This window comes from Spirillospora sp. NPDC052242 (genome assembly GCF_040679555.1).
Classification (GTDB): Bacteria; Actinomycetota; Actinomycetes; order Streptosporangiales; family Streptosporangiaceae; genus Spirillospora.
This window is the reverse complement of record NZ_JBFAUZ010000032.1, coordinates 53,636-107,338: the sequence shown is the minus strand read 5'-3', so window position 1 is coordinate 107,338 and position 53,703 is coordinate 53,636. Positions and strand designations below refer to the sequence as shown.

Below are 53,703 nucleotides of genomic sequence, written 5' to 3'. Positions count from 1 at the left end.
CCGGTCCGATCACCTGGTTGCGGATCGTCGGCTCGAACACCCGCGGCCCCCACAGCGCGTGCGCCCGCACCACGATGTGGACGACCGCCAGCAGCGCACCACGCGGTGACCACGCGAACCCGAACGCCGGCCCGTCGCCGGACTCCCGCGGACCGTCGGCGGCGTAGGGCAACAGCACGCCGTGGTAGTCGCGCCACGCGACTCCGGTGAACGAGACGGGCGGCGCGCTCACCAGGACGGCCTGCGGCTCCGGGAGGGCAACACGCTGCGCGACAGGCGTAGCTGACTCGTCCGTGAACTGGACGGCGCCGAGCACCAGCGCACCGCCGACGACCGCGCCTGCCACGGCCATCAGGCCACGTTTCGACATCGGCGGCCTCATGTGAAGAACACCGTGACGATCGGCGCCGCCGCGGCGACGAGGCTGAGACCGCCGAGGACCCACGGGACACCGGTCGCGCCGTCGGCGGCGAACGACGACCGATTCTTACGCCCGATCGCCATCTGCCCACCGCAGATGAACAACCCGGCCAGCCCGCAGATCATCACGCCCCACTTGCCCCAGGCCAAGAGCTCCTGGATCTTCGCGTCCAGCCCCGGCGGCGGCGCCGGAGGCGGATCGGGCACCTCCAGCGCCGGCGGCGGATCGGTCGGCGTCGTCACCGGCGCCACCCCCGCCCACCCGCGACCAAGCCCCGCAGCTCGTTCAACGCCTGCCGTGCCTTGCCCGGCAGTACGACCGCGGCCGGGTCATCGACCAACCGCAGCGCCCGCACATGCGGGACCCGCACCACGCCGCCGACCTGCCACTCCAGCAGCGCGAACCGGGCCGTCGCGTCCCGCGGTTCCGGGCCGCCGTCGCTGACGATCGCCAGCGCCGCCACACCCTGCTCCCACCGGCACAACATGGCGACCGCCGCTGTCGCGTCCTTCGCGGCGGTCGCGGTGTTGCGGGCGGCCAGCACCACCGGGCGTCCCTTCGCCTGCACCGGACACCGGTCCTCCTCTGGCGTTGTCCGGATGGCGCCCATGTCCCACGCTGCAGGCAGCAGAGTCGCCAGCGTTGAGGTCCCGGCGCCACCGTGCGCGCCGACCACCACCACATCTAGGACCCCGACCGCCCGTAGAGGGCCCGTCCCGGCATATCGAAGCCTCAAGGTTGCACACCCCCGACTTGTTGCTTTGAGTTGATGGATGGTTACAGTACGTGGCAGAGTGATGGAGCGCAAACAACGTCAAAGAATGTCTGCACTCGACAAACGTGCTTCTGCAGCATCGACCCGCCACACTGAGAGGCGACCGTGACCCCAAGCCAGGAGCCTGCGCGATGACCGAGAAGCCCGGCCGCGATCCCGACGTACTCACCACCGCCGAACTCGCCGCAAAGCTCGGTCTGTCGCCCCAGACCGTCCGCCGGATGGCCCACGCCGGGCAGATCCCCGCGCTCAAGACCGGCAAGGACTTCCGCTACTCCTGGGAAGCGGTCCGCGAGGTGCTGCGGCAGCCCCACCACCAACCCGGGGGCACCGCCGATGACAACGACAAGGGCGCCCGGCAACGCGCCCGCTCCGGCGCAGATTCAGCCGACTGAACCGCCCGCGACCGATACTCCGGCGGCCTCATGAAGGCCGTCGCCGCCGCCGTCGCCGCGATCTCCCTGCCGCTCGCGCTCGTCCTGCTCCTCACCGAACAGCACGCCAACGGCAACTCGTCCCTGGCCGGCGCGCCCACCGCACTGGCTCGCAGCGACATCCCACCGGCCTACCTGCGGTGGTACATGGACGCCGCGCAAACCTGCCCCGGCCTGGGCTGGAACGTGCTGGCCGCCATCGGCAAAGTCGAAACCGACCACGGCCGCTCCACCCTCCCCGGCGTCCACACCGGCGAGAACCACGCCGGAGCCGGCGGCCCCATGCAATTCCTCGCCGCCACCTGGAACGCCCACGGCGCCGACGGCGACCACGACGGGCGTAAAGACCGTTACAACCCCGCCGACGCCATCCACGGCGCCGCCAACTACCTCTGCCACAACCACGCCAGCAAAGGCGGACGACACCTGCGTCGCGCGATCTGGCACTACAACCACGCCAACTGGTACGTCCGCAAAGTCCTCGACCAAGCCGACCGCTACGCCGACACCACACCCACCGGCACCGGACGCGGCTCCACCGCAGTTCGTGCTGCCCTGCGATGGCTCGGCACCCCCTACTCCTGGGGAGGCGGCGGCCCCTCCGGCCCCACCTACGGCACCGCCCACGGCTCCGACATCAAAGGCTTCGACTGCTCCGGCCTCGCCCAACACGCCTGGGCCCAAGCCGGCATCCGCCTACCCCGCGTCGCCGCCGACCAATACCACGCCGGAACCCACATCCCTCGCCACGCCCTCCAACCCGGCGACCTCGTCTTCTTCGCCACCAACCCCGGCAACCCCGCCACCATCCACCACGTCGGCATCCACATCGGAGGCGGCCGCATGATCCACGCCCCCCAGACCGGCGACGTCGTCCGCATCGCCACCTGGACCGGCAACCCCACCCGCGAACGCCAATACATCGGCGCCACCCGCCCCACTGTCAACTCTCTCTGACCGGAGGCGCACATGCACCGTCCCAGGCACAGGCCCTCGCCACTCTGCGGCTTGCTTCACGCCCTCACCTACGGCGGTGGCCGACAACCATCGCAGCTCCGTCCCCGTCACTGAAAACCAGATGCCTTACGTGCTCATCACCAGCAAGGAGCTCTCCTCATGACTCCCATGAAGCTCGATGACCTCGCATCGCTCCCAACGGTCGTCAGCGTCACCACTGCGGCGAGGGCTCTCGGCCTCTCCCGTGGGTTCGCCTACGAACTCGTTCGCCGCAACGAGTTCCCATGCCGGGTCATCCGCATCGGGGGCTGCTACCGCGTCCCGACGGCTGACCTGCTCTCCGTTCTCGGGGCAGAGCGATTCGGTCAGGGCCACTGAAGGGATGCACCGTCCCCCGCCTCCTGGCCCCGGAGTACTTGGCCGACTCCTGGCGCTCCCAGTGACTGGCCCCTGACGCTGAGGCGCCAGGGGTCAAGCCTGGGCTTGAAACGATCTTTGCGACGGTCTTAACTTTGTGTGAGTGGGTGATGACAGTGTGGAAGATGATGACCAGGCCCCAGAACACCCGCGGGAGCGTCTGGCGCGGCTGGTAAAGCTACTGGCCGATGGCCTCGACGAGCTTGAGGGTCTTGGGCCGGTCCCCCGCGCAGGCGCTACAGAGCGTCTCGCCACGCTTGCCCGTGAGGTCATCGGAGGGCTTGCGGCCGTCCGCCGAGAGGCGTTCCGCGAAGCCCGCGCCGACGGCCTCACGCTCACACAGATCGCCGACGAACTCGGTGTGAGTGTCCAAGCAGTGTCCCAGGTGTTGAGAAAGCGCCCCGAGGATTAGACCAACCGTCCACTGGCGCGGTTCTCGGCTCCTGGCGAGGCGTTTGGGCCCTTTCGAAGGAGGAGTCTTGCGAGGTACGACATTCAAGCGCTGCGGCTGCCGCAACCCGGAGACGGGCAAGAAGTTCGCGCTGGGGGCATGTCCCCAGCTTGCCAAGCGGAATCACGGATATTGGTGGGCTCGTTATGACGCTCCTCCAGGAGCGGACGGCCGCCGAAGACAGCCCTACATCGGCCCCTACACGACCCAGAAAGCCGCTCAAGCCGCTCTGGTAGAAGCGCTGGCCACGACCGAACGACTCGGCCAACCGATCGACCGGACCCTGAAGGTGGGGACTTACCTGGAGAAGATCTGGCTGCCTGGAAAGCAACGTCTGGCCAGGTCGACCTACGCGGACTACGAGGAGATCGTCCGCCTCTACCTCGTGCCCGGACTCGGGCATCTCAAGCTGGTAGAGCTGCGCGACAAGCACGCGCGCGACCTTTACGACGCCATCCTCCAGATCAACAGGCCGCTCCCCGACTCAGAGAAGCCGAGCGACCTGCTTCAGCGGTTGCTGGAAGTCCGAGCGCTCTCGCCACGGAAGACCTTCCCCGGTGAAGCGGCGGCCCGCAAGCAGAAGCAGCCGATCTCGCCCGCGAGGGTGAGGAAGATCCACGCAGTGTTGTCTTCGGCACTGAACTCTGCGGTGAAGTCGAAGCGACTCGGGCACAACCCGATCGAGCACGTGGAGCTGCCGCGGATCAAGGGCAGGCGCGTCAAGCCGTACGTCTGGACCACGGAGCGCGTCGAACGCTGGCAGGAGACCGGCAAAGCACCGGGACCGGTGATGGTCTGGACGCCCGCGCAGACAGGCGCGTTCCTCGATTTCGCGTCCGACGAGCGCCTGTACGCCCTCTACCACCTGGTGGCCTTCCGCGGTCTTCGGCGAGCCGAAGTCGCGGGCCTGGCCTGGCAGGACACCGATCTCACGGGGGCGGGGACCATCACGATCAGGGAGACACTGCCGGACGAGGACGACGAGTACGACGACACCAAATCCGAAGCGGGGGAACGGACGGTCGCGCTGGACGCGACGACCATCTCGGTACTGCTCGCGTGGCGGGAACGGCAGGAACAGGAACGGCGCACCGCCGGGGCCGACCTCTGGGTCGACTCAGGCCGAGTGTTCACCCGGGAAGACGGCAGTCCGCTCCGCCCGCAGTGGATCTCAACACGGTTCGACGACCTGGTACAGAAATACGGGCGGGTTCGCCGGAGGCATACGGAGGAGGGCTGGACGCCCGACCGGATTGCCCGGCGGCACCGTGTCAGCGAAAGCGCGGTGCGAGGGGCTATCAAGGGAGTCCCGCTGCCCCCGATCCGCTTCCACGACCTGCGACACGGCGCCGCAACGCTGGCGCTCCTTGGCAAGGTCGATATGAAGGTGATCAGCGAGACGTTGGGACACTCGCGCCATTCGTTCACCGCCGACACTTACACGTCCGTCCTGCCGGAGGTGTCGAGAGCCGCCGCTGAAGCAGTCGCGGCCGTCGTTCCTCGGAGACCAGGAGATGAGGCGGACGAGCCGGCGCCCGTCGCCGCACCGAACGTGATCTCGTTCGCGGAGCGACGCAAGAGGCGCACCGAACACGCAGGGTAGTCGTTCTCAAGATCCGCTTCGGGGCTCCGGCGTGGGCACGACGGCACCGCTGCGACATCTCGTGCTATCCACGTGCCATCCAGTGCCCCTAAAACGGACATCTGGAACGCGACAGGGGCTTCGCCGATGATCTTGCTTTCGGCGAAGCCCCTGGTCAGGTGGCGGAGGATCGGGGATTTGAACCCCGGATGGGCGTGAACCCAAACCGCATTAGCAGTGCGGCGCCATAGACCGGACTAGGCGAATCCTCCAGTGGCCCTCGGGCACAGGACAGGCTACCGGTTCGGCGTGCCGACCGGCAAAGCCTGAGCCCGGGTCACTGAAAGCATAGCCCGGAACCTCCGCGCGCGGGGACGATCCGCTCCCGGGGCCGCGGGAGCGGAGGTCGTCACCGTCAGCCGCCCAGGCGGAAGCCCGAGTAGCCGCAGGCCTCCCCGAGCTCCTGGCCGTGCTGCTGCATCTGGCTGATGTTCGGCGCGCCGCCCGAGAGGTTGCCCGAGGACAGCTCCTTGAGGCTCTTGGCGACCGTCTCCAGGTCCGTGGCGAAGGCGGAGGCGGCGGTCTGGACGTCGCCGCCCGCGTTCTCGCCCTCGCTGCGGATCGTGGACGCGGCGTCCATCCACTCGTTGGCGGTCTGCTCCGTGCCGCCGCCGGTGAAGGACGGGCTGCTGGACGCGATGCCGCGCAGCTCCGTCTCGATGTTCTTGCACGCCTCGTCCTTGGCGCCGCCGCCGGCGACATCGGCCAGGGGGCCGCAGGCGGTGGAGGCGAACAGGGCGCCACCGACGGCGAGGACGCCGACCAGCTTGGTGGCAGACATGCGCATGTTTACTCCTTCTAGGGGGGTTTGAGCTTCGGACGAGGGTAGACCTCGCAGGTCACTTCCGTCTCGATTACAGGTTCGGCGCCTCACCGCCACGAACGGTTCCGTGACCCGCGTCACGTCCGGCGTCCCGCCGAACCGATTCGCGGAGCACCCCGGGAACCCGGTACAGTAATCAGCGGCAGGCACCCGTAGCTCAATGGATAGAGCATCTGACTACGGATCAGAAGGTTTGGGGTTCGAATCCCTACGGGTGCGCAGCAGGTGAGAGGCCCCTTCCGGTGACGGGAGGGGCCTCTTTGCGTTGGGTGGGGGTTTTGCGGCTTGTTGGGCGATGGGTGGGGGGTTGGGGGGTAGTGGGGGGCTGGCGGTGCTAGGAGGAGAGATGACTGAGCAGCGGCCGGAGACGGTGGGGGACGAGCGCGACGAGGCGGCGGACCGTCCGGTGGAGGGGACGTCGATGGACGAGCCGGCTCCCGCGCCCGAGGGGCTGCGCGGCGGACGGCTCGAGGACCTCAGCCCGGACGACTTCGAGTAGCCGGACGTCCTCAGAGTGCGGGCACCGCGCGGAGGGGGCGTGCGCGGGGGTTCGTCCAGGTGAGGGGCGCGAGGTCGGTGCCGGGGGCGCCGCGCAGGGCCTGCAGGCGGTGGAGGACGATGCCTTCGCGGACGGCCCACGGGCAGATCCGGATGCGCGGGAGGTCGAGGACGGTCATCGTGGCCTCGGCGGTGATCGCGCCGGCGAGGATCTGACGGGCCCGGGGCCGCGACACTCCCGGCAGTGCGGCGCGTTCGGCGGTGCTGGCGGCGGCCAGGACGGGGATCTGGGCCCGTAGGCGTTTGCGTTTCAGTTCGCGTTTGACGTACGGGCCCGCGTTGCGGCGGGGGGCTCCGGTGAGGCGTGCCAGCTGGGTGAAGGTCCTGGACGTGCCGACGGCGAGGGCGTTCGCGGGGTGGAGGTCGGCGGTGGCTTCGAGGAGTTGCTCGCGGACGTGGCGGCGCAGGCGGCGCACGTGTTTGCGGGACGGGGGGTCGCCCGGGAGGTGCTCGCGGGTCAGGCGGCCCGCGCCGAGGGGGAGGGAGAGCGCCACCTCGGGGGTGTCGCCGTCGCCGTGGGCGATTTCGAGGGATCCGCCCCCGATGTCGGCCACCAGGAGGGGGCCGGCGGACCATCCGTACCAGGCGCGGGCCGCGGCGAACACGAGGCGGGCCTCGTCGGGGCCGGAGAGGGAGCCGAGGTGCAGGCCGGTCGCCGCGGCGACGCGTGCGACGATCTGGTCGCGGTTGGCGGCGTCCCGCACCGCCGAGGTCGCGAACGCGATGAGTTCGTCGACATCGTGGGCGGTGGCCGCGCGGACCGAGCTCGCGACGGCCCGCAGCAGCCGTCCGATCGCCTCGGGGCGTAGGACCCCGTCGCGGTCGATCGACTCGGCCAGCCGTGTCGGATGCTTGACCGTCGCGACCGTCCGCGGAGCGTCGCCCGGGTCAAGGTCCACCACTTTGAGATGCGCGGAGTTGGACCCCACGTCGAGAACACCGATCCGCATAGCCGCGCTTTACCCGGTCTTGGCGTCTCCATCCCCGTGGGTGCGGTTGTTGACCTTGTCGTGACGTCAGCGTTTCTACTGGACGTCGGATGAGGGAGGTGCTCGAGATGGTGAAGCTGCCGTTGGACCGGCCGGATCCGTTGCGGCCGCCGCCGCCGACGCGGGGTTCGAGTCCGTGACCGAGGTCTCGGCTCCCGAGGGGCGCGCGTGGCTGGTCACGTCGTACGAGGCCGTCGTGTCCGTGCTGACTGACGCGCGGTTCGGGATGACGCCGGGGGGCGAGGCCCTGTTCCAGGACGGTGCGGCGCACGCGCGGCTGCGGCGGCTCGTGGCGCGGGCGTTCACCCCGCGGCGATCGGGGGGCTGCGGGCGCACATCGAGGGGATCGCGGACGAGCGGGTCGCGGCGTTCGCGGACGCGGGGGCGCCCGGGGACCTGGTGGCGGGGCTCGCGGGACCGGTGGCGACGCGGGTGATGAGCACTCTGATCGGGGTGCGCGACGCGCGGGACGGGCGGCTGTCGGACGGTGAGCTGGTGGGCGTGGCGTCGACGATCGTGGCGGCGGGGCATCAGACGGCGCGGAACGCGATCGCGGCGGGGGCGCTGCTCCTGATGGCGGAGGGGCGGCCGGCGGGGCCGGTGCCGGACGGGGTGTGCTGCGGCGGCTGGCGGGGGTGATCGCGGAGCCGTTCCCGCGCTGGGCGCGGGAGCGGGTGGAGGTCGCTGGCGCGGATCGAGGTGACGGCGGTGCTGCGGGCGCTGGCGCGGCGGTTGCCGGGTCTGCGGGTGGAGGGGGAGGTGGTGTGGGTGCGCGGGTACGCCGACGCGGGGCCGGCGTCGGTGCCCGTCGTGTGGTGACGGGTCAGGGTTTGCGGGCGATGCCCGCCATGCCGAGTTGTTCGCCGGGGGCGAGGTCGTCGGGGTCGACGGGCGTGTCGGGGCGCCAGAGGGCGGTGTAGGTGACGCCGGGTTCGACGAGTTCGAAGTCGCCGAAGTGGTGTTCGATCTCGGCGGGGGTGCGGGCCCAGCCCTCCTCGAGGTTCTCGCGGGTGATGCGGGCGAGTTCCTGCTGCTGCGGGAGGCCGGTGTCGACGAGGGACGTGATGAACAGGTGGCTGCCGGGGGCGAGGACGTCGCGGTAGGCGGCGACGACGTCGTCGGCGACGTCGGGCGACAGGTAGTGCAGCATCCCGACGAGCATGACGACCGCGGGGCGGGAGAAGTCGAGGAGGTCGGCCACCGCGGGGTCGGCGAGGACGGCGGCGGGGTCGCGGACGTCGCCGACGGTGACGCGGGTGCCGCCGTTCTCGGCGAGGAGCGCGCGGCCGTGGACGGCCACGAGGGGGTCGATGTCGACGTAGGCGACGCGGGCGTCCGGGTTCTCGCGCTGGGCGACCTGGTGGGTGTTCTCCATGGTGGGGAGGCCGCTGCCGAGGTCGAGGAACTGGTCCATGCCGGCTTCGCCCGCGAGGTACCGGACGCCGCGGGCGAGGACCTTGCGATTCTCCACGGCCGACTCGCGGAGTCCGGGGATGTGCTGGATCGCGTGGTCGGCGAGGGCCCGGTCGGCGGCGAAGTTGTCCTTGCCGCCGAGCAGCGCGTCGTAGGCGCGGGCGATGGTGGGCTTGTCGAAGTCGAGTTCCGCCGGCGGCTGATCGGTCATTTGCCTCGCCCGTCCTGGATTCTCCGATTAGCCGATCATCTTAGGCGCGCTCGTCCGTCCGGTGCGGGCGGACGGCGCGGACGGTGCGGAGGATCGCGGTCGCGGTGCCCGCGGCCCGGCGGCGGACGGCGTGTCGCCGGTTCTCCGCCCATGTAGCCGAGACGGCCCGGGCGCTGCGGGAGGACGCGGCGCGGGCCGTCCGCAACGGGGAGGTCGATCCGGGGCTGGACCCGTGGCCCGCGGCGGTGCGCCTGACGGCGGTCACCGAGGGGCTGGCCATGCAGGTCTACCGCGCCCCGGACGTCTCCGCCGGGCTGACCGCGTCGATCGTCCGGGACGAGCTGGCCGCCGTGTTCACCGGGGAGTGCCGGCAGTACGTCAGCCGGGGGCCAGCCGGCTGAGCTCCTCCCACTCCCGGTACAGCTCGGTGCGGGCCCGGTCGAGCTCCTGGACCTGGTCGAACGACCGGCCGCCGACGATCAGCCGGCGCGGCGGGTCGGGGAGTTCGGCGAGCCGCATGATCACGGGGGCGGCGGTGCTCGGGTCGGGCCCTGCGTCGTCGCCCCACATCTCTTCGAGTTCCGCGCGCAGGGACGCGTACGCCGGATCGGGCTCGGTCATCGTCATGCCCTTCGTGAACAGCCCGGTGTCGTAGCCGCCCATCTGGACGGCCGTGACGTGGACGCCGAAGCGTTCGACCTCCATCGCGAGGGCCTCGGCGAGCGAGTCGAGGGCGGCCTTGCCGGCGCCGTAGAAGCCGACGGACGCCATGCCGCCGCTCGTCCCCATCGAGGTGACCTGGAGGATGCGGCCGGATCCCTGGGCGCGCAGGTGCGGGACGACGGCCTGCGACACCCAGACGGCGCCGAAGAAGTTGACGTCGAGGTGGGCCCGGACCTGCTCCTCCGTGGCCTCCTCCACCATCCCGTACAGGATCCCGCCGGCGTTGTTGACGACGACGTCGAGGCGCCCGAGGGCCGCCTTCGCCTCGTCGACCGCACGGAACACGGCCGCGCGGTCGGCGACGTCCAGGGCGATGGGCACCAGGCGGTCCGGGTGCCGCGCGGCGAGGTCGGCGAGGGGCGCGACGTCCCGGGCGGCGGCCGCGACGCGGTCGCCGGCGGCGAGGGCGGCCTCGGTGAACGCGCGGCCGAGGCCGCGGGTCGCGCCGGTGATGAACCATGCTCGGGCGGTCGTCATGAGAGCCTCCTGGTTAGACGAGACGGTTCGTCTCGGTGGTGCGCCCAGTATGCGCACAGGGCCCGGCGGACGTCAAGACGGACCGTCTCGTCTCGTCTCGTGCTAGCCTGCGCCCATGACCAGCGACACGAAGCCGAACCGGAGCCGCCGCAGCGAGAAGTCGCGGCGGGCGATCCTGGACGCCACCCGCGCCCTGATCTCCGAGGTCGGGTACGCGAAGACGTCGATCGAGGCGATCGCCGCGCGCGCGGGCGTCGGCAAGCAGACGATCTACCGCTGGTGGCCGTCCAAGGGCGCGGTGATCTTCGACTCGTTCCTCGCGCTCAGCGAGGAGGCCGAGGGCGGGATGGCGCTGCCGGACACCGGCGACCTGGAGGCCGACCTCAAGCTCGTCCTGCGCGCGACCGCCGCCGAGTTCGCCGACCCGGAGTTCGCGGCGCCGATCCGCGCGCTCGGCACCGAGATCATCAACGATCCCGAGCTGGCCGCGCAGTACCGCGAGAAGCTCGCCGGGCCGGTGGACGAGGCGAAGAAGGCGCGGCTGCGCAGCGGGCAGGAGGCCGGCCAGCTCGCGGCGGACGCCGACCTCGACCTGGTCCTCGAGATGCTCTACGCCCCTCTCTCGCAGCGCTGGCTGTACCGGTCCGGGCCGCTGACCCCGGAGTACGCGGACGCCCTCGTGGAAGCAACCCTGCGCGCGTTCCGTCCCTGAAAGAGGCCAGATCCCGACCTCCTTCGTCCGTACGGTGGGCGCGAGCCGAACCGAAGGGGGAACCTCGATGACCACCGACGCCAAGGAGATCGCCGTCACCACCCCGACCGGGCGGGTCGGGTCGCGCGTCGTCCGGCTGCTGCTGCAGGCGGGCGTCCGGCCGCGGGTCCTCGTCCGCGACCCGGGACGCCTGGACGGCGCGACCCGCGAGCGCGTCGACGTCCGGCGGGGCGACCTGACGGACGCCGCGTTCGTCCGGAAGGCGGCCGCCGGGGCCCGCACGGTGTTCTGGGTCGACCCGACCCCGCACACGTCGCCCGACCCGATCGAGACGTCCGCGCGTACGGCGTCCGGGCTGGTGGACGCCGTCCGCGCGGGCGACGTCGCGCGGGTGGTGCTGCTGAGCAGCGTCGGCGCGGAACTGCGGCACGGCGCGGGCCACATCGACGGCCTCGCCCGGATCGAGGAGGCGCTCGACGCCACCGGCGCCGACGTCCTGCACCTGCGCTGCGCCTACTTCTTCACCAACCTCCTGCAGGACCTGGACGGCCTCGCGCGCGGCGAGCTCACGACGGCGTTCGACCCGGACGAGCCGATGCCGTGGGTCGACCCGCGCGACATCGGCGACGTCGCCGCCGCGCGGCTGCTCAACGACGCCTGGCGGGGCCGCACGGTGCAGGCCGTCCACGGGCCCGAGGACCTCTCGTTCGCGCAGGTCGCCGAGGTGCTGTCCGGGGTGCTCGGCCGCCGCGTGCGGCTCGCGGCCGTCCGGGACGACGACGTCCGCGCGGCGCTCGGGGCGGCGGGCCTGCACCCGACGGCCGTCGAGGGGATCGTCGGGATGGCCGCGGGCACCCGCGGCCTCGCGCCCGAGCAGCCGCGCGACGTGGTCACCACGACCCCGACGACCCTCGCCGCCTGGGCGTACACGACCCTGCGCCCGCTGGTCGCGGCGGCGGCCGGCTGACGCGCGCGTCCGTCCGGACGGAGGTTCTATGTCAAGAAATGGGCGAATCTTCCCTTTTATGGGGGAGTGAAGGTCGGCGGGACGGAAACAGGGAGTCCGCGACCCTTGCGAGCGGAAAGGAGAGGGACAATGACCACTCGGTCGACGAGCGGCATCGAGCACCATCCCGACATCGTCGAGATGCGCGCCCGGTACGAGGCCGCGTCCGCCACGCCCGCCGCTCAGGGGACGGACGGACTGATCGTCCTGACCGGCCTGTTCCTGGCCGCGTCGCCGTGGATCGTCGGGTTCGCGGGCTTCACGAACCTGGCGGTCAACAACCTCATCACCGGGATCGCGCTGGCGCTGCTCGCCGCGGGCTTCGCCGCCAACTTCGCGCGGACGCACGGCATGGCCTGGGTGGTTCCGGTGCTCGGCGTCTGGACGATCGTCGCCCCGTGGGTGATCAGCGGGGACCAGGCGACGACGCGCACGATCTGGACGAACGTCGTCACCGGCGCCCTCGCGGTGTGCCTGGGCCTCGCGGCCATGGGCGTCGCGATGATGCGCAGGCGCGGCTGACGCGGGAACGCGGACCGGACCGGGCCGGGGCCTCCGGCCCGGTTCAGCCCGTCCGGGGCCGGCGCAGCAGGCGGGGACGGACGCGCCCGAGGCCCTGCAGCGGCCGGGGGCGCAGCGCCGACACGTCGAACCGGGACGCGTCGAGCGCCTCGGCCAGCCCCCCGTCGACGAGCACCGCGCCCGGGTAGGCGGTCGCGGTGAGGCGCGCGGCGAGGTTGACGGGCGTGCCGAACACGTCGCCGAGCCGCTGGACGACCTCCCCGTACGCCATCCCGACCCGGACGTCCGGGAAGCCCGGTTCGGCCGCGAACCGCTCGGCCAGCCGCAGCCCCGCCTCGGCGGCCGCGGCCGGCTCGGCGACGACGAACAGGACCTCGTCGCCGAGCGTCTTCACGACCCGGCCACCCGCCTCCGCGACGACCTCGGTCGCCGCCGACTCGAACCGTTCGACGAACGCCGCCAGCTCGTCGGCGTTCAGCCTCCGGCTCAGCCGGGTGAACGACACGACGTCGGCGAACCCGACCGCGAGGTGCGCGAGGCCCGCCGCGGGGTCGGTGCGGGCGGCGGCGGTCCCCGCGGCGGCGCGCAGCCCGGCGGCGGCGAGCTGCCGCCGCCAGCCGTGCAGCAGCAGCCGCTCGAACGCGGGACGCAGCTCCTCGGTCGACCCGAGCGCCGTGACGACGAGGTCGGTCGTGACCGGTTCGTCCGGCGGCAGGAGCGCGCTCAGCCGCAGCAGCCACACGTCCCCGAGCCAGCTCGCGAGCCGCCCCATCGTCTGCCCGACGGCCCGGACGAGCTGCAGCACCATCTCCTCGTCGACGAGGTCGCCGTCGAGGAGGTCGCGGATCTCGCGGAGCGCCGCCACGTCCCCGTCGGTGAACGCGACCTCGTCGTCCTTCGGGGTGGGGAAGCCGAGCGCCTGCCAGATCCGCACCGCGAGGTCGCCGGACAGCCCCGCGGCGTCCTCGACCTCGCGGCGGGTGAGGTGCAGCGGACCGCCGAGGAGCGTCTCCTCGATGTCGTCCGGCACCCGGTCGTCCGGCACGCGGGGTTCCGGCACGCGGGGTTCCGCCATCGGCGCCACCTTGTCATCGTTCGATGTCACAGATACTGGCGGAGTAAGATCACGCCGGTCAAGGCGGACGACACCGGCGGGTGGGGATGGCCGAGTACCGAATCGACGAGCTGGCGCGGATCGGCGGGAGCACCGTCCGCAACATCCGGGCCTACCAGGACCGGGGCCTGCTGCCGCCGCCGCGCCTGCAGGGCCGGGTCGGCCTCTACGACGACACCCATCTCGCCCGGCTCCGGCTGATCGGCAAGCTGCTCGCCCGCGGGTACACCCTCGCGATCATCAAGGAGCTGCTGGCCGCCTGGCAGACCGGCAAGGACGTCGGCGAGGTCCTCGGGCTGGAGAAGGTGCTCACCGACCCGTGGTCGGACGAGCTGCCCGGCACCGCCACCGACGCCGAACTCGTCGAGCTCTTCGGCGCCGGCCTCGACGACGACGAGGTCGCCCGGTTCCGGCAGCGGACGATCGAGCTCGGCCTCATCGAACCCGAGGGCGACGCCTACCGCGTGCCGAGCCCGCGGCTCCTGCACGTCGGCGCCGAGCTCGTCGCCGCCGGGATCCCGCTGGACGCCGTCCTCGACATCGCCGCGCAGATCCGGGACGACTGCGAGGTCATCGCGGGCCGGTTCGTCGGGCTCGTCGAGGAGCACGTGTTCGACCGGCTCGACCGGCCCGGGCCGGTCGGCGAGGACGTCGCCGAGGTCGCGGCGGTCGTGCGGCGGATGCGCCCGCTGGTGAAGATGGTCGTGGACCCGTTCATCGCGCGGGCGATGGAGGCGCGCGTCCAGGAGGCGCTCGGCGACCGGCTGGAGACCGTCCGAAACCAGCCCACCCAGAGCTGACCGCGCGGTCATCGCACCGGGGGCGGCGCGTCGGCGACCCGCACGCCGAGCTGGGCGGTGGCGGTCAGGACGCTGCCGACCGGCGCCTGCGCGCGCGACGCGTCGGTGACGACCCCGCGTTCGCCCAGGTAGTCGTAGGTGTCGGGGTCGAAGACGTACTCGGTGCGGATGCCGGTGCCCGGCACGTCCAGCGCGACCGCGACGCCCGTCCGGCCGGCGGCGTCCACGGCCCGCCCGACCGTCGTGACGCCGGGGATCGCGGCGGCGGCGCGGAACAGGGCGGCCCGCTGCGCGGCGGGCAGGTACGCCTCGGTGAGCATCCCGCCGAGGTTCTGCCACGCCTGCGCGTCGGCCTCCGGGCCCGTCCCGAGCCCGGTGTAGAGGTGCGCGTACATGCCCTCCGCCGTGGTGGGGAGCTTGCTGAGGTAGGCGTAGTCGGTGCGCAGCCACTCGGCCCGGCCGTCGAAGTCGGCGGCCTTCTCGGTGCTGGTCTCCCCGACGCCCCGGCGCGCCTCCTCCGGAATCGGCCGGCCGGGCCACTGCTTCGGCGGCAGGACCGTGGTCCGCAGGACGGCCCGGGTCGAGTCGCCCTCGTAGGGCCGCCACATGGTCCGCTCCACCTGGTACAGGTACTTGACCTGCCCGTCGGCGCCGTTCACCTCTGCGGTGTTCATCATCCGCGACTCGATCACGAGGTACTGACCGGGCTTCGGGTGCAGTTCGGGCGCCTCGCCCGCCCGGTCCGCCGCCTGCTGCAGGACCCGGACGTGCGCCACCGGCATCGTCCGGACGATCGGGCCCGGCGCGCCGGGCGCGGGGTCGTCCACCGCCACGGCCACGGTTGCGACGGCGACCGCCGCACCGGCGGCGAGCGCCCCGGCGAGGGCCATCCGTCCGCGAAACCGGAACCGGCGGCGGGCTCCCCCGGCGGCCGGGTCCGCCGCCCCGGCGACGGCCGCCCGGAGCCGCGCCTCCTCGGCGTCCAGTCCGGGCGATTCGGGAACCTCGGAACGGAACTCCCGGAGTCGATCGATCTCAGTCATGGACGGGCTCCTCGTGCACGATCGCGGGACGGGCTGATCCATCGGGTTCGCCGAGTTCGGCGCGCAGCCTGCGCCGCGCCCGGTTGATGCGGGACCGGACCGTCCCGAGCCGGACGCCCAGGGCCTCGGCGACCTGGACGTACGACAGGCCGCCCCACGCGAACAGCAGCAGGGCGTCGCGGTGCCCCTGCGGCATCGCGGCGAGCGCGGCGGCGATCCGCGGGCCGTCGGCCTGCGCGCTGACGCGCTCGTCGCTGCGGTCGGTGAACGGCTCGGCGACCGGGTCCGCGCCGGTGCGGCGCAGCACCCGCAACTGCCGCACCTCGGTGCGGACGTGGCGTCCCATCAGGTTCGTCGCGATCCCGAACAGCCAGGGGCGCGCGTCGGGCCGGCCGAGGTCGTAGCGGTGCCGCTGGCGGAACGCGGCGAGGAACGTCTCGGCGACGACGTCCTCGGCGGTGTCGGCGCCGAGCCGCCGGGTCACGTAGCGCTTCAGGCCGGGCGCGTGCCGCCGGAAGATCTCGGCGAACGCCTCGGGCTCGTCCCGGGAACGCCCGATATGGGACGCATCATCACCGTCCATGCTCATAGGGGACCTCTCGTCGCTGCGATCGGACACCCGTACTTGCCGCCCCGCTCCCCCCGGGTTCCCCTGAGCTCCGCGACCGTCCCTAGGCGGGCCAGACGGCCATGGCGTGGGCGGCGATGCGGGACAGGTCGGCTTCGGTCGCGCCGTCGCGGGCCTGCTGCGACATGCCCTGGACGACCGCCGCGAAGTAGTCCGCGAGGCCGTCGGGGTCGGCGTCCGGGGGCAGCTCGCCCGCGTCGCGGGCGGCGTGGAGGCGGTCGCGGAACGTCGCCTTGTTGGCCTCGCGCATCCCGCGGAGGAATGCGGCGATCTCCTCGTCCTCGGCGGTCACGTTGGTGGCGGCGCTGATGACCAGGCAGCCGGGCGGGTGCGCGGTGTCGCACTGGTGGACGGCGGCGTCCCGCAGCAGCCGGGCGAACGCCGCGCGGGCGGTGGGCTCCTCGCGGAGCGCCGCCGTCATGAACGTCCCGGCCGGGGACCGCCCGTAGACGTCGACGACCTCCTTGAACAGGGACTTCTTGTCGCCGAACGCCGCGTACAGGCTGGCCGGGCGGATGCCCATCGCGGCGGTGAGGTCGCTGACCGAGGTGGCCTCGTAGCCGCGTTCCCAGAACAGGGTCATCGCGCGCCGCAGCGCCTCGTCTCGGTCGAAGCCGCGCGGCCGTCCGCGGGCCGTCCGTCGCTCTGTCATGCCCCCATTGTAGAACGACCGCTCAACAAATGTGTTACGGTCCTTTCTTGAGCGATCGATCAACAAAGGAGCGGGCTCATGGGCAAGGCACTGGACGGCAAGGTCGCGCTGGTCACCGGCGGCGGGCGCGGCATCGGGCGGGCGATCGCGGAGCGGTTCGCCCGGGACGGCGCGGTCGTCGCGCTCACCTACGCCCGGGACACGGCCGCGGCGGACGAGGTGGTCGAGCGGATCCGGAAGGACGGCGGGCGCGCGTTCGCGATCCGGTCCGAACTCGGCACGCACGGCGACGCCCACCGGCTGTGGGCCGCCTTCGACGAGGAGATCGAGCGGCACGTCCCCGGCGGCGGCGTCGACGTCGTCGTCAACAACGCCGCCGAAGGGCTCTACGAGGGCCTGGAGACGATGACCGAGGAGGCGTTCGACCGGGTCTACGCGGTCAACGTGCGCGCACCGTTCTTCATCGTCCAGCAGGCGCTGCCCCGGCTGCGCGACGGCGGGCGGATCATCAACGTCGGCAGCGGCGTGACCCGCGTGGCGATGCCGTCGATCATCGGCTACGCGGCCACGAAGGGCGCCCTGGACGTCTTCACGCACCAGCTCGCCGCGCTGCTGGGCCCCCGCGGCATCACCGCGAACACCGTCGCCCCCGGGGTGATCGACACCGACATGAACGCGAACTGGCTGCGCGGCAACGCCGACGCCGAGGCGGAGTTCACCGCCCGTGCCGCCCTGCGGCGGGTCGGCCGGCCCGACGACGTCGCCGACGTCGCCGCGTTCCTGGCGTCCGACGACTCGCGCTGGGTGACCGCCCAGGTCATCGACGCCACCGGCGGCACCGACCTGTGAGCGGCGCGGCTAGAGCAGCGTCAGGCCCCACTCGACCTCGACGACGTGCGGGAAGCCCTCGGAGTCGGTGAAGGTCAGCTTGCCGTTGCCGGGCAGGCCGATCAGCGTGGTGCGCAGCGTGACGGTCAGGTGCATGGTGCCGTCCTCGGGCATGCCGCCCTGCGTCTGCGACAGCTCGAGCTGGCTGGTCGACGACATCGCCGTCCACTGCACCGGGCCGTCCTCGGCGGCGAGGCTGACGCTCGCGGTCTTCTCGCCGTTCAGCTGCACCTTGTTCGGGTTGACGACGAGGACGCCGCGCTCCTGCGGCGGATCCGGGGTCGGCGACGCCGGGGCGCTCGGCGACGCGGGCGTGCTCGGCGACGGCGACGGCGCGGACGACGAGGCGTCCGGCTGCGTCTGCGGGTTCATGGGCGGCGGCTGCACGCCGCCCGGCCCGCCCGCGCCGGGTCCGCCCGCCGACCCGGACGCCCGGTCGCCGTCGCCCGCGCCGGGGGACGGGGACGGGCTGGTGATCGACGGCTGCGGCTCGGTGCCGAACGGCGGCCACGACAGCGTCCCGCCGCCGATGCCGGGGCCCATCGCGACCACCGCGACGAGCGCGGCCGCGAGCGCCCCCGCCATCCCGCCGACGGTGAACAGCCAGCGGCGGGTGAACGGCGACGGGACGTCCGGCTGGATCGGCAGGCCGTCGGGGGTGAGGGCGCCGCCGCGCGCGGCGATGTCCGCGCGGTGCGCGGCGAGCTCCGGGTCGGTCGCGGTGTGCATGACGCGGTGCCGCAGCGCCGCGGGCAGCACCGGGGCGGGCGCGGCGGCGAGCAGCACGGTGGCGCGCACCCGGGCGCGGCGGCGGCAGTCGGGGCAGTCGGCGGCGTGCGCGTCGGCCGCCGGGTCGTGCTCGGCGCCCGCCGGCTCCCCGCGCCGCCGGAGCGCCTGCCACGGCCGCGCCGGGCGGGGCTCGGGACGCGACGGCACCGCCACCGGGACGTCCGGTTCCTCGGGGACGTCCGGTTCCGGGGCCGCCGCGGCGAGCACGGCGACGCTCGCGGGCGCCTGCTCGGGCACGGGCTCGGCGGCGACCGGACGGGACGGGCGGGACGCGCAGGCGCGCGCGGCGCGGCGCAGTTCGCCGGCGAGCGCGGCCTCGAACGCGGCCCGGCAGCACCGCGTCCGGGCGGCCGCGCGGCGGGCCGTCAACCCCAGCGCCGCGCCGAGCCGGGCGGGCGGCAGGCCGTGCCGGAACGCGAGCAGGACGATCTCCTGGTCGACCGGGTCGAGGTGGGCGAGGGACGCGCGCAGGAGATCGTGCAGTTCGTCGGACGGCGGCAGCTCGGCGGCGTCCGGCATTTCGGCACGGTCCAGAAAGGGCGCCTCCGCGAATTCGCCGTCCCGTTCCCAGTACAGGTCCTTGACGCGTCCGCGGCGGATGCAGCGGCGGCGCGCCGCGCCGTACAGCCAGGACCCGAGGTGGTGGTGGTCGCGCATCCGGGGGGCGCGGCGGGCGGCGTCGATGAAGGTGTCGTGGACGATCCGCGCCGCGGCCTTCCCGTCCCCCAGCATCGACAATGCGTAGTCGTAAATGCGCTCGCCGTACTCGTCGTAGACCGCGGCGAGGGCCGACTCGTCGCCCTCGTTCAGTCCTTTGACGAGCTTTCGGTCGGACGCGTCAGCGGACGGGGACAACCTCGGCATTCAAGCTCCCGGCACCGGCATGGGAGTCCGTCCCCAAGGGGGTCGTCCGGACAATCGGCCCACCTTGCATACACCCGTCGACCCCCGGAAGGCCACATGATCCCCGAAATCACCATTAACAATGACCTGAGGGTTACCGATCACGCCCCTGCGTGATCACGGAGGCCCTGACTCGACGTCAGAATGCCGTTCACGCACCGCCGGGCCGGTCCGGCCGCTGCGGCGGGATGCCGGGGAAGTCGTCGCCGAGGGCGTCGTCGTCGCGGAGCCGCGCCACGGCCCGCGAGACGGTGCTCTTGACCGTCCCGACGCTGACGCCGAGCACCTCCGCGATCTCCGCTTCGGACATGTCCTCGTAATAGCGGAGCATCACGGCGAGCCGTTGCCGCTCGGGCAGCCGGCGGAGCGCGCGGCCGAGCGCGTCCCGCATTTCGCTGCGGCGCGTGTGATCGTCGACGGGCCGGTCCGGAAGTTCATCGGTGGGGTAAATGTCGAGTTTGCGACGGCGCCACCACGAGATCTGCGTATTGACCATGGCGCGCCGGACATATCCGTCGATCGCCGCGCGATCCTGGATGCGGTCCCACGCGAGGTACGTCTTGGCGAGGGCGGCCTGGAGGAGGTCCTCGGCCTCGGCGCGATCACTGGTCAGCCGCATGGCGGCGCGGAGCAGGGCGGGCCCGCGTTCCGCCACGTAGTCGCGGAACTCCTCATGCCGCGTCCTGCTCAACTCACCACCGGACCAGGGGTTGTGGAGCCGCCCGGCCGCCTTTCCGGATCTTGGACCGCGCGCACTCCCGGTACAGTTGACGATCGCACGAAGATCGTAATTCCGGGCCTACAAAAAGCATATATTCGGGTCAACCAGTGCATAATCTTCAACCCAGGTAGATCAGACGTCCCCCACCTCGCGACTTATCGCGACAAATCCGTCGACAGGCTTGTCGGCACACGTGAACCTTGACTCGCTGTCCTAACAACAGCGTCCCCGCCGGCCCGGTTCCGAGAGCCGTGCCCCCACCGACGACGGAGCGCCGACGCATGCCGCCACGCCACCGCCGCGCAGCGACCCGCCGCCACCGCAGGGCCCTCCTCGGCGGCCCCGCCCGCCCGGCCGCCCCGGACCCGGACGTCCCCGCCCCGGACGTCCCGCCCGCGGAGCCGTCGATCCCCGGCCCGTTCGCGTCGTTCCACGGCCCAGCCCGCCGCCTCGCCCCCGTCCAGATCCACACCCGACCGCCCGCCGACACCGAAGCCGAGCACGCGGGCCCGAGCACCGACACGCCCTCCCCCGCCGCAACGAGCCCGCCGGACGGACGGACGCCGGCGGGGCAGGCGCACGTGGCGAGTCGGATCGACCGAGCGGACGAGCCGAAGCCGGCGACCGGGAGCGCTCCCGCAAGCGAGGCCGCACCGGCCGACGAGACCGATGCGGGGAGCGGGGCCGACCTCGCAGGCCAGGCGAAGCCGGCAGGCGGAACCGACCCGGCGGGCGGAACCGGCCGGGCCACCCCGGCCGGTCCGGCCCCGCGCGCCGGCGCCCAGCCGACGACCGGCGCGGAGAACGCGCAGGCCGCCCCGGGTGCGGCCGGACGGACGGGGCCGATCGGCCGCGCGAAACGGGCCGGGGGCCGGAGGAAACCGCACGCCGTGCAGGCGAGCGGGCCCGGGGCGGAGGCGGGCGCGGGCACGGGCGGGAAGCCGGGTGCGCCGACGTGGGGCGTGCGGGCCGGGACGATCGTGGACGCGGCGGCGGGCACGCTCGTGCTCGACGTCGCGGGGACGTCCGTCCGGTTCGCGGTGGACGGGGACGTGCGGGTCTGGCGCGGCGGCCGCGGCAGCGCGGGGGCGCTGCGGCCGGGGCGGCGGGCGATCGTGCGGGTGGGCGGCGGCGCGCCGGGCGCCGGCGGGTTCCGGGCCGACCGGGTCTGGGTCGACATCGAGCGCGTCGCCGGCACGATCACGGCGTGCGGGCGGGACACCGTGGAGGTGGACATGGGCCCCCATCGCGGGCGCGCCCGTGTGGTGATCCCCCCGCACGCCCTCGGGGCGGTGCAGGTCAGGCATCCGCGGATGCAGCCGGGCTACCTGTTCGACGCGATCTGCGTGGCGTCGCCGGACGGGCCGCTGGCGGTGCGGCCGGGCACGTCGCAGCCGGGGTACCGGGTGGACGATCTCGCCGCGCCCGAGCCCGCGGCGCCCGTCCCGGGAACGCTGCGCGGGACCGTGACCTGGTTCGGCGGGGTCGCCGCGCCGGCCGGGGCGGCGTATCCGGCGGTCGATCCGGAGGGGCACGCCGGGGGGTGCGCGGACGCGCCGGCGCCGTGCGTCGCGATGCCGTTCCTGTCGCTGGGCAGCGAGGTCGTGGTGCGGAACGAGTGCGGCGGGCGGGAGCGGTCCGTGCCGGTGGTCGAGTGCGGGTGCGTCGCGGCGCGGTTCTGCGACCGGTGCACCGAGTGCGGGGCGTCGCCGCGCGGCCGGATCGCCGAGCTGACGCCGGCGGCGTTCGTCGGGCTCGGCGGCGAGCTGGACGCGGGCTGCTTCAACGCGACGGTGCGTCCGGTGCTCGGCGGGAGGGCGGCGCGATGGTGACGGCGGCGCAGGACGCGCAGGTCCTGCTGCTGGCGGTGGTGCTGCTGGCGGCGGGCGCGGCGAAGCTGGTGTTCCGGGAGCCGGTGCCGGCGGCGCCCGACCACGTGCACGGGGTGCCGGTCCCGGCGGGCGTCGCGCGGGTGACGGCGCTGCGGCACGGCCGCCGGACGAGCGTGTGCCTCGGGCTGGGCGAGGGCGTCCTCGGGCTGGGGCTGCTGCTGTCGTCGCACCTGTCGGTGCGGCTGGCGGCGACGGCGGCGTTCGCGGCGGCGACGTGGGTGGTCGGCGAGCTGCGGGTGCGGCGGCCGGACGCCGGGTGCGGGTGCTTCGGCGGGCTCAGCGGGAAGCGGGTGGGGCGGCGCGGCGTGGCGCGGGCGGTGCTGCTCACGGCGGTGGCGGTGGCCGCGCTGGGGGCGCCGCACACCGGGCTGGACGCCCTGCGCGGCGGGCACGTGCCGGTCGCCGCGGTGTTCGCGGTGGAGCTGGCGCTGTTCGCGGCGCTGTCCCCCGAGCTGACGGCCGTGCTCGGGCGGCGGCGCCTGCCGGGGGCGCGCCCGGTGACGCCGTGCGAGCGGCGGCGGAGCCCGCTGGCGGAGACGTACGCGACGCTGCACGGCAGCCCCGAGTGGGCGGTGCACGAGGACGCGGTGACGAGCGCCGTGCCGCTGGACGTCTGGCGCGAGGGCTGCTGGCGGTTCCTGGCGTTCCCGGCCCGCCTGGACGGACGGGACGTGCGGCTCGTGTTCGCGGTGTCGACGGCGGAACGCGACCGCGTGGTGCGCCCCGCCCGCGTGCAGGCCGAACCGCGGCTGTCCGCGGCTCTCTAGCCCTGTATCGGGACAGTCCGATAAAGCCCTAGAGAACGATCGCGATCGACCTCGCGATGGTTCTCTAGGGCTTTCTACGTCGGCCCGTAGATACGTCTATAGATCGATGCGCAGGAAAATCTAGGCTTCTCTAGGATCGAGGCTAGAGAAGCGAATAATTCTCACGAAGGTTGATGCGGCTCTCTAGCGATCCATGCGGCGAAAGCTAGAAAGCGCTAGAGAACGTCAGAGGCCGTCAGAGAGAGGAGCCGGGGCGGCGGCGGGTCAGCCGGGCTGGGAGCGGAGGAACTTGCCGAAGTGCGGCACCGTGAACGCGATCATGCCGCGCTCGGCGCTGTAGATCAGGCCCTTCTTGATGAGGCCGTCGCGGGCGGGCGACAGGCTGGACGGCTTGCGGCCCAGCTCCTCGGCGACCGCGGCGGTCGGGACGGGGTCGTCGCCGAGCATCGCCATCGCGCGCATGTAGTCGCGCTCGGCGGGGGTGGCCCGCTCGTAGCGGCTGCCGAAGAAGCCGACGGCGAGTTCGCTCTCGGCCTCGGGCGCGGCGACCTTGATGTCGTCGGCGGTGATCGGGGTGCCGGGCGCGACGTCCCACACGACCTTCGCGTACGCCTGCACGAAGTACGGGTAGCCGTCGGCCGCGCCGTACAGGGCGTCCAGGGCGTCCTGGGTGAAGGTGACCTCCTCGCGCTCGGCGGGCGCGAGCAGCGCGTGGTCGGCGGACTCGCGGTCGAGCCGGTCGATGCGGGCGTACCGGAACAGCCGCTCGCTGTAGGACTTGCTCGCCGACAGGACGGCCGGGAGGTGCGGCAGCCCGGCGCCCACCACGATCAGCGGGCCGCCGACCTGCGACAGCTCGTGGCAGGCGGCGCACAGCGCGGACACGTCGTCGGCCGGGACGTCCTGCATCTCGTCGACGAACAGCGCGATGCCGACGCCGACGTCGGTCGCGACGGACGCGGCGTCGACGAACAGCTCGGTGAGGTCGATCTCGAGGTCGCCGGAGTCGGCGCGGCCGCGCGCGGCGGGCACGTCGATGCCGGGCTGCCAGCGGTGCACCCGCGCCTTCGCCTTGCCGGACGGCTCCTCGCCGGCCTGCGCGAACGCCTTGAGCACGCCGAGGAAGCCGTCGATGCGGTCGGGCGCGCGGTGCCGGGGCGCGAGCTCCCGGACGGCGCGGTGCAGCGCCGACGCGACCGGGCGGCGGATCGACTGGTCGGGCCGGGCCTCGATCTTGCCGGTGCCCCACAGCCGCTGGATCGCCATCGAGCGGAACGCGTTGAGCAGCACGGTCTTGCCGACGCCGCGCAGACCGGTGACGATCATGCTGCGTTCGGGACGGCCGCGGGCCACCCGTTCGAGCACGACCTCGAACTGCCTCAACTCGCGGTCGCGGCCGGCCAGCTCGGGGGGACGCTGCCCGGCGCCGGGGGCGTAGGGATTGCGCACGGGGTCCACGCTCTCGGACTCTATGAGGCGGTATAGCTGCGGCCGTAGATTTGCGTAGAAACCGCTGCGGCGTGTCGCGGGCCGCCGATGGCACGCGGCCCCGGCCGCCATCGTCGCCGCCGCCGTCCCGTCGCGGATCGCCGTCGTCGCCATGTCGCCTCCCCGGGCGGGCGCGTTCGCGGGCTGGATACGAAGCCGTCGAACCTCTGTTCGACTCGTTCGAACACAGTAGCGCACGCGCCCGCCGCCGTCACACGAACCGGGCGGGTTCGCGGCGGATTCAGGCGAGGGACTCGTCGGCCTCCGACCGGTGCGGGACCTTTTCGGCCGGGACCGTCCCCATGCGTCCGGCCTGGAAGTCCTCGAACGCCTGGACGATCTCGTCACGGGTGTTCATCACGAACGGCCCGTACCGCGCGACGGGCTCGCGGATCGGCAGGCCGCCCAGCACGAGGATCTCCCAGCCGTGCGCGCTCGCCTGCGGCTGCGTGTCGGCGGCCCGGACGACCAGGCCGTCGCCGGTCCCCTTGCGGTGCGAGCCGCCGAACACGGCGAGCCGCCCCTCGTCCAGCGCGACCTCCTCCACGCCGACCGTCCCGCGCCCGGACAGCACGTACACCATCGCGTTGAAGTCGCGCGGCCACGGCAGCGTCAGCCGGGCGCCCGGCGCGACGGTCGCGTGCAGGTAGTTGATCGGCGTGTAGGTGACGCCCGGCCCGTCGTGCCCGGCGAGCGATCCGGCGATGACGCGGACGAGCGACGACCCGTCGTCCGCGGCGAGCAGCTTCACGTCGCGCGCCTCGATGTCCTGGTAGCGCGGCGCGACCCACTTCTGCGCCCGGGGCAGGTTCACCCAGAGTTGCACGCCGTGGAACAGCCCGCCCTGGGCGACGAGCTCGGGCGGCGGCTGCTCGATGTGCTGGATGCCGGACGCGGCGGTCATCCACTGCGTGGCGCCGTCGGTGATGAGGCCGCCGCCGCCCGTCGTGTCCTGGTGCTGGAACGCTCCGTCGATGATGTAGGTGACGGTCTCGAAGCCGCGGTGCGGGTGCCAGGGCGTCCCCTTCGCCTCGCCGGGCCCGTACTCGACGGCGCCCATGTGGTCCAGCAGCAGGAACGGGTCGGCGAGCGACAGGTCGATGCCGGGGAACGGACGCCTGACCTGGAAGCCCTCGCCCTCCAGGTGCTTCTTCGCGGTGACGACCTTGGCGACGCGGCGCCAGTCGGTGTCGCCCTCCGGGAGCAGGGGCAGGCGCGGCAGGGTCAGCGGGTTCGCGGTCACGGCGGGCATGGTGTCTCCCCTCGGTCGGCGCCGGTCGGCACCGGACGCTCGTCCCGCACAACCTAGTTGATGGTTCAACTATTTCCGTCTCGGGGTACCTTCTGTACCGTCGGCGGGGACGCCGCGGCGACGCGCGGCGTGCCGAGCGCATTAATTGAACGTTCAATCTGTGTTCTATACTGGTGCGTATGAGCGAACCGCGCTGGCTCGACGCCGCACAGCAGCGCGACTGGCGTGCCTACGTGGACGGCAGCGTCCGGCTGAGCGAGATCATGGAACGCGACCTCAAGGCCAAGCACGGCCTGTCGCTGTCGGAGTACGAGATCCTCGTCCGGCTCTCCGAGGCGCCCGACCGGCGGCTCCGCATGGCCGAACTCGCCGAGAACGCCAGCCAGTCGCGCAGCCGCCTCTCCCACACCTGCGCCCGGCTGGAGTCCAAGGGCCTCGTCGAGCGCGACAACTGCCCGAGCGACAAGCGCGGCGTCTTCGCGAACCTCACCGAAGCGGGCATCGCCGCGCTCGAACGGGCCGCGCGCGACCATGTCGAGACCGTCCGCGAGTACCTCATCGACATCATCGAGCCCGCGGACCTCGAGGCCGTGGGCCGCGTCTTCACCGCCGTCCTCAAGCGGCTGGAGGCCGGGCCCGGACGTCCCTAGCCCCTCGGGGCCCGGGGCGGAGCGGCCGGGTCAGAGCGGCCGGGTCAGAGCGGGGCGGTCAGGCCGGTGAGCAGGCCGACCGAGATCAGGCTGAGGAACACCCAGCCGAACATCATCCCGTAGCCGAACGTCCGCCACCGTCCGCCGACCCGCCACACCAGCAGCCCGCCCAGCCCGAACGCGAACACCAGCAGGGCCACGAACTGCGGCAGGACGTTCGGACGGTCCGACGACATCAGCGGCGCGTACATCATCACCAGGTCGACGAAGGCGAACGCGCAGCAGCCCCCGGCGAGCGCGGACACGTCCCGCCCGACGAACGCGCGGACCCGCTCGACGAACGCCTCCGCGCGGTCCGTCCGGATCCGCGGCCCCGGCGTCCGCTCGACCTCCACCTGCTGCGCCACCGCGAAGATCTCGTCCTCGAGCGACGCGCCGTCGCGCTCCCGCTCCTCCGGATCCGCCATACCGGCTCCCTGGCCCGAGGTCGCCGGGTGCCCCGCCCGGCCCTGGAATAAGGTGCGGCGCCCGTCCTGCCCGGCCCCGTTCTCCGGCGGGCGCGCCCCCTTCGGAACCGTAGCGAATCCCGGTGTGACGCGCAGGGCATGGCGCGTGTCATTCTGGAGTCATGCCAGGTAGCAGGCTTGCGAAGGGTGCGGCGACCGCCGCCGCGGTGCTCACGCTGGGGGTCGCGGCCGCGTGCGGCGGCGGCGACGGGGACTCCGAGGGCACCGCCCCGGCGTCCCCGCCGACCGCGACGGGAACGGCGGACTCGCCGACGGCGGCGCCCACGAACATGGAATTCCGCTCGGAGGTCAAGGAGGTGACCGCCCGCGACCTGCCGGACTCGTGGCGCGAGGGCTGTCCGGTGCCGCCCGGCGACCTCCGGATGATCGAGATGACGTACTGGGGGTTCGACGACCGTCCGCACACCGGCGGCCGGCTCGTGGTGAACGAGAGCGCCGCCGACGACCTCGTCTCCGTCTTCCGGAAGCTGTACGAGATGCGGTACCCGATCGACCGCATGGAGCCCGTCGACAAGTACGACGGCAGCGACTTCGACTCGATCGAGGCCAACAACACCTCGGCCTTCAACTGCCGCCAGGCGACCGGCTCGGGCTCCTGGTCCCAGCACGCCTACGGCCTCGCCGTGGACATCAACCCGTGCCAGAACCCGTACGTCAGCGCCGACGGCTCGATCGCGCACCCCGACTGCGTCAAGTACGGGAACCGCGACCTCGACGAGCCCGGCATGATCCACGCCGGCGACGACGTCGTCGACGCGTTCGCGTCGATCGGCTGGGGCTGGGGCGGAACCTGGACGGGCGCGAAGGATTATCAACACTTCTCGTCCAACGGCCGCTGACCGGCGGGCGCCGCTACCCGAAGGCCGGGGACTACATCATCAGGAACGCGATCACGGCGATCGCGATGACGACCACGACCGCGGCGATGCCGAGGACGAGGCCCTTGTTCATGCCCGGCGCCTTCGCCGGCTGCTGCGGCGCCTGGCCGGCGAAGTTCTGGAACTGGTGTGTCGTGCCCGCGGGATCGTTCGGTGTCTGCGACATGCGGACGAGCGTAACGGATCACTGACGGGCGTACATGGACAATTCGCCCGCGTGTGGTGGCGGAGAGTGTGGGATTCGAACCCACGAGGACTGTCCCCAGCCCTGGGCGCTTTCAAGGCGCCTGCACTAGTCCACTATGCGAACTCTCCCGGCGACCCTTGCAGGTCGGTGCCCACGATAGCGCCCGCACGCAGGTGGCTTCGACCGCATTACGGGTTCAGGCGCCCGCCGCACGATCGCCGCCGTCCGCGCTCTCCGGGCCGTCCGGGACGCGGTACCCGGGGATGGACGGCCAGCGCACGGTCAGCACGACCGACTCCTCCTCCGCGCACCACGAGTGATCGACGCCGCGCCCCCACACCACGTAGTCGCCCTGCTCGCACAGGACGACGTCCCGTCCGGGGAACTCCAGCCGGAACCGGCCGCTGATCAGCACCAGCAGCGCGGTGCGCTTCTCCCCGTCCGTCCACGCCGCGCGGTGCTCCCCCTTCGGGTGCACGCCCCACTTGATCTCGACGTCGTCGCTGTGCCGCGCGTCCCCCGGCGGCTTGAAGTGGCCCAGCAGCCAGCCCCGGTCCGCCGCCGCGTCCACCGCGGCCTTCCCGACGTACACGCCGTCGGCGTCCGCGTCCACGTCGCCGGCCTGCACGGCTCCGGTCTCCACGCCTCGTTCGTCCATGCGCCTTTCGTACACGTCGCGCGCCCCGCGCGGACGCGGACGCGCCGTGCGTGCGCCGTCCGTCAGCCCTTGCCGGCGTCGCCGTCGGGGCGGCGGAACGCGAAGCCGTCGCCGACGACGGCCGCGAGGTTGAGGTACGCCTCGCGGGTCGGCGGCGCGAGCTGCTCCAGCTCGACCTCGGCTCCCTCTTCCAGGTGGTCGTCGTACGGGATCCGGACGACCGCGCGGCAGCGGCTCTCGAAGTGCGCCTGGAGCTTGTCGAGGTCGACCTGGCTGCGGGTGCGGTTGCGGACCATCGACAGCACGACGACGCCGTTGCGGACGAGGTGCCCGTGGTCGTGGGCCTCCAGCCAGTCGAGGGTCGCGCTCGCGGACCGGGCGCCGTCCACCGACGGGGAGCTGACCAGGACGAGCTGGTCGGCGAGGCTCAGCACGCCCGCCATCGCGGAGTGCAGCAGCCCGGTGCCGCAGTCGGTGATGCAGATCGAGTAGAACTGCTCCAGGATCACGGCGACGGCGGCGTAGTCCTCGGCGCTGAACGCCTCGCTGACGGCCGGGTCGCGGTCGGACGCGAGGACCTCCAGCCGGGCCTGGTTCTGCGACGTGAACGCGCGCACGTCCGCGTACCGGTGGATGTTGTCGCGGTTGTTCAGCAGGTCGCGGACCGTCGCGGCCGTCTCCAGCCTGACCTTGTCGGACAGGGTGCCGCGGTCGGGGTTGGCGTCCACCGCGATGACGGTGTCGCCGCGCAGCGACCCCAGCATCGAGCCGAGCCCGGTGGTCGTGGTGGTCTTGCCGACGCCGCCCTTCAGCGACATCACCGCCACCCGGTGGTGCCCGCCCGCGACCTGGGTGCGGGCGCGGGCGACGAGGTCCTTGCGGCGCAGCTCGCCCTGGGACTCGCCCAGGTGGAGGTTGCCGCCGCTGGCCTTGTAGACGGCGCGGCGCCAGCCGGACGACGGCGCGATGCGGCGCTCGCCGAGCAGGTTCTCGGAGCTGAGGCTGTCGGCGGCGCCCGGGTCGGGCTCCTGCTGCTGCTGGGGGTGCGGCTGCTGGGGCTGCTGCGGGTAGCCGGCCGGGTAGACGTACCCCTGCATCGGCTGGCCGGTGTTCGGGTCGATCGGCGCGTACGGCTGCCCGGTGGCGGGGTCCACCGGGGGGTACGGCTGCCCCGTGGCGGGATCGACCGGCTGGTACGGCTGGGCGGCGGCCGCGTTCGGGTCGTAGGGCTGCCCGGTGTTCGGATCGACCTGCGGGTACGGCGGCGGGGTCGCCGGGCCGGGCTGGTAGGGCTGGCCCGTGTTCGGGTCGACCTGCGGGTACGGCGGCGGTGTCACGGGGCCGGGCTGGTACGGCTGGCCGGTGTTCGGATCGACCGGCTGGTACGGCTGGGACGCGGCGACGTTCGGGTCCTGCGCGGGGAACTGCCCGATCTCCCAGGGCTGCTGCGCCTGGAACGGCTGGGGCTGGGGCTGCGGCTGCTGCCCGGCCGGGTCGAGCGGCGGGAGCTGCGACGGGTCGTACCCCTGGTAGCCGGTGGCGCCCGGGTACGGCGGCGGGAGCATCCCGCCCTCGAACGGCTGCGGCATCGGCCCGCCGTCGTACTGCGCGGGCTGCGGGGGCTCGTACTGCGCGGGCTCGTACTGCGCGGGCTGCGGGGGCTCGTACTGGGCGGGCTGCTGCGGCTGCTGCGGATCGCCGTAGCCGGGGAAGCCGGGCGGCGGCGGCACGGGGGCGTCCGCCTGCGTCTCCTGCGGCGGGGCGCCGGGCATCGGGGGCTCCTGGACGGGCGGCTCCTGGACGGCCGGGGGCGCCGCGAGCCACGGGTTGCCGACGGGCTCGGGGGGCGGCGGCGCGCCGCCCTGCGGCAGCTGCCCGGGGGCCGGCTCGGCCGGGTCGTCCGGCCGCTGCTCGGAGAGGTCGGGCCGCTGTCCGGGGGACTCGGGCGCCGAGCCCGACGGCCGCCCCGTCGCGTCATCGTTCATCGCGTCCAGAGAGGCCAGCCGCTCCTCGAGGGAGCGCCCGTCGTGCTCGTTCCTTGCCACCGTTTCTCCCCTCGGCACCCTCTGACGATCAATCCGGAGCAGGGTGGGCATAGACCCCCGGAACAGCGTACCCGCGTGTCATTACCACGCATCCACTCCGTAGATCGACTTTGACGCGGTGTGGCCGAAATGCCGCGAACGGCGTGTATCGCGGGCGATCCCGTTCGTCCGTTCTTCGACCGCGCGTCACCCGGACGGAACCGGCGGACGACCTGTACCGGCCCAGCGGATAACGTGAACGCATGCGTGCGATCGTGATCCGCGAGCCCGGCGATCCGGACGTCCTGGAATGGACGACCGTGCCGGACCCGGCCGCGGGACCGGGCGAGGTACTGATCGAGGTCGCGGCGAGCGCGGTCAACCGCGCCGACGTCATGCAGCGGCTCGGCTTCTACCCGCCGCCCGACGGCGCGCCGCCCTACCCGGGCCTGGAGGTGTCGGGACGGGTCGTCGAGGTCGGCGAAGGCGTCGCGTGGCCCCGGGTCGGCGACGAGGTGTGCGCGCTGCTCGCCGGCGGCGGGTACGCGGAGCGGGTGGCGGTGCCCGCCGGGCAGGTCCTGCCGATCCCGGACGGCGTCGACCTGGTGGACGCCGCGGGCCTGCCGGAGGTCGCGTGCACCGTGTGGTCGAACGTCTTCATGCTGGGGCGGCTGCGGGCCGGGGAGACGCTGCTCGCGCACGGCGGCGGCAGCGGCATCGGGACGCTCGCGATCCAGCTCGCGAAGGCGCGCGGCGCCCGGGTCGTCTGCACGGTGGGCAGCCCGGAGAAGGCGGAGCGGTGCCGGGAACTGGGCGCGGACGTCGCCGTGAACTACCGCACCGAGGACTTCGTCGACGCCGGCCCGTACGACGTGATCCTCGACCTGATCGGTGCCAAGTACCTGGCCCGGAACGTGGCCGCGCTCGCGGTCGGCGGCCGCCTTATGATCATCGGCCTGCAGGGCGGGACGAAGGCCGAGCTGGACATCGGCACGCTGCTGCGCAAGCGCGCGATGGTGCACCCGACGTCGCTGCGGTCGCGTCCCGTCGAGGAGAAGGCGGAGATCGTCGCGGGCGTGCGGGAGAACGTGTGGCCGCTGATCGCGTCCGGGGACGTCCGTCCGGTGGTCGACCGGCGGATCCCCATGGCGGACGCGGCGCGCGCGCACGAACTGCTCGAAGAGAGCGGACACGTCGGCAAGATCCTGCTGACCGTGTGAGGATGAGGGGATATGAGCGAGCCTTCGAAGAACGAGTCCGAACAGGAGCCTCAGGTTCTCGTGGTGGGCCCCGGCGGCATCGCCATGGAGGGCGGTGACACGGATAAGGCCGACAAGTCGGTCGCCGAGATGGTCGAGCAGCCCGCAAAGGTCATGCGGATCGGCGGGATGATCCGCCAGCTGCTCGACGAGGTGAAGGCCGCACCGCTGGACGAGGCGAGCCGCGCGCGGCTCCGCGAGATCCACAAGTCGTCCATCAAGGAGCTGGAGGACGGTCTGGCGCCCGAGCTCGTCGAGGAACTGGAGCGGCTCTCGCTCCCGTTCACCGAGGGGCACGTGCCGAGCGAAGCCGAACTGCGCATCGCACAGGCCCAGCTCGTCGGCTGGCTGGAGGGCCTCTTCCACGGCATCCAGACCACCCTGTTCGCCCAGCAGATGGCGGCGCGCGCGCAGCTCGAACAGATGCGCCGCGCCCTCCCCGCCGGGATGGTTCCCCCCACGGAAGACGAACAGAAACAGCACGGCACGCGCCACGCGACCGGCCCGTACCTGTAGACGCCTTGACGTTCGGGCCGCACCCGCCCCGGGTGCGGCCCACACTTCTCTAAGGGCAGGGCAGCTTTACGGGAACAGGCGCTCGAGCACCTGGGCGACGCCGTCGTCGTCGTTGCGGGCCGTCCGGTGCGTGACCGCCGCCAGCACCAGCGGGTGCCCGTTCGCCACCCCGTACGACGTCCCCGCCCAGCCCAGCATCGGCAGATCGTTCGGCATGTCCCCGAACGCGACCACGTCGGCCGCGTCCACCCCGCGTTCCGCGCAGAACTCCGCGAGCGCCGTCGCCTTCGTCACCCCGTGCGCGCTCATCTCCAGCAGCCCCCGGCCCGACGAGTGCGTCACCGTCACCAGGTCGCCGACCGCCTGCACCGCCTTCTCCGCGAGCACGTCCGGATCGGCGTCCGGATGGAACGCCAGCAGCTTCGTGCCCGGACGTGCCACCAGCTCCGCGTCGTCGACGAACCGGCCGCCGAGCGCCTCGGCGTCCCAGCGGCCCAGGCTGTAGCGCGAGTCGAACACGAAGCCCGTCGGGTACTCGACCGCGAACCGCAGCTCCGGCGACACCCCCCGCAGCCGCTCGATCGCCTCGCCCAGCACGTCCGTCGCGATCTCGTGCGCGCGCAGCACCGTCTCGGTGTGCAGGTCGTACAGGACGGCCCCGTTCGCGCAGATCGCGACGCCGTGATGCCCGACCGCCGCGGCGATCTCGGTCATCCAGCGCGGCGGCCGTCCGGTGACCATGACGAGCAGCGCCCCGGCGCGCTCGACGCGGGCGAGCGCGTCGACCGTGCGGGCCGAGATCCTCCCGTCGGACCGGACGATCGTGCCGTCGAGGTCGGTGGCGATAACGCGGGGCGCGGGCTTGGTCATGTCACCTTCCAGTGCAGCTGAATCACACCCTAGGCGACCGCACAACCCACTTGTCCGCCGAGTGGCCCCTTATCGCGTTCGTCCCACATGCACCACGGCCCGGGACGGACGTCCCGGGCCGCGCGCGTCGAAGCCGTTCAGCGGGCGACGGGCTCCAGCACGTCCGTCCCGAGGAACTTCCGCAGCGCCTCGGGCACCCGCACCGAACCGTCCGCACGCTGGTGGTTCTCCAGGATCGCGACCATCCACCGCGTCGTCGCGAGCGTCCCGTTGAGGGTCGCGACCGGCTGGTTCTTGCCGTCCGCGTCCTTGTGCCGGACCGACAGCCGCCGCGCCTGGAACTCCGTGCAGTTCGACGTCGACGTGACCTCCCGGTACGTCCCCTGCGACGGCACCCACGCCTCGCAGTCGTACTTGCGGGCCGCGCTCGCGCCGAGATCGCCCGCCGCCACGTCGATCACCCGGTACGGGATCTCGACCTTGGCGAGCATCTCCTTCTCCCACTCCAGCAGCCGCAGATGCTCCTCGTGAGCGTCGGCCGGGTCGCAGTAGGAGAACATCTCGATCTTGTCGAACTGGTGCACCCGGATGATGCCGCGGGTGTCCTTGCCGTACGAGCCCGCCTCCCGCCGGAAGCACGACGACCACGCCGCGTACCGCCGCGGCAGCGCGTCGATGATCTCGTTCATGTGGTACGCCGCGAGCGGCACCTCCGACGTGCCCACGAGGTACAGGTCGTCCTCTTCCAGGTGGTACACCTCGGCGGAATGGGCGCCGAGGAACCCGGTGCCCTCCATCGCGTCCGGCTTCACCAGCACCGGCGGATACATCGGGACGAACCCGTTCGAGACGGCCTGCTCCATCGCGAGGTTCAGCAGCGCGTACTGCAGCCGCGCCCCCACGCCCGTCAGGTAGTAGAACCGCGCGCCCGACACCTTCGCGCCGCGCTCCATGTCGATCGCGCCGAGCGCCTCGCCGAGCTCCAGGTGGTCCTTCGGCGCGAAGTCGAACTCCGTCGGCTCCCCGACGTGCTCCAGGACGACGAAGTCCTCCTCGCCGCCCGGCGGGACGCCGTCCTCGACGACGTTCGGGACCGCCTTCAGCAGCGCGTCCAGCTCCGCACCGAGCCGGTCGGCCTCGCCCTCGGCGTCCTTGACCTGCTGCGCCAGCTCCTTCGCCCGCGCCAGCAGCTTCTCCCGCTCGTCCCCGCTCGCCCGGGACACCGACTTGCCGAAACTCTTCTGCTCCGCCCGCAGCGTCTCGAAGGACGTCAGCGCGGAACGCCGCCTCCCGTCCAGGTCGAGCAGCCGATCGACGACGCCGTCATCCTCCCCGCGCGCGCGCTGCGATGCACGCAGCCGCTCGGGGTCCTCTCGAAGAGCTCGCAGGTCAATCACAACAGCGAGGCTATCGCCCCCGCGCCGCGCACCGGATCGTTTTTCAGGCCGCGCCGCTCGCCAGCAGCGCGTGCGCCGGCAGCGCCACGCCCCCGTCCCGCTCCGGATACCCCGCCACGACCTCGTCGTACCGGGCCTTGATCCGCGCGACCGTCGCCGCGTCCTGCCGTCCCACCACCACGCCGTTGCTGCCCACCCGCGCCAGCGCGCCCAGCTCCCACCACTCGTCCGGATCGACGACGTGCTCCCACGTCACCTCCTCCACCGCGACGTCCGCGAACCCGGCCCCCACCATCAGCCGCCGGAACGCCGCCGGCTCCCCGTGCTCCATGAACGGCGGCACCGGCATGTCCGCGGGCCACGGCACCTCCGCCCGGTCGATCGCCTCCCGCACCAGCCCGAGCGCCCCCGTCCCCGGCATCGCCCAGCAGCTCACCGCCAGCCGCCCGCCCGGCCGCAGCACCCGCCGCAGCCGCGCCAGCACCGCCCCCGGATCCCCCACATGGTTGATCACGAAATTACCGACGACCGCGTCGAACGCCCCGTCCGGGAACGGCACGTCCGGCAGCACCGCCACCCGCACGTCCGCCTCCGGCACGTTCCGCCGCGCCGTCTCCGCCATCCCCGCGTCGGCGTCGACCGCCGACACCGCCGCCCCCCGCCGCACCGCCGCGGCCGACACGATCCCCGGCCCCGTCCCGACGTCCAGCGTCCGCGCCCCGTCCCCGACCCCCGCCGCGTCCAGCAGCGGCCCCACCAGGTACGCCGTCAGCCGAGCGAACCCCCGCTCATAAGCGGACGCCCGCCCGGCCCACAACTCACGCTCGAACGAATCAAAGTCCACCCCGGCAGTGTGCCGGATCAGCGGGGGTCGGCGGGTGGGGTGCCGCCGATGGCGGTGAGCCAGGCGGCGGCGGCGGTGTAGTCGTCGTCGTGGGTGCCGCGGCGGATCTCGGGACGGACGCGGTCGGCGCGGGGGTACGAGCCGACGTAGCGGACGTCGGCGCAGATGCGGCGCAGGCCCATCAGGGCCTCGCCGACGCGGGCGTCGCGGACGTGGCCCTCGAAGTCCATCCAGAAGAGGTAGGAGCCGAGGCCCGCGCCGGTGGGGCGGGACTGGATGAGCGTCAGGTTGATGCCGCGGACGGAGAACTCGGTGAGGATCTCCAGGAGGGCGCCGGGGTGGTCCTCGCCGATGAAGGCGACGACCGTGGTGCGGTCGGTGCCGGTGGGCTCGGGCGGGGCGCAGGGGCGGCGCAGGACGATGAAGCGCGTGACGGCGTCGGCGATGTCGTGGATGTCCTCGGCGAGGACGGTGAGGCCGTAGCGGGCCGCGGCGAACGAGCCGGCGAGCGCGGCGTCGTAGTGGCCGTCGGCGACGCGCTGGGCGGCCTCGGCGTTCGACGTCGCCGCGTGCCATTCGGCGTGCGGGACGTTGCCGGCGAGCCAGCGGCGGCACTGGGGCTGCGCGATGGGGTGCGAGGCGACGGACTTGATGTCCTCGATCGCGGTGCCCGGACGGACGAGCAGGGCGAACGTCACGGGGAGGTGGATCTCGCCGACGATCTGCAGGGGCTCGCCGGTGGCGAGTTCGTCGAGGGTGGTGGGGACCGAGCCCTCGACGGAGTTCTCCAGCGCGACGACCGCGGCGTCGGCGTCGCCGCGGCGCAGGGCGTCCAGGACGGCCGGGACGGTCGCGTACGGGACCTGCTCGGCGTCGGCGGCGCCCGGGACCGACAGGAGCGCCGCCTCGGTGAACGTGCCGCGCGGACCCAGGAAGGCGTAGCGTTCCGGCCTGGCGTCTGCGGTCACGAGGTCCCCCGACGGTGGTGTGGAAAGTCACGCCTGACGTGGGCGTGGCGAGAGAGACCGATTCTACTTGCCGTCAGGTGCGCGTCGTGGTCGCCTCGTCGCCGAAGTCGGCGAGGGGGTCGTCCATGGAGACGACGGGGCCCTTGCCGAGGCGGGCGGCGCGCAGGGCCTGGTTCTCCTCGGGGGAGAGCCGCTCGACGGGCTGCCCCGCCTGGACGGCCTTGGCGTAGGTGCGCGTCTCGGTGCGCCCGTTGATGGAGCTGATGACGACGCCGTCGCCGACGGCGTTGAGCAGCGCGAGGGAGAAGGAGCGCCGCCCCGTCATCTCCTTGAGGGCGTCGTAGTGCACGATGGCGAGGTCGCGCAGGGCGCACTCGTCGACCGTGCCGCCCGCTATCTGGAGCTGACGCCGCAGCATGTGCCCGCATTCGTCGACGACCTGATTCACCCGGTTGTGGGCCACCACCGCGATGGACAGGCCCACGACTCCGGCGACCAGGCCGGCGACGGCCACCGTGACCAACATCACGGGCCGAGCGTACCCACCTCCACCCGCTTCTGCGAAGGATCCCGAGGGTGATCGTCGCGTAGCGCTCTGTCGACGAGCCAGCGGCCGAGGACGAAGACGGACGCGATGGCCGCCAGACCGAACAGATCCTGGATCACACGGCCGAAGAATTCGGCGACATATCCGTGTTCGGGGCCGATCATCCGGGCGCCCCACCAGGGCAGCGGCCACAGGAAGTAGAACCACGTCGCCGCGCCGAAAAGACATCTTCGCGTGTCTCGCCCATCGCCCACCAGAGCCCCGATGACCGGGATCATCCAGACGAAGTGGTGAATCCACCCGACAGGGGACAGCAGGACGGACAGCAGGCCGGTGATCGAGACCCCGGCGAGCAGCAGGCCGTAGGACTCCGGACGGTCGGCGGCCGGGAGGTGGTCGGTCCCCGGGAACGTCCGGGACGGCGGCCCGGCGAGCGCGTCGGCGGCGCGGGTCGCGCGGAGCGCGAGCATGAACCCGACGTACGCCATGGCCAGCCAGAGGACGAGCCACACCGCGGACCGGACGGTCCCCTCCGGCAGGACGCGCGCGACGATGCCGTTGATCGCCTGGTTCGTCGTCCCGTCGATCGCGCCCGTCCGGTCGCCGCCCTGCAGCAGCGCGCCGAACCAGTAGTCGACCGAGTCGGACGGCAGCAGCATGAACCCGAACAGGGTCGCCCCGACGGCCGTCATGACCGCGTTGCCCGCGGCGCGGAACCGTCCGGTGATCAGGAAGTAGATGAGGAAGACGCCCGGCACCAGCTTGATCGCGACGGCGAGCCCGACGAGGACGCCGCGCGGCCAGCGCGGCGAGCGCGAGCAGCAGTCGGCCAGGCACATCGCGAGCAGGAACAGCCCGACCTGCCCGAACCGGATCTGGTCCCGGTCCGGCAGGATCCACGCGGCGGCCCCGACGAGCGCCCCGGTCGCGAGCGGCGCCCAGCGTCCCGTCCGCCGGATCAGGTCGCGGAACGAGTACCGGACGACGACCACGAGCGCCGCGTAGATCAGCGCCGTCCAGACGATCTGGGCCGCGCCCCACGGCAGCAGCGTGAACGGCACGGCGAGCGCGGCGGCGAACGGCGGGTAGGTGAAGGGGAGGAACTGCGGCGGCTGCGTGAGCACCTCGTACAGCGGCGCGCCCCGCAGGATCGCGCGCCCGCCCTCGCGGTAGACCTCGAGGTCGACGAGCCGCTGGTCGGGCGGGTTGGTGAGCCAGTGCGAGGCGATCGGCGCCACCGCGACGACGGCGACGACGACCCCGGCCAGCACGATCAGCAGGTCCGCCGGCCCGCCGCCCACCGCCCGAGATCCCTTGCGCCACATTTCGCCGAGTCTATTTGGGCGGCCGCGTCCCCAGGCTCGCCGCGATCACTTCCTCGCCTCCCGTCCGGGTGTCCGCGGCCTGACGTCCGGGCCAACACGAGGGATCGCGACGACGCCATACACTCGACGCCATGGTTCAGCGGGGGACGAGGGCCGGGATTCTCCTTGCGACCCTCGCTGCGGTGGTCGCCGGGGTGGCGGGGCTGTCGGTCCTGTTCGCGCCGCCGGCGGCGGCGGAGCCCGCGGGACGCGTGGTCGTCGTGGGCGTTCCGGGGCTGCTGTGGAGCGACGTCGACCGGGAGAACACGCCCGCGCTGTGGAGCCTGGTCGAGGACGGGTCGAGCGCGGCGCTGAGCGTGCGGACGACGCGGCGGCTGACGTGCCCGACGGACGGGTGGCTCACGGTGTCGGCGGGGCAGCGGGCCCGGCTGCCGGACGGGAACTGCGCGCTGCCCGCGACGCCCGTCACGTCGGGTGCGGGGGTGCCGCAGGGCGGGGCGGTCGCGCCCGGGTGGCCGGCGATCGTGAAGGACAACGCGGGCACGGGCTACCGCGCGAAGGCGGGGCTGCTCGGGGACGCGGTGCACGCGGCGGGCGGCTGCACGTTGGCGGTGGGGCCGGGCGCGGTGTTCGGGCTCGCCGACGGGAGCGGGCGCGTGGACCGGTACGCCGGCTCCCCCGGTGAGGTGCGGCCCGCGGACTGGGCGGCGTGCCCGGTCGCGGGGGTGGCGGTGGACGACGTCTTCCGCGCGCACGTCGACGCCGGGGTGGAAGCGGACGGCGAGCCGGTCGAGCTCACCGCGGACGAGCGGGGCGCGGCGGCGGCCGCGGCGGACCGCCGGGTCGCGCGGGTGCTGTCGAGCGTGCCGGACGGGACGACCGTGCTGGTCGCGGGCCTCGCGGACGCGAGCGCGGACCCGCACCTGCACGTGGCGGTCGCGAGGGGCGAGGGGTTCGGCGACGGGTACCTGACGTCGGGCGCGACGCGGCAGCAGGGGCTCGTGACGCTCACGGACCTGACGGCGACCGCGCTGGAGGAGCTCGGGCTGGAGCGGCCGGACGCCGCGGTGGGTTCGGCGTGGCGGGGCGAGCCCTCGGACGACGCGGCGGCCGAGCGGGTGGAGGCGCTGGACGACGACGACGTGGCGGCGCAGGGGATCAGCGCCGTGCAGACGTCGTTCTACTGGGTGCTGTTCGCGGCGCAGCTCGTCGCGTACGGTGCGGCGGCGCTGGCGCTGCGGCGGCTCGGCGGGGACCGGCGGTCGCGGGCGCGGATCCTGGGCGGGACGCGGGTGATCGCGCTGTTCGGCGGCGCGGTTCCGGCGGCGACGTTCCTGACCGGGCTGCTGCCGTGGTGGCGGGCGTCGAATCCGACGGTGATGCTCGTCCTGACGGTGCTGGGGTTCGGGGCGCTGCTGACGGGGCTGTCGCTGGCGGGACCGTGGCGGAGGTCGGTGTTCCTGCCGGGGCTGGTGATCACTGCGGTGACGGCGGTGGTGCTGGCGCTCGACGTGATGACCGGGTCGCACCTGCAGCTGAACACGCTGATGGGGTACACGGCGCTGATCGCGGGACGGTTCTACGGGTTCGGCAACCAGGCGTTCGCGCTGTTCGCGGTGGCGGCGATCCTGACGGCGGCGTGGCTGACGGAGTTCCCGCTGCGGCGGGAGCGGACGGCGGTCGCGGCGGCGCTGGTGGCGGTCATCGGGGTGGTCGCGGTGGCGGTGGACGGGCTGCCGGCGTGGGGCAGCGACTTCGGCGGGGTGCTGGCGATGGTGCCGGCGTTCGCGATGCTCGGGATGCTGGTGACGGGCCGGCGGGTGTCGCCGGTGAAGCTGGCGGCGTTCTGCGCGGCGGGCGCGGCGGTGGTGCTCGGCATCTCGTACTGGAACGCGCAGAGCGCCAATCCCACGCATCTAGGGCGTTTCTGGCAGGACCTGGTGGCGGGCGAGGCGTGGGGCGTCGTCGTCCGCAAGTTCAACGCGATGATCGGCAGCCTCGGGTACTGGCCGTACACGGTGGCGCTGATCGCGGCGGTGATCTTCCTGTTCTTCGTGCTGGCGCGGCCGACGCGGTGGCGGGTGTCGCTGCTCGGGCGGGCCTACGAGCACAGCCGGACGATGCGGCCCGCGGTGATCAGCGCGCTGGCGGTCGGGCTGATCGGCATGCTGGTGAACGACTCGGGCGTGGTGATCCTGTCGGTGGCGTTCAGCCTCGCGACGCCGCTGATGCTGGCGGCGGGGCTGCGGTCGCTGGAGATCGACCTGAACGCAGGCACAGAAACACCAGGGCCAGCAGAAGCGCGACCAGAGTCCACGGAACGACCGTCGGCCGAACGGTCGTGAAGAGCCACGACAGGTCGTCCGGCATCTTGGCGAACTTCGGCGCGCGCGCGGGCAGGTAGGCGAGGCTGAGCGCGGTGGTGTGGGCGAGCAGGACCCAGTCGATGCGCGTCCACGGGAGCAGTGCGAGGAGCGCCCACCCGAACCCGTCGTACCAGGGCAGCGCGTAGGGGGCGGCGAGGAGCCATGCGAGGACGAACGCCGCCGAGACGCGCGTGTGCTCCGCGGCGTCGTCCCGGGGAAGGGCGCGGACGAGCAGCGCGAACAGCCCGAGGGCGAGCAGCACCATCCCGATCTTGATGAGGCCCCGGTTGGAGCCGCGGCCCATCGCGTCGTCCAGCAGGTGCCAGGGGGTCGCGAACGAGACCATGTCGCTGGCCCGGTTGATCTGGTCGAGGGCGTGCGGGCCGGCGAGGGCGTACCCGGCGGCGACGGCGGCTCCGGCGCCGCCGAACAGGGCGAGGAGGCGGAGCCGCGCGTGCCGGTCGCGCAGCAGGCTCCACGCGGGACCGCCGCCGACGAGCGCCGCGGGGAGCTTGATCGCCGCACCGGCGCCGGTCAGCGCGCCCGCCGCGAGGGCCCGGCCCCAGCCGCGTCCGGAGAACACGGCGAGCGCCGCGACCATGGGGGCGATGGCGAGGACGTCGTTGTGCCCGCCCGACACCAGGTGGTAGAGCAGCAGCGGGTTGCACGTCCACAGGAGGGCGGTGCGCAGGCGGCGCGCGCGCGTCCGGGACGTCTTGTAGAGGATCCACGCGGTCAGTGCGAACGCCGCGACGTTGATCGCCGAGAGGGCGAACACGGTCAGCTTCACCGAGTCGCCGCCGATCCAGGACGCGAACGCCTGCCCGGCCGTCGTGATCGGCCCGTACACGCTGGGCGTCGCGCGCCACTCCTCCGGCGCGCCGATCACCGGGTCGTGCGGGACGTCCGCGGCGGTCGTCGCGTACGGGTCGTGCCCGGTGGCGGCCATCCGCCCGTACGACGCGTAGTTCAGGTGGTCGGCGGACCCGACGGGCGGCAGGAACACGAACGCGACGGCCGCAAGGAGGCCCGCCCCCACGAGCGGCAGCGGACGGACGGTCCAGCCGCGGCGCGCGGCGGCCATGCAGGCGCCCAGCCCGCCGGCGCCCAGCGCGATGCCCGCGGCGACCAGGGCCGTCACCAGGTACGGCGACGGTTCGGTGGCGAGGGAGTAGGGGGGTTCGGCGGGGGCTCCGGCGAGCGCCGGCTGGAACGCCGACGGCCCGAGCAGGGCCGTCACGAGAAAGCACAGCGTGCTCGCGCCGAGGGCGGCGAGCCCGCAGCCGCCGAGTCCGGCCGGAGCCGGGCGGGTCACGGGCGGGGGCCGCGCACCCGGGCCAGCCGCCCGGCCACCGCGGGGTCGCGGACGGCCAGGGCCCGCGCCACGTCCCGGAACTGCCGGGCGCGGTGCGCCTGCGCGCGCCAGTCGGTGCCGGTGGCGCGGTGCGCGAGCGGCACCTCCACCTCCGTCACCCGGAAGCCCCGGCGCAGCAGGTCGATGGTGAGGGCGGTCTCCACGCCGAACCCGGCGGCGAGCGGCCGGGCGGCCTCGAACGCCGGTCGGGTGAGGCAGCGCTGCCCGTTGAGCGGCTGCGTGGCCTCCCAGCCGGTGGCGCGGCGGATGCCCTCGCGGGACAGCCGCACGACGAGCCCGTGGCCGCCGAGCTTGACGGTGGTGGAGAACACCGCGATCGACATGTCGGCCTCGCCGCGCCGGACGGGTTCGACGAGCGGGGCCGCCTCGCGGGCGGTGCCGGCGAGGTCGGCGTCGAGGAACAGCAGGTGGCGCGGTTCCTCGCGGCCGTCTTCGAGCAGTTTGACGGCTTCGGCCCCGCTCTCCATGGCGCAGCCCTTGCCGCGGTTGCGGCCGTGCCGCACGACGCGCGCGCCGGCCCGTTCCGCCGCCCGGGCGGTGCCGTCGGACGACCCGTCGTCGACGACCACGACGAGGTCGGCGCCCGGCAGTTCGCGGGCGGCCTCGACGGTGTCGGCGATGCGGTCGGCTTCGTCCTTGGCCGGAATGATCACCGCTACGTCCTGCATAACGGCGATCGTAGTGCGCGCGTCGCACGCTCGTGCCGGTTCGGGCGGCGGTTCACCCGATGTTCCGGCGGTCGGTTCGGTGGTCGGTTCGGTCGGGTCAGCCGGCGTCCATGGCGGGCGCGGCCTCGGTCACGGTGAACACGGTGTCGAGCCCGGTGACCTGCAGGATCCGCTTGACGGCGGGGCGCGGGGCGGCGAGTTCGAGCGAGCCGCCCTGCTCCTTGAGCCGCTTCATGGCCGACAGCAGCACGTTCATGCCGGTCGAGTCGCAGAACTCGACGCCGCTCAGGTCGACCGTGATGTGGTCGACCTGGTCGCGCAGCAGGCCCGCGAGCGCGGCCTGCAGCCTGGGCGCGGTGTACAGGTCGAGCTCGCCGGTCGCCGTGACGACGGCGTGACCCCCTTGAGACGCGGTCGAGACGTTTAGCTCCACGTTCGGCACACTATCCCGCCGATGGCCGATGGGCCAGACGGTTCGCCGAGTCCCCTGTGACATGGGCGTGTCCGGGCGTGTCTCCCGTCCCGACCCGCCCATACCCTTTGCGTACTACGGACGGTAATTGACTGTTTTCACCCTTGCCCGGGGCCGCGATCTTCGCCGTTCGCCCCTCGCGGCGGCCCCGTTTGGGGGACGCTGAACCCGAGCAACGGCGGGCGGCTCCGCCGCCGCGCGGGCCGAGCATTGGGGGGTGCGCCGCACATGACGGCCGAAGAGCGCGAGGCGCGGCTTCGCGAACGCCTGGAGACGATCCGCGCGCGCTCGGCGAAGGCGAGCTCGTGGCGTTCGTCCACCGGGCACCTCACCCGGCTGGTGAACAAGGACGGGTTCGTCCCCGTGAAGGCGCGCCTCTCCCGGGAGGACGTCGCCTTCATCTCCGGCGCCCGCGACGAGGTGCTGGCGTTCGCCGAACTGTCTCTGCGCCTGCTCGACCTGCACCGTCCCCAGGACGCGGGCGGCATCAGCAGCGACCCCGACCGCCCCATCCGCCGCTGCCGCGCCTGCATGACCCGCTGGCCCTGCGCGACCGTCCGCCTGATGACCGAGGCCGTCGAAGGCTGACCGGGCCCGCGGCCGGGATCACGCGGGCAGTGTGATCTCGAAGCGGCAGCCGGTGTCGGAGTTGGCGACGCCGATCTCGCCTGCGTGGGCCTCGACGATGCCGCGGGCGATGGCGAGGCCGAGCCCGGCGCCGCCGCCGGGGCTGCGCGCCGCCTCGCCGCGGAACGCGACGTCGAAGACGCGCGGCAGGTCGTCCTCGGGGATGCCGCCGCAGCCGTCCGCGACCGTCACCCGCGCCCGCCCGTCCCGCACCTCCCCGACGATCTCCACGGTGCCGTCGCCGGGCGTGTGCCGGATCGCGTTCACCACCAGGTTGCGCAGCGCGCGGCCCAGCTCCCCCGTGTCGACCCGGACGGGCCCGGCGCCGCGCACGTCGCCGGTCAGCCGGACGCCCTTCGCGCGGGCGAGCGCCTCGGTGCCCGCGACCGCCTCGGCGACCAGGTCGGCGAGGCCGATCCGGCTCCGCGTCAGGCGCAGCGCGCCCGCGTGGATGCGGGACAGCTCGAACAGGTCGTCCACCATCTCCGTCAGCCGCTCCGCCTCCACCCGGATGCGGGCGTGGTAGCGGTGGACGGTCGCGGCGTCGACGACGACCTCGTCCTCCAGCGCCTCGGCCATCGCGCGGAGCCCGGCGAGCGGGGTGCGCAGGTCGTGGCTCACCCACGCGACCAGCTCCCGGCGGCTGGCCTCGAGGGCCTGCTCCCGCTCGTGCGCGGCGGCGAGCCGCGCGTAGGCGGCGTCCAGCTCGCGGGACAGCTCGGCCAGCTCCGCCGGGAGGCGCACCGCGGGCGGGCGGAACCGGTCCGCGCGGACGGCCTCGACCAGCGCCCGGTTCGCCGCGACGAGCCGGCGGCCGAGCAGCAGCGACACCGCCGTCGCCACCAGGCCCGCGGACGCCACCACCGCGAGCACGACCGACCGGTCGTGGTCGTTGATCAGCATCAGGAACGAGATCACGAGGATGCCGGCGACCGTCGCGAGGACGGTCGCCGCGCTCACCACCACGAGCTGCGTCGCGACCGACCGTCCGCGCAGCGCGTGCAGCAGGACGAGCGCGACGGCGGCCACGGTGACCGCCGCGAGCGTCGCGTATGCGGCGACGAGGAGCAGGTCGGCGAACGGGATCACGCGTCGTCCCCTTCCGCGGCGGGCTCGTAGCGGTAGCCGACGCCCCACACCGTGACGATCCGGCGCGGCGCGGTCGGGTCGTCCTCGATCTTCTCCCGGAGCCGCCGCACGTGGACGGTGACGGTCGAGGCGTCCCCGAAGGACCAGTCCCACACCTGCTTCAGCAGCTCGTCGCGGGTGAACGCGCGGCGCGGGTGGCGGACGAGGAACGCGAGCAGGTCGAACTCGCGGGCGGTCAGCGCGAGGGGCGCGCCGCACAGGACGGCCTCGTGCGCGGCGGCGTCCACGACGAGGCCGCCGTCGCGCCACGGCCCGCCCGGGTCCGCCGGGACGGACGGGACGGCGGGGCCGCGCGCCCGGCGCAGCACCGACTTCACCCGCAGCGCCAGCTCGCGGGGGCTGAACGGCTTGGTCACGTAGTCGTCCGCGCCGAGTTCGAGCCCGGCGAGCCGGTCGGTCTCGGCGCCGAGCGCGGTCAGCATCACGATCGGGACGGCCGAGGACGCGCGCAGCCGCCGGCACACCTCGAGCCCGCCGACGCCGGGCAGCATGAGGTCGAGGACGATCAGGTCCGGCGGGTGGTCGAGGGCCCGGCGCAGCGCCGTCCGCCCGTCCGCGACGCACGTCACCTCGTGGCCGTCGCGGGCCAGGTAGCGGGCCACGACCTCGGCGACCGTGGGGTCGTCGTCCACCACCAGGATGCGGCCGGGGGCGGTCACGGGGTCACCGGCCGGGGGGTTCTCGCGCACGTCACGGGTCCAAGCTACGGATCTCACCGGCCGTTCACCGCACGCGTCATCACTCTGTAAGGACTCGAATGCGGACCGAACAGGGGACTTCACACTCGGCGACGATCGACGCTTTAATGGCCGAATGCCGCAAACTCGCTCCGCGACCTCCAACGGCGCCGTCTTCGCGCTCATCATGGTCGGGGGCGCCCTCGCCACCGGCGTCGCGATCGTCCTCACGATCTTCCGGAACTACCACGGCACGCTCATGCTGCTGGAGTTCCGCGCGTCGACGGCCTTCTTCCTGATGGAGTGCTTCGTCGTCGGCCTGGTCCTCGGGGGCACGCTGCTGTTCACCCGTCCGCGCGGGCCGCTGGCCCCGATCGGGGCGGCGATCGCGGCGTTCGTGGCGATGGAGGTGGGCGTCCGGATCGGGGCGTACTTGGCCCTCATGCTGTCGATCGAGCGTTTCCCGGGCACGGGGCCGATCGGCGACCTGCTGGAGCCGGCACCGGTGAAGTTCATGGCGTACGAGCTGCTGGCGTCGCTGGTCGCCGGGGGACTCGCGCTGGCGAAGGTGCTGATGTCGTCCGGCTCAGGGACGGGCCCCGCGTTCGGCCCCGGGGGTCCCGGGCAGCCGGGGTTCGGCGCTCCCGGGCAGCCGCCGGTGGGGCAGCCGTACGGCGCGCCGGGCCAGCCGATGCCCGGTCAGCCGATGCCCGGTCAGCCCATGCACGGCCAGCTCGCTCCGGGCCAGCCGATGCCGGGGCAGCCGATGCCGGGTCCGGGGCAGCCCGCTCCGGGGCAGCCGCCGGCCGGGCCGGGCGGGTGGGCGCCCGGGCAGCCGATCGAGCCGCCGGCGTCGCCGGGCGGGCGGCCGCACCCGGGCGCGCAGCCGCCGCCCGCCCCCTAGGGACGGTCTCGGGGGCGTCCCCGACCCGGGTTCGGGGTCGAGGTCGTCCTCCAGGGTGATGACGGGTGTCGGTGGGGCGGCCTACCTTGGTGTCATGGGCCGAACAATATTGATGATCCTCGGCGTGGTGCTGGCGGTCTGGCTGCTGTTCACCGTCGTCGGCGCCATCCTGTCGATGCTCAAGTTCTTCTTCTTCATCGGGCTCGTCGCGGTCGTCGTCGTGCTCGCCGTCACCGTCGTCTCGAAGATGTCCAGAAGCGGCTAGGAACCGGGACACTGGTCCCTTGTCGCCGGCTCGCCGATGGCCGCATGATTGCGCGGTAAGTGTGCGGTTATCGGCGAAAGGACGTGTCGTGCCTGGTCTGACCGAGAAATTGCGCGAGCGCGCACGCTCGCACCCCGACCGCATCGCCTACATCGCGGGCGACACGCGGATCACGTACGCGGACTTCGACCGCCGGGTCGACCGGGCCGCCGCGGCGCTCGCGGACGCCGGCGTCGGCGCCGGGGACCGGGTCGCCGTCCTCGACAAGAACTCGCTCGAGTACGCCGAGCAGCTCTTCGGCGCGGCGCGGATCGGCGCCGCGCAGGTCCCGGTGAACTACCGGCTGGCGCCCGACGAGGTCGCCTACATCGTCAACAACGCGCGCGCGAAGGTGTTCATCGTCGGGCCCGAGTTCGTCCCGGTGCTCGACGCGGTGCGCGACAAGCTCGAGCACACCACGCACGCGATCGTCATCGACGGGGCGGACGGGCACGCCCACGTCGACTACGCCGCCTGGATGAACGCGGCGCCCGAGACGGCCCCGGACGTCGAGATCGCGACGTCCGACGTGTTCGTGCAGCTCTACTCGTCGGGCACCACGGGCCTGCCGAAGGGCGTGATGCTCACGCACGACAACTTCCTCGCGGGCCTGCCGATGGTGAGGGACGCCTGGGACGTCGACGAGACGAGCGTCCTCATGGTCGCGATGCCGATGTACCACGTCGCGGGCAACGTCCTCACGGTCTGCGCCGTGCACGAGGGCATCACGGGCGTGATCGCGCGGGAGCCCGACCCGACGCTGATCGCCCGCGCGATCGAGGAGCACCGGGTCACGCACATCTTCCTCGTCCCGGTCCTCCTGCAGTTCATGCAGCTGATCCCCGAGGTGGCCGAGGCCGACCTGTCCAGCCTCCGGCTGCTGATCTACGGCGCGTCGCCGATCAGCGAGGAGGTCCTGCGGGGCGCCATGCGGATGCTGCCGAACAGCGGGTTCATGCAGGTCTACGGCCTGACCGAGACGACCGGCGCGATCACCATGCTGCCGCCCGAGGACCACGACCCGGACGGCCCGAACACGCACCGGCTGCGCAGCGCCGGCCTGCCCAACCCGGTCACCGAGCTGAAGATCGTCGATCCGGCGTCGGGCGAGGAGCAGCCGGTCGGGCAGGTCGGCGAGATCCTGTGCCGCACCCCGCAGAACATGAAGGGCTACTGGGGGCTGCCGGACGCGACGGCCACGGCGCTGCCGGGCGAGGGCTGGTTCCGCACCGGCGACGTCGGCTACCTGGACGAGGACGGCTACCTCTACATGCACGACCGGGTCAAGGACATGATCATCTCGGGCGGGGAGAACATCTACCCGGCCGAGGTCGAGAACGTCCTGATGAGCCACCCGGACGTCACCGACTGCGCGGTGATCGGCGTCCCGCACGAGAAGTGGGGCGAGACGCCGAAGGCCATCGTCGTCCTGTCCGCCGACGTCTCCGAGCAGGACCTCATCGACTTCTGCCGGGAGCGCCTCGCGCACTTCAAGTGCCCGAGCTCGGTGGAGCGCCGCGACGAGATCCCCCGCAACCCGACCGGCAAGATCCTCAAGCGGGAGCTGCGCGCCCCCTACTGGGAGGGCCACGACCGGGCGGTCCACTAGAGGTCAGGCGTTCGCCTCCGCGAGGGCGAGGCGCGCGAGAGCGGCGAGGTGGACGGGGCACCGCCAGCGGTCGGGCCCCGGCCCCTCCTTGTCCATGTAGCGGTTCGGACGGACGAACGGGCGCTGCTCGGGATGCCGCCAGGTCAGCTCGCCGCCGAACGAGTCGTGGACGAGCGGGATGAGCTGGGCGATCTGGAGCGGCGCGTAGGTCTCGAGCGGCTCGGCGGAGTGCCCATCGGTGTGGTCGCACTCCGCCGGGTCCGCCGCCGCGACCGCGCCGAGCGCCTCGGTCAGGACGTCCAGGGCCCCGGGCACGTCCGCGTACCAGTGCGGGTACCGGACGGCGTGCGCCACCGACAGCACGAACGCCGCGCGTTCGCGGGGGTCGGTCACGCCGTCGAGCAGGCGGCGGGCGCAGACGGCGGCCGCGGTCGCGTCGGCGGTGCCGGCCGTCAGATGGAACCGGACGTCCCGGGCGATCCGGGCGATCTTCGGCTTCCCGTCCGTGTCGAAGAACGGGTCCTCGCCCGCGGGCGGGGCGAAGCGCGCGGCGACGTCGCGGCGCAGGTCGGCGGCGTGGCGCAGGGCGAGTTCCCGCACGTGGACGGGGCAGGCGGCCGCCTCCGCCGTCGCGCCGGACACCGGCCGGGCCTCGACCTCCTTGTCGGTGTGCTCGGGGTCCCACAGCCGGGCGGCCGCGACCAGCCGCTCCTCCGGGGCGAGGTCGGGGTGCGGTCCGTCGTGCGCGCAGGTCGCGCCGCGCCGCACCCGGTGCGCCTCCGACAGCGCCTCGATCAGCTCGTCGCGGACGACGCGTTCCCGCACGGCGTCCTCGGCGGCGTAGTCGCAGACGCTCGACAGCGCGAGCACGAGTCCCGCACTGGCGGGGCCGTCCGGGCGGCGGCTCAGCTCGCGGGCGCACCACATGAGCCAGCCGCGGTGGTCGTCCTCCGGCCCATCGTCCCACGGGGGCTCCCGCCGCAGAATCTGGAACAGCTGGACGAGCAGCCACTTCGGCCGGATCGCCCGCTCCCTCTTGTTCCGGGTGATGAGGGCGTCGTGGTGCCCGGACGCGTGGTCGAAGAAGACGTCGGGTTCGTCCCGGAGTTCCGGCGCGTAGATGCCCTCCCCGGCCTGGGCGACCGGGCCGTCCTCGGCGAGCATCACGCTCATGGTCGCGGCGGCGTCCCGCGCCAGTTCCGCCAGGTTCTTCGGGCAGGCCCAGAGTTCCGCGTCCTCCGCGTCCTCCGGGTCGTCCGGTTCGTCCTCGGCGAGGGCGGCGATCTCCTCCATCGCGTACAGGAGGGCGTCCGGCCCCTGCTCGGAGTCGCAGGGGTGTTCCGCGTCGCCGTGCGGGCACGGCAGCGGGTCGAGCGCGTCCGCCGCCGCTTTCAGGGAGGCGTACACCCGGTCGTTGAGCGCGGCGTCCAGGGAACGCCAGCACAGGTAGGGGACGATCGCGGCCGCCCCGAGCACGGGGAGGACGGGCGAGTGGTCCGCGGCGGACTTCGCCGCCTCCTCGGCGTCCCCGGCGAGCACGGAGATGCTCAGGAACGGATCTCCGGTGGGGTAGTCGTTGACGATGCCGCTGAGGTTCCGGAGTTCGTTCGCGATGTCCGTGCCGCGGGCGGCCCAGTAGTGCTCCATGAGGGGTCGGACGCGCCGATGATCAAGCGGGTTCCCAGGTCAGCGGAACCGGACCGCCGCCGACAGGGGCCGGTGGTGGGACGACTCCACGGGCTCCGCCGGGACCCCGCAGGACACGCTCGCCGACTTCGACATGAAGATGAAGTCGTTCTTCGCGACGGCCGTGCCGCGCCAGTCCTGGAGGGTCTCGTCGCCCGTCCGGGTCGTGCCGGGGCCCTGGTCGCACTCGTTGTAGGCCGCGTAGAGGGGGTCGAGGGCCGCGCTCTTCGGCCCGTCCGCGAGGTCGCCGCCGACGACGACGCGGCCCGGCCCGGCGAACTCGGCGAGCGCCCCGGCCTGCTTCGTCCGCCACTCCCCGGCGGGGTCGGCCTCGGCGGGGGTGAACTGCGTGACGCACACGCGGGCGCCCCACGCGCCGACCTCGCCGCACAGCGCGATCCGCCCGGCGCCCTCGGGGGCGGGCAGCTTCTCGGTCTCGGCCCCGGCGAGCGTCGCCTCGGTGCCGATCGCGAGGCCGAGCCGGCCCTGCTCGTCCGCGCACTCCCCGCCGTCCGGGTACTCGGCGAACTCCCAGCTCCAGCCGTCGAGCCCGTTCTCCTCGCGGAGCGTCTCCACCTGCCCGGCGCAGACCTCCTGCAGCAGGACGGCGTTCGGTTCGACCTCGCGCCCGCCGACGACCGTCGTCCCCGCGCGCTCGACGATCTTCGCGGCCAGCTCGTCCGGGCTGCCGCCGAGCGGGCAGCCGGGGCGGGCCTCGCCGCACACGTTCCACGTCACCGCGTTCACCGTCGCCGACGGCATCTCCCGCGCCACGCTGTCGGCGTGGGCGGGGCCGCCGCCGGGGACGCCCTTGATCGCGGCGCCGGCGCCGGCGATCGTGACGATCACGGCGGCGGCCGTCACGGAGAGCAGGGGAATCAGGGCGCGGGGGGTACGCACACGTGCTCCATGTGAGGGAACTGCGGGGGGCGACGTCGGAATCTCACCACATCAAGATCGCCATCGCCACCGGTTCCCGGGGACTCGGGCCAGCAAAATATGACAATTCAAGCACTTGACATGTGTCCGAAACCCGCTTCACGCGTTGTTCCGCAACGGAAAAGGCCGGCCGCGCGCCCGCAGGCGCGCGACCGGCCGTCCGCCCGTCCGCTCTAGTCGAGCAGTTCCACGACGCTCCCGGCGCCGACCGTCCGGCCGCCCTCGCGGATCGCGAAGCCCAGCCCGGCGGTCATCGCGACCGGCTTGCCGAGGTCGACGACCATCTCGACGTCGTCGCCCGGCAGCGCCATGCCGCCCTCACCGAGGTCCACCGAGCCGACCACGTCCGTGGTGCGGAAGTGGAACTGCGGCCGGTACCCGTGGAAGAACGGCCGGCTCCGGCCGCCCTCCGCCGCGGTCAACACCCGCACCCGCGCCCGGAACCGCAGGTGCGGCCGGATCGAGCCCGGCGCGCTGACGACCTGGCCGCGGCGCACGTCCGTCCGCTGGACGCCGCGCAGCAGGATCGCCGCGTTGTCCCCGGCCTCGGCGTGCTCCATCGACTGCCCGAACGTCTCCAGGCCGGTGACGACGGACGTCAGCGTCCGCTCGTCCAGCCCGACGACCTCGACCTCGTCGCGCAGCCGCACCGCGCCCTGCGCCACCACGCCGGTCACGACGGTGCCGCGCCCGGTGATGCTCAGGACGTTCTCGACCGGCATCAGGAACGGCTTGTCGAGCACCCGCTCCGGCACCGGGACGTACGCGTCGATCGCGTCGAGCAGGTCGCCGACCCGGGCCGTCCAGTACGGGTCGCCCTCCAGCGCCCGCAGCCCGGACACCCGCACGACCGGGACGTCCTCGCCCGGGAACCCGTACTCCGACAGCAGCTCCCGGACCTCCAGCTCGACGAGGTCGAGCAGCTCGGCGTCCTCGACCATGTCGGCCTTGTTCAGCGCCACCACGATGTGCCGGACCCCGACCTGCCGCGCGAGCACGATGTGCTCCCGCGTCTGCGGCATCGCGCCGTCCTGCGCCGACACGACGAGGACGGCCCCGTCGATCTGCGCCGCGCCCGTGATCATGTTCTTCACGTAGTCGGCGTGGCCGGGCATGTCGACGTGGGCGTAGTGCCTGGTCGCGGTCGAGTAGTGGACGTGCGCGATGTTGATCGTGATGCCGCGGTCGCGCTCCTCGGGGGCGCGGTCGATCCCCGCGAACGGGACGGCCGACGCCAGCCCGCGGTCGGCGAGCACCTTCGTGATCGCGGCGGTCAGGGTGGTCTTGCCGTGGTCGACGTGCCCCATCGTGCCGATGTTCAGGTGGGGCTTGTCGCGCTCGAAGATCTGCTTGGCCATGGTTTCCGTCCTCACTCCTGGCTGGAACGTGAGAACCCGCGCGGACGCCGTGCGTCCACACGTCTTGCGGACCACCCCCCTCCGCTGGTTCTCCGGAGGCGGGGCGGAGAGGGGTCAGCGTCGCAGGCCGTCGACGGCCGCTGCCGCTGCCTCGAAGGAGGCAGCCGGCACCGCGCTCAGCAGAACGGTGTCTGCGAGCGTCCGGGTGCCGGCTGCGAAGAACATGCCCCGGACATTACGGCGCTTTCTCCGCCGCGTCGATCGGTTTTTCGCGGGGCACGTTCAGCAGGACGACACCCAGGACCGCGCCGGCCAACTGGCAGGCGGCGATCGCGAGGAGCAGGCCGTCCGCGCCCAGCGCACCGGCGAACACCGCGGTCAGCGCGGCGCCCAGCGCGGACGCGCCGATCTTCAGGCTGCCCGCGGTCGTGTTCACCTGCCCGAGCCGGTCCGGCGGCGCCTCCCGCTGCCGCAGCATCAGCGTCGCCGCGAACACCGGCCCCTCGCACACGCCCGCGACGACGAACGCCGCCATCGCCCACGGGACGGACGGCGCCGCCACGACGGCGGCCAGCGACGCGCCGAACCCGACCAGGCCCGCGATCATCACCGGTTCGGCGTGCCGCGGCGTCAGCAGGCGGCTCGACGCGAGCGAGCCGGCCAGCGACCCGACGGCCATCGCCACCAGCAGCCGCCCGCCCGCGCTCGGCTCGGCCCCCAGATGCTCCGCGACCAGGACGGCCGTCACCGCGACCCCGCCGAACCCGAGCCAGCCCACGGTCGTCGCGACCGTCAGCGCCCGCAGCACCCGGCCCCGCACCAGCACGACCATGCCGCCGGTGACGATCGACGACACGCGCGGCGCGTCGTCCGTCCGGTCCGGCGGGGGCGGGAACGGCAGGAACGGCAGCGCGCACACGCCCACGGCCGCGGCCGCGACGATCGCGACGCCCGCGAACTCGCCGCCGCCCGCGAACGCCGCCACGCCCGCCGCGAGCCCGGGACCCGCGATCGCCGCCAGGTTGTAGCTCGACGCCTCCAGCCCGTACGCGCGCGACAGCCGCTCGGCGGGCACGAACCGGGGCAGCAGGCTCGTCAGCGCCACCACGATCGGCTCCGTGCAGCCGATCACCGCCGCGACGGCGAGCGCGAGGACGAGCGGCGACCGCCCGGCCGTCGCGAGCAGCGCGGCCGTCGCAACCGCGTACCCGGCGGCGAGGAGGAGGGCGAGGCGGCGGGGACGGGACGTGCGGTCCAGTGCGTGCCCGATCACCGGCCCGCTCAGGACGTACGGGAGCGTCATCGCGGTCTGCAGGAACCCCGCGGTCGCGGCGTCGCCCGTCCGGGCCTGGACGGTCAGCACCACGGCCGTCGCGACGCCCTCCGCCGAAACCCGCAGCAACGTCGCCGCGGAAAGGTGGACGCCGATCATGCCCGCAGTCTGCCCCGGG

57 protein-coding genes, 3 tRNA genes and 1 pseudogene (1 of these 61 running past the window's edge) are annotated in these 53,703 nt (G+C 73.2%); 25 read left to right on the top strand and 36 right to left on the bottom strand.

The features are described 5' to 3' along the window. The 3 genes in view from AB0L25_RS25445 to AB0L25_RS25435 are tightly spaced (at most 26 nt apart) and all read right to left on the bottom strand, a layout consistent with a single transcriptional unit that may run on beyond the window. Nucleotides 1-352 carry the 5' portion of a DUF2613 family protein gene (locus AB0L25_RS25445; protein WP_500175177.1) on the bottom strand. The gene continues 329 nt to the left of window position 1, outside the view, so the window shows 352 of its 681 coding nt (coding positions 1-352); it begins with the start codon at nucleotides 350-352; its stop codon lies off the left edge, out of view. A gap of 26 nt (nucleotides 353-378) precedes the next feature. Continuing rightward, nucleotides 379-672 carry a hypothetical protein gene (locus tag AB0L25_RS25440; protein ID WP_500175176.1) on the bottom strand — a complete coding sequence of 98 codons (294 nt, stop codon included), beginning with the start codon at nucleotides 670-672 and terminating at the stop codon, nucleotides 379-381. Further along, on the bottom strand, nucleotides 660-989 hold the full coding sequence (locus AB0L25_RS25435) for a hypothetical protein (RefSeq protein WP_500175175.1): 330 nt from the start codon (nucleotides 987-989) through the stop codon (nucleotides 660-662). Before AB0L25_RS25435 ends, AB0L25_RS25440 begins: the two co-directional genes overlap by 13 nt. A gap of 338 nt (nucleotides 990-1,327) precedes the next feature. On the opposite strand from AB0L25_RS25435, the gene AB0L25_RS25430 reads away from it, so the two are divergent. From AB0L25_RS25430 to AB0L25_RS25410, 5 genes are all read left to right on the top strand, one after another. Continuing rightward, nucleotides 1,328-1,591, top strand: a complete 264-nt coding sequence (locus AB0L25_RS25430; protein ID WP_500175174.1) for a helix-turn-helix domain-containing protein — start codon at nucleotides 1,328-1,330, stop codon at nucleotides 1,589-1,591. 30 nt (nucleotides 1,592-1,621) lie between these two features. Next, entirely contained in the window at nucleotides 1,622-2,587 is a 966-nt protein-coding gene (locus AB0L25_RS25425; RefSeq protein WP_500175173.1) for a C40 family peptidase, read from the top strand. A 159-nt stretch (nucleotides 2,588-2,746) separates the two neighbouring features. Continuing rightward, nucleotides 2,747-2,965, top strand: coding sequence for a helix-turn-helix domain-containing protein (locus AB0L25_RS25420; protein WP_500175172.1), 219 nt, complete (start codon nucleotides 2,747-2,749; stop codon nucleotides 2,963-2,965). Between the two features lie 142 nt (nucleotides 2,966-3,107). Then, nucleotides 3,108-3,416 (top strand): sigma factor-like helix-turn-helix DNA-binding protein, encoded by a 309-nt coding sequence (locus tag AB0L25_RS25415; RefSeq protein ID WP_500175171.1) that lies wholly within the window; start codon nucleotides 3,108-3,110, stop codon nucleotides 3,414-3,416. A 67-nt stretch (nucleotides 3,417-3,483) separates the two neighbouring features. Next, a complete protein-coding gene (locus tag AB0L25_RS25410; protein ID WP_500175170.1) occupies nucleotides 3,484-5,058 on the top strand; it encodes a tyrosine-type recombinase/integrase in 1,575 nt (524 codons plus the stop codon). 159 nt (nucleotides 5,059-5,217) lie between these two features. Here AB0L25_RS25410 and AB0L25_RS25405 read toward each other — a convergent pair. Together AB0L25_RS25405 and AB0L25_RS25400 are read right to left on the bottom strand one after the other, a co-directional pair. Further along, nucleotides 5,218-5,309 (bottom strand) — tRNA-Ser (locus AB0L25_RS25405). A 143-nt stretch (nucleotides 5,310-5,452) separates the two neighbouring features. Continuing rightward, complete coding sequence (locus AB0L25_RS25400) at nucleotides 5,453-5,884, bottom strand: hypothetical protein (protein WP_500175169.1); 432 nt, start codon at nucleotides 5,882-5,884, stop codon at nucleotides 5,453-5,455. Between the two features lie 182 nt (nucleotides 5,885-6,066). Here AB0L25_RS25400 and AB0L25_RS25395 point away from each other — a divergent pair. Both AB0L25_RS25395 and AB0L25_RS25390 read left to right on the top strand, forming a co-directional pair. Then, nucleotides 6,067-6,139 (top strand) — tRNA-Arg (locus AB0L25_RS25395). 127 nt (nucleotides 6,140-6,266) lie between these two features. After that, a complete protein-coding gene (locus tag AB0L25_RS25390; RefSeq protein WP_500175168.1) occupies nucleotides 6,267-6,419 on the top strand; it encodes a hypothetical protein in 153 nt (50 codons plus the stop codon). A 10-nt stretch (nucleotides 6,420-6,429) separates the two neighbouring features. Here AB0L25_RS25390 and AB0L25_RS25385 read toward each other — a convergent pair whose 3' ends face one another. Further along, nucleotides 6,430-7,428, bottom strand: a complete 999-nt coding sequence (locus tag AB0L25_RS25385; protein WP_500175167.1) for a Ppx/GppA phosphatase family protein — start codon at nucleotides 7,426-7,428, stop codon at nucleotides 6,430-6,432. A gap of 474 nt (nucleotides 7,429-7,902) precedes the next feature. Between AB0L25_RS25385 and AB0L25_RS25380 the strand changes: the two genes are divergently transcribed. Beyond that, nucleotides 7,903-8,106, top strand: a complete 204-nt coding sequence (locus AB0L25_RS25380) for a hypothetical protein (protein WP_500175166.1) — start codon at nucleotides 7,903-7,905, stop codon at nucleotides 8,104-8,106. A 184-nt stretch (nucleotides 8,107-8,290) separates the two neighbouring features. Here AB0L25_RS25380 and AB0L25_RS25375 read toward each other — a convergent pair whose 3' ends face one another. Beyond that, complete coding sequence (locus tag AB0L25_RS25375; RefSeq protein WP_500175165.1) at nucleotides 8,291-9,091, bottom strand: SAM-dependent methyltransferase; 801 nt, start codon at nucleotides 9,089-9,091, stop codon at nucleotides 8,291-8,293. 83 nt (nucleotides 9,092-9,174) lie between these two features. Between AB0L25_RS25375 and AB0L25_RS25370 the strand changes: the two genes are divergently transcribed. After that, nucleotides 9,175-9,492, top strand: coding sequence for a TetR family transcriptional regulator C-terminal domain-containing protein (locus AB0L25_RS25370; RefSeq protein ID WP_500175164.1), 318 nt, complete (start codon nucleotides 9,175-9,177; stop codon nucleotides 9,490-9,492). Here AB0L25_RS25370 and AB0L25_RS25365 read toward each other — a convergent pair. Beyond that, a complete protein-coding gene (locus AB0L25_RS25365) occupies nucleotides 9,470-10,291 on the bottom strand; it encodes an SDR family NAD(P)-dependent oxidoreductase (protein ID WP_500175163.1) in 822 nt (273 codons plus the stop codon). The two genes, AB0L25_RS25370 and AB0L25_RS25365, sit on opposite strands and share 23 nt — an antisense overlap. Before the next feature lie 115 nt (nucleotides 10,292-10,406). On the opposite strand from AB0L25_RS25365, the gene AB0L25_RS25360 reads away from it, so the two are divergent. From AB0L25_RS25360 to AB0L25_RS25350, 3 genes are all read left to right on the top strand, one after another. After that, nucleotides 10,407-11,003, top strand: coding sequence for a TetR/AcrR family transcriptional regulator (locus tag AB0L25_RS25360; RefSeq protein ID WP_500175162.1), 597 nt, complete (start codon nucleotides 10,407-10,409; stop codon nucleotides 11,001-11,003). A 67-nt stretch (nucleotides 11,004-11,070) separates the two neighbouring features. Then, entirely contained in the window at nucleotides 11,071-11,970 is a 900-nt protein-coding gene (locus AB0L25_RS25355; protein WP_500175161.1) for an NmrA family NAD(P)-binding protein, read from the top strand. 129 nt (nucleotides 11,971-12,099) lie between these two features. Continuing rightward, nucleotides 12,100-12,531, top strand: coding sequence for an SPW repeat protein (locus tag AB0L25_RS25350; protein WP_500175160.1), 432 nt, complete (start codon nucleotides 12,100-12,102; stop codon nucleotides 12,529-12,531). 43 nt (nucleotides 12,532-12,574) lie between these two features. On the opposite strand, the gene AB0L25_RS25345 is transcribed toward AB0L25_RS25350, so the two are convergent. Next, nucleotides 12,575-13,606, bottom strand: coding sequence for an adenylate/guanylate cyclase domain-containing protein (locus AB0L25_RS25345; protein WP_500175159.1), 1,032 nt, complete (start codon nucleotides 13,604-13,606; stop codon nucleotides 12,575-12,577). Between the two features lie 86 nt (nucleotides 13,607-13,692). Between AB0L25_RS25345 and AB0L25_RS25340 the strand changes: the two genes are divergently transcribed. Continuing rightward, the gene (locus AB0L25_RS25340; RefSeq protein ID WP_500175158.1) at nucleotides 13,693-14,445 is read left to right on the top strand and encodes a MerR family transcriptional regulator; all 753 of its coding nucleotides are present in this window, start codon (nucleotides 13,693-13,695) and stop codon (nucleotides 14,443-14,445) included. Nucleotides 14,446-14,453: 8 nt separating this feature from the next. On the opposite strand, the gene AB0L25_RS25335 is transcribed toward AB0L25_RS25340, so the two are convergent. From AB0L25_RS25335 to AB0L25_RS25325, 3 genes are all read right to left on the bottom strand, one after another. Next, nucleotides 14,454-15,488, bottom strand: a complete 1,035-nt coding sequence (locus AB0L25_RS25335) for a CU044_5270 family protein (protein ID WP_500175157.1) — start codon at nucleotides 15,486-15,488, stop codon at nucleotides 14,454-14,456. Next, a complete protein-coding gene (locus AB0L25_RS25330; protein WP_500175156.1) occupies nucleotides 15,481-16,071 on the bottom strand; it encodes an RNA polymerase sigma factor in 591 nt (196 codons plus the stop codon). The genes AB0L25_RS25335 and AB0L25_RS25330 overlap by 8 nt, the downstream gene beginning before the upstream one ends. An 88-nt stretch (nucleotides 16,072-16,159) precedes the next feature. Next, nucleotides 16,160-16,768, bottom strand: coding sequence for a TetR/AcrR family transcriptional regulator (locus tag AB0L25_RS25325; RefSeq protein ID WP_500175155.1), 609 nt, complete (start codon nucleotides 16,766-16,768; stop codon nucleotides 16,160-16,162). A 78-nt stretch (nucleotides 16,769-16,846) separates the two neighbouring features. On the opposite strand from AB0L25_RS25325, the gene AB0L25_RS25320 reads away from it, so the two are divergent. Next, a complete protein-coding gene (locus AB0L25_RS25320; RefSeq protein WP_500175154.1) occupies nucleotides 16,847-17,617 on the top strand; it encodes an SDR family oxidoreductase in 771 nt (256 codons plus the stop codon). 9 nt (nucleotides 17,618-17,626) lie between these two features. Here the strand turns inward: AB0L25_RS25320 and AB0L25_RS25315 are convergent, their stop codons facing one another. Beyond that, nucleotides 17,627-19,309 carry an RNA polymerase sigma factor gene (locus tag AB0L25_RS25315; RefSeq protein ID WP_500175153.1) on the bottom strand — a complete coding sequence of 561 codons (1,683 nt, stop codon included), beginning with the start codon at nucleotides 19,307-19,309 and terminating at the stop codon, nucleotides 17,627-17,629. A 190-nt stretch (nucleotides 19,310-19,499) separates the two neighbouring features. Continuing rightward, nucleotides 19,500-20,039, bottom strand: coding sequence for a SigE family RNA polymerase sigma factor (locus tag AB0L25_RS25310; RefSeq protein WP_500175152.1), 540 nt, complete (start codon nucleotides 20,037-20,039; stop codon nucleotides 19,500-19,502). A gap of 311 nt (nucleotides 20,040-20,350) precedes the next feature. Between AB0L25_RS25310 and AB0L25_RS25305 the strand changes: the two genes are divergently transcribed. Then, complete coding sequence (locus tag AB0L25_RS25305; protein ID WP_500175151.1) at nucleotides 20,351-21,901, top strand: hypothetical protein; 1,551 nt, start codon at nucleotides 20,351-20,353, stop codon at nucleotides 21,899-21,901. Beyond that, nucleotides 21,895-22,728 (top strand): MauE/DoxX family redox-associated membrane protein, encoded by an 834-nt coding sequence (locus AB0L25_RS25300; protein WP_500175150.1) that lies wholly within the window; start codon nucleotides 21,895-21,897, stop codon nucleotides 22,726-22,728. Before AB0L25_RS25305 ends, AB0L25_RS25300 begins: the two co-directional genes overlap by 7 nt. A 264-nt stretch (nucleotides 22,729-22,992) precedes the next feature. Here the strand turns inward: AB0L25_RS25300 and AB0L25_RS25295 are convergent, their stop codons facing one another. Together AB0L25_RS25295 and AB0L25_RS25290 are read right to left on the bottom strand one after the other, a co-directional pair. Further along, nucleotides 22,993-24,177, bottom strand: coding sequence for a DUF8462 domain-containing protein (locus AB0L25_RS25295; RefSeq protein WP_500175184.1), 1,185 nt, complete (start codon nucleotides 24,175-24,177; stop codon nucleotides 22,993-22,995). A gap of 280 nt (nucleotides 24,178-24,457) precedes the next feature. Next, on the bottom strand, nucleotides 24,458-25,468 hold the full coding sequence (locus AB0L25_RS25290) for a pirin family protein (protein WP_500175149.1): 1,011 nt from the start codon (nucleotides 25,466-25,468) through the stop codon (nucleotides 24,458-24,460). 179 nt (nucleotides 25,469-25,647) lie between these two features. Between AB0L25_RS25290 and AB0L25_RS25285 the strand changes: the two genes are divergently transcribed. Then, the gene (locus tag AB0L25_RS25285) at nucleotides 25,648-26,118 is read left to right on the top strand and encodes a MarR family winged helix-turn-helix transcriptional regulator (RefSeq protein WP_500175148.1); all 471 of its coding nucleotides are present in this window, start codon (nucleotides 25,648-25,650) and stop codon (nucleotides 26,116-26,118) included. A 44-nt stretch (nucleotides 26,119-26,162) separates the two neighbouring features. Here AB0L25_RS25285 and AB0L25_RS25280 read toward each other — a convergent pair whose 3' ends face one another. Beyond that, the gene (locus AB0L25_RS25280) at nucleotides 26,163-26,585 is read right to left on the bottom strand and encodes a hypothetical protein (RefSeq protein ID WP_500175147.1); all 423 of its coding nucleotides are present in this window, start codon (nucleotides 26,583-26,585) and stop codon (nucleotides 26,163-26,165) included. 161 nt (nucleotides 26,586-26,746) lie between these two features. Here AB0L25_RS25280 and AB0L25_RS25275 point away from each other — a divergent pair, with 161 nt between their 5' ends. After that, nucleotides 26,747-27,484 carry a M15 family metallopeptidase gene (locus tag AB0L25_RS25275; RefSeq protein WP_500175146.1) on the top strand — a complete coding sequence of 246 codons (738 nt, stop codon included), beginning with the start codon at nucleotides 26,747-26,749 and terminating at the stop codon, nucleotides 27,482-27,484. Nucleotides 27,485-27,515: 31 nt separating this feature from the next. Here AB0L25_RS25275 and AB0L25_RS25270 read toward each other — a convergent pair whose 3' ends face one another. From AB0L25_RS25270 to AB0L25_RS25255, 4 genes are all read right to left on the bottom strand, one after another. Then, nucleotides 27,516-27,689: a hypothetical protein gene (locus AB0L25_RS25270; protein ID WP_500175145.1), complete on the bottom strand. Its 174-nt coding sequence runs from the start codon at nucleotides 27,687-27,689 to the stop codon at nucleotides 27,516-27,518. Between the two features lie 57 nt (nucleotides 27,690-27,746). Continuing rightward, nucleotides 27,747-27,838: transfer RNA gene (locus AB0L25_RS25265), tRNA-Ser, on the bottom strand. Between the two features lie 68 nt (nucleotides 27,839-27,906). Beyond that, complete coding sequence (locus tag AB0L25_RS25260) at nucleotides 27,907-28,368, bottom strand: cupin domain-containing protein (protein WP_500175144.1); 462 nt, start codon at nucleotides 28,366-28,368, stop codon at nucleotides 27,907-27,909. A 62-nt stretch (nucleotides 28,369-28,430) separates the two neighbouring features. Then, a complete protein-coding gene (locus AB0L25_RS25255; RefSeq protein ID WP_500175143.1) occupies nucleotides 28,431-30,413 on the bottom strand; it encodes a MinD/ParA family ATP-binding protein in 1,983 nt (660 codons plus the stop codon). A gap of 242 nt (nucleotides 30,414-30,655) precedes the next feature. Between AB0L25_RS25255 and AB0L25_RS25250 the strand changes: the two genes are divergently transcribed. Both AB0L25_RS25250 and AB0L25_RS25245 read left to right on the top strand, forming a co-directional pair. After that, entirely contained in the window at nucleotides 30,656-31,612 is a 957-nt protein-coding gene (locus AB0L25_RS25250) for an NAD(P)H-quinone oxidoreductase (protein ID WP_500175142.1), read from the top strand. 12 nt (nucleotides 31,613-31,624) lie between these two features. Then, the gene (locus AB0L25_RS25245) at nucleotides 31,625-32,167 is read left to right on the top strand and encodes a bacterial proteasome activator family protein (protein ID WP_500175141.1); all 543 of its coding nucleotides are present in this window, start codon (nucleotides 31,625-31,627) and stop codon (nucleotides 32,165-32,167) included. A gap of 66 nt (nucleotides 32,168-32,233) precedes the next feature. On the opposite strand, the gene AB0L25_RS25240 is transcribed toward AB0L25_RS25245, so the two are convergent. The 6 genes from AB0L25_RS25240 to AB0L25_RS25215 form a co-directional block, all read right to left on the bottom strand. Continuing rightward, nucleotides 32,234-33,037 (bottom strand): Cof-type HAD-IIB family hydrolase, encoded by an 804-nt coding sequence (locus tag AB0L25_RS25240; protein WP_500175140.1) that lies wholly within the window; start codon nucleotides 33,035-33,037, stop codon nucleotides 32,234-32,236. A 137-nt stretch (nucleotides 33,038-33,174) separates the two neighbouring features. After that, nucleotides 33,175-34,434, bottom strand: a complete 1,260-nt coding sequence (serS, locus tag AB0L25_RS25235; RefSeq protein ID WP_500175139.1) for a serine--tRNA ligase — start codon at nucleotides 34,432-34,434, stop codon at nucleotides 33,175-33,177. Between the two features lie 43 nt (nucleotides 34,435-34,477). Continuing rightward, nucleotides 34,478-35,278 (bottom strand): class I SAM-dependent methyltransferase, encoded by an 801-nt coding sequence (locus AB0L25_RS25230; protein ID WP_500175138.1) that lies wholly within the window; start codon nucleotides 35,276-35,278, stop codon nucleotides 34,478-34,480. Between the two features lie 17 nt (nucleotides 35,279-35,295). Continuing rightward, nucleotides 35,296-36,246 (bottom strand): prephenate dehydratase, encoded by a 951-nt coding sequence (pheA, locus tag AB0L25_RS25225; RefSeq protein ID WP_500175137.1) that lies wholly within the window; start codon nucleotides 36,244-36,246, stop codon nucleotides 35,296-35,298. A 73-nt stretch (nucleotides 36,247-36,319) separates the two neighbouring features. Next, on the bottom strand, nucleotides 36,320-36,772 hold the full coding sequence (locus AB0L25_RS25220) for a DUF4446 family protein (protein ID WP_500175183.1): 453 nt from the start codon (nucleotides 36,770-36,772) through the stop codon (nucleotides 36,320-36,322). Beyond that, entirely contained in the window at nucleotides 36,772-38,118 is a 1,347-nt protein-coding gene (locus AB0L25_RS25215) for a glycosyltransferase 87 family protein (protein ID WP_500175136.1), read from the bottom strand. The genes AB0L25_RS25220 and AB0L25_RS25215 overlap by 1 nt, the downstream gene beginning before the upstream one ends. Before the next feature lie 182 nt (nucleotides 38,119-38,300). Here AB0L25_RS25215 and AB0L25_RS25210 point away from each other — a divergent pair, with 182 nt between their 5' ends. Then, on the top strand, nucleotides 38,301-40,463 hold the full coding sequence (locus AB0L25_RS25210; protein ID WP_500175135.1) for a hypothetical protein: 2,163 nt from the start codon (nucleotides 38,301-38,303) through the stop codon (nucleotides 40,461-40,463). A 184-nt stretch (nucleotides 40,464-40,647) separates the two neighbouring features. On the opposite strand, the pseudogene mptB reads toward AB0L25_RS25210, so the two are convergent. From mptB to AB0L25_RS25195, 3 genes and pseudogenes are all read right to left on the bottom strand, one after another. Then, nucleotides 40,648-41,799 (bottom strand): annotated as a pseudogene (mptB, locus tag AB0L25_RS25205) (polyprenol phosphomannose-dependent alpha 1,6 mannosyltransferase MptB); the annotation flags it as partial. Then, nucleotides 41,796-42,527: a glycosyltransferase family 2 protein gene (locus AB0L25_RS25200; protein ID WP_500175134.1), complete on the bottom strand. Its 732-nt coding sequence runs from the start codon at nucleotides 42,525-42,527 to the stop codon at nucleotides 41,796-41,798. The pseudogene mptB and the gene AB0L25_RS25200, both read right to left, overlap by 4 nt. A gap of 97 nt (nucleotides 42,528-42,624) precedes the next feature. Continuing rightward, a complete protein-coding gene (locus AB0L25_RS25195) occupies nucleotides 42,625-42,960 on the bottom strand; it encodes an STAS domain-containing protein (protein ID WP_500175133.1) in 336 nt (111 codons plus the stop codon). A 267-nt stretch (nucleotides 42,961-43,227) separates the two neighbouring features. Here AB0L25_RS25195 and AB0L25_RS25190 point away from each other — a divergent pair, with 267 nt between their 5' ends. After that, nucleotides 43,228-43,587: a hypothetical protein gene (locus AB0L25_RS25190; protein WP_500175132.1), complete on the top strand. Its 360-nt coding sequence runs from the start codon at nucleotides 43,228-43,230 to the stop codon at nucleotides 43,585-43,587. A gap of 18 nt (nucleotides 43,588-43,605) precedes the next feature. On the opposite strand, the gene AB0L25_RS25185 is transcribed toward AB0L25_RS25190, so the two are convergent. Then, nucleotides 43,606-44,715, bottom strand: coding sequence for a sensor histidine kinase (locus AB0L25_RS25185; protein WP_500175131.1), 1,110 nt, complete (start codon nucleotides 44,713-44,715; stop codon nucleotides 43,606-43,608). Next, entirely contained in the window at nucleotides 44,712-45,464 is a 753-nt protein-coding gene (locus tag AB0L25_RS25180; RefSeq protein ID WP_500175130.1) for a response regulator transcription factor, read from the bottom strand. Before AB0L25_RS25180 ends, AB0L25_RS25185 begins: the two co-directional genes overlap by 4 nt. Before the next feature lie 124 nt (nucleotides 45,465-45,588). On the opposite strand from AB0L25_RS25180, the gene AB0L25_RS25175 reads away from it, so the two are divergent. From AB0L25_RS25175 to AB0L25_RS25165, 3 genes are all read left to right on the top strand, one after another. Further along, a complete protein-coding gene (locus tag AB0L25_RS25175; protein ID WP_500175129.1) occupies nucleotides 45,589-46,356 on the top strand; it encodes a hypothetical protein in 768 nt (255 codons plus the stop codon). A 94-nt stretch (nucleotides 46,357-46,450) separates the two neighbouring features. Then, on the top strand, nucleotides 46,451-46,621 hold the full coding sequence (locus tag AB0L25_RS25170; protein ID WP_378298424.1) for a hypothetical protein: 171 nt from the start codon (nucleotides 46,451-46,453) through the stop codon (nucleotides 46,619-46,621). Nucleotides 46,622-46,709: 88 nt separating this feature from the next. Further along, entirely contained in the window at nucleotides 46,710-48,269 is a 1,560-nt protein-coding gene (locus AB0L25_RS25165) for a long-chain-fatty-acid--CoA ligase (RefSeq protein ID WP_500175128.1), read from the top strand. 3 nt (nucleotides 48,270-48,272) lie between these two features. Here AB0L25_RS25165 and AB0L25_RS25160 read toward each other — a convergent pair whose 3' ends face one another. The 4 genes from AB0L25_RS25160 to AB0L25_RS25145 all read right to left on the bottom strand — a co-directional run bounded on the left by AB0L25_RS25160 (nucleotide 48,273) and on the right by AB0L25_RS25145 (nucleotide 53,684). Then, a complete protein-coding gene (locus AB0L25_RS25160; protein WP_500175127.1) occupies nucleotides 48,273-49,916 on the bottom strand; it encodes a hypothetical protein in 1,644 nt (547 codons plus the stop codon). A 39-nt stretch (nucleotides 49,917-49,955) separates the two neighbouring features. Next, nucleotides 49,956-50,855 (bottom strand): endonuclease/exonuclease/phosphatase family protein, encoded by a 900-nt coding sequence (locus AB0L25_RS25155; protein ID WP_500175126.1) that lies wholly within the window; start codon nucleotides 50,853-50,855, stop codon nucleotides 49,956-49,958. A 212-nt stretch (nucleotides 50,856-51,067) separates the two neighbouring features. Further along, nucleotides 51,068-52,252, bottom strand: a complete 1,185-nt coding sequence (tuf, locus tag AB0L25_RS25150; protein ID WP_500175125.1) for an elongation factor Tu — start codon at nucleotides 52,250-52,252, stop codon at nucleotides 51,068-51,070. Between the two features lie 235 nt (nucleotides 52,253-52,487). Continuing rightward, nucleotides 52,488-53,684 carry an MFS transporter gene (locus tag AB0L25_RS25145; RefSeq protein WP_500175124.1) on the bottom strand — a complete coding sequence of 399 codons (1,197 nt, stop codon included), beginning with the start codon at nucleotides 53,682-53,684 and terminating at the stop codon, nucleotides 52,488-52,490. Nucleotides 53,685-53,703 lie beyond the last annotated feature (19 nt).

What these genes read in the sequence shown, in the direction of transcription:
- AB0L25_RS25430 (WP_500175174.1), top strand. Translation starts at nt 1,328, where the DNA reads ATGACCGAGAAGCCCGGCCGCGATCCCGACGTACTCACCACCGCCGAA.
- AB0L25_RS25425 (WP_500175173.1), top strand. Translation starts at nt 1,622, where the DNA reads ATGAAGGCCGTCGCCGCCGCCGTCGCCGCGATCTCCCTGCCGCTCGCG.
- AB0L25_RS25420 (WP_500175172.1), top strand. Translation starts at nt 2,747, where the DNA reads ATGACTCCCATGAAGCTCGATGACCTCGCATCGCTCCCAACGGTCGTC.
- AB0L25_RS25400 (WP_500175169.1), bottom strand. Translation starts at nt 5,884, where the DNA reads ATGCGCATGTCTGCCACCAAGCTGGTCGGCGTCCTCGCCGTCGGTGGC.
- AB0L25_RS25390 (WP_500175168.1), top strand. Translation starts at nt 6,267, where the DNA reads ATGACTGAGCAGCGGCCGGAGACGGTGGGGGACGAGCGCGACGAGGCG.
- AB0L25_RS25385 (WP_500175167.1), bottom strand. Translation starts at nt 7,428, where the DNA reads ATGCGGATCGGTGTTCTCGACGTGGGGTCCAACTCCGCGCATCTCAAA.
- AB0L25_RS25380 (WP_500175166.1), top strand. Translation starts at nt 7,903, where the DNA reads ATGAGCACTCTGATCGGGGTGCGCGACGCGCGGGACGGGCGGCTGTCG.
- AB0L25_RS25375 (WP_500175165.1), bottom strand. Translation starts at nt 9,091, where the DNA reads ATGACCGATCAGCCGCCGGCGGAACTCGACTTCGACAAGCCCACCATC.
- AB0L25_RS25365 (WP_500175163.1), bottom strand. Translation starts at nt 10,291, where the DNA reads ATGACGACCGCCCGAGCATGGTTCATCACCGGCGCGACCCGCGGCCTC.
- AB0L25_RS25360 (WP_500175162.1), top strand. Translation starts at nt 10,407, where the DNA reads ATGACCAGCGACACGAAGCCGAACCGGAGCCGCCGCAGCGAGAAGTCG.
- AB0L25_RS25355 (WP_500175161.1), top strand. Translation starts at nt 11,071, where the DNA reads ATGACCACCGACGCCAAGGAGATCGCCGTCACCACCCCGACCGGGCGG.
- AB0L25_RS25350 (WP_500175160.1), top strand. Translation starts at nt 12,100, where the DNA reads ATGACCACTCGGTCGACGAGCGGCATCGAGCACCATCCCGACATCGTC.
- AB0L25_RS25345 (WP_500175159.1), bottom strand. Translation starts at nt 13,606, where the DNA reads ATGGCGGAACCCCGCGTGCCGGAACCCCGCGTGCCGGACGACCGGGTG.
- AB0L25_RS25340 (WP_500175158.1), top strand. Translation starts at nt 13,693, where the DNA reads ATGGCCGAGTACCGAATCGACGAGCTGGCGCGGATCGGCGGGAGCACC.
- AB0L25_RS25335 (WP_500175157.1), bottom strand. Translation starts at nt 15,488, where the DNA reads ATGACTGAGATCGATCGACTCCGGGAGTTCCGTTCCGAGGTTCCCGAA.
- AB0L25_RS25330 (WP_500175156.1), bottom strand. Translation starts at nt 16,071, where the DNA reads ATGGACGGTGATGATGCGTCCCATATCGGGCGTTCCCGGGACGAGCCC.
- AB0L25_RS25325 (WP_500175155.1), bottom strand. Translation starts at nt 16,768, where the DNA reads ATGACAGAGCGACGGACGGCCCGCGGACGGCCGCGCGGCTTCGACCGA.
- AB0L25_RS25320 (WP_500175154.1), top strand. Translation starts at nt 16,847, where the DNA reads ATGGGCAAGGCACTGGACGGCAAGGTCGCGCTGGTCACCGGCGGCGGG.
- AB0L25_RS25315 (WP_500175153.1), bottom strand. Translation starts at nt 19,309, where the DNA reads ATGCCGAGGTTGTCCCCGTCCGCTGACGCGTCCGACCGAAAGCTCGTC.
- AB0L25_RS25305 (WP_500175151.1), top strand. Translation starts at nt 20,351, where the DNA reads ATGCCGCCACGCCACCGCCGCGCAGCGACCCGCCGCCACCGCAGGGCC.
- AB0L25_RS25300 (WP_500175150.1), top strand. Translation starts at nt 21,895, where the DNA reads ATGGTGACGGCGGCGCAGGACGCGCAGGTCCTGCTGCTGGCGGTGGTG.
- AB0L25_RS25290 (WP_500175149.1), bottom strand. Translation starts at nt 25,468, where the DNA reads ATGCCCGCCGTGACCGCGAACCCGCTGACCCTGCCGCGCCTGCCCCTG.
- AB0L25_RS25285 (WP_500175148.1), top strand. Translation starts at nt 25,648, where the DNA reads ATGAGCGAACCGCGCTGGCTCGACGCCGCACAGCAGCGCGACTGGCGT.
- AB0L25_RS25280 (WP_500175147.1), bottom strand. Translation starts at nt 26,585, where the DNA reads ATGGCGGATCCGGAGGAGCGGGAGCGCGACGGCGCGTCGCTCGAGGAC.
- AB0L25_RS25275 (WP_500175146.1), top strand. Translation starts at nt 26,747, where the DNA reads ATGCCAGGTAGCAGGCTTGCGAAGGGTGCGGCGACCGCCGCCGCGGTG.
- AB0L25_RS25270 (WP_500175145.1), bottom strand. Translation starts at nt 27,689, where the DNA reads ATGTCGCAGACACCGAACGATCCCGCGGGCACGACACACCAGTTCCAG.
- AB0L25_RS25260 (WP_500175144.1), bottom strand. Translation starts at nt 28,368, where the DNA reads ATGGACGAACGAGGCGTGGAGACCGGAGCCGTGCAGGCCGGCGACGTG.
- AB0L25_RS25250 (WP_500175142.1), top strand. Translation starts at nt 30,656, where the DNA reads ATGCGTGCGATCGTGATCCGCGAGCCCGGCGATCCGGACGTCCTGGAA.
- AB0L25_RS25245 (WP_500175141.1), top strand. Translation starts at nt 31,625, where the DNA reads ATGAGCGAGCCTTCGAAGAACGAGTCCGAACAGGAGCCTCAGGTTCTC.
- AB0L25_RS25240 (WP_500175140.1), bottom strand. Translation starts at nt 33,037, where the DNA reads ATGACCAAGCCCGCGCCCCGCGTTATCGCCACCGACCTCGACGGCACG.
- AB0L25_RS25220 (WP_500175183.1), bottom strand. Translation starts at nt 36,772, where the DNA reads ATGTTGGTCACGGTGGCCGTCGCCGGCCTGGTCGCCGGAGTCGTGGGC.
- AB0L25_RS25215 (WP_500175136.1), bottom strand. Translation starts at nt 38,118, where the DNA reads ATGTGGCGCAAGGGATCTCGGGCGGTGGGCGGCGGGCCGGCGGACCTG.
- AB0L25_RS25200 (WP_500175134.1), bottom strand. Translation starts at nt 42,527, where the DNA reads ATGCAGGACGTAGCGGTGATCATTCCGGCCAAGGACGAAGCCGACCGC.
- AB0L25_RS25190 (WP_500175132.1), top strand. Translation starts at nt 43,228, where the DNA reads ATGACGGCCGAAGAGCGCGAGGCGCGGCTTCGCGAACGCCTGGAGACG.
- AB0L25_RS25175 (WP_500175129.1), top strand. Translation starts at nt 45,589, where the DNA reads ATGCCGCAAACTCGCTCCGCGACCTCCAACGGCGCCGTCTTCGCGCTC.
- AB0L25_RS25170 (WP_378298424.1), top strand. Translation starts at nt 46,451, where the DNA reads ATGGGCCGAACAATATTGATGATCCTCGGCGTGGTGCTGGCGGTCTGG.
- AB0L25_RS25160 (WP_500175127.1), bottom strand. Translation starts at nt 49,916, where the DNA reads ATGGAGCACTACTGGGCCGCCCGCGGCACGGACATCGCGAACGAACTC.
- tuf (WP_500175125.1), bottom strand. Translation starts at nt 52,252, where the DNA reads ATGGCCAAGCAGATCTTCGAGCGCGACAAGCCCCACCTGAACATCGGC.
- AB0L25_RS25145 (WP_500175124.1), bottom strand. Translation starts at nt 53,684, where the DNA reads ATGATCGGCGTCCACCTTTCCGCGGCGACGTTGCTGCGGGTTTCGGCG.